Consider the following 57,671-nt stretch of genomic DNA (forward strand, 5'->3'; position numbering starts at 1 on the left):
CCCTGGCCGAGGAAGACGTGGTGCCGGTGGTGACGCGGGCCGAGGCGGAGGTGGCACGGCTGGAGGCCGAGATCGAGGCGGAAAAGATTCGCTTCGAGAGCGATCGACAGGCGCTGGCTCGGGAACAGTCGCTGCTCGACAACGCCCGCAGTCAGCTCGAGCGTATGCGCTCGCTGGTGCGGCGTAATCTGGCCTCCCGGGCCGAGCTTGACGCCGACGAGAACGAAATCGCCCGAGCCCAGGTGACGCTGGTCAGTCGCCAGGGCGAACTCGACGGGCACCCCGCCAGGCTGACCAGTCTCGAGGCCCAGCGGCGCCAGGCCGAGGCGTCGCTGGCCGAAGCCCGTCGCGATGCGCGAAGGGCCCGGGCCGAAGCGCCTTTTGCCGGTATCGTCACCGCGGTGGAAGTCGCGCCGGGCGACCGGGTGCGCGAGGGTGACGCCCTGCTCGATCTGATCCCGCTCGATGGTCTCGAGGTACGTGCCCGGGTGCCCAGGGGCGTGCAGTCCGAACTGGTGTCGAGCCTGGCCGATGGCGCTCGCCCTGAGGCCGTCGACGACGAGGGCGGGCGCTATCGGCTGAGGGCACTGTCGGGCCAGGGGGACCCCGCCGGCACCGAGGCCATCCTCGAGGTGGTGTCCTCACCGGCCCGTCTGCGGCCTGGTTCGCTGGTATCGCTGTCGCTGGCCCGTCCCGAGGTGGCCGACAGTGCGGCGATACCCTTCAGCGCCCTGTACGGTGCCGATCGGATCTACGTCATCGAGCAGGGGCGCCTGCGGCCGATTGAGGTCAGGCGTCACGGCGAGACCAGCGGGCCTGACGGGGGCTCCTGGGTGATCGTCAGCGGTGAGGGTCTGGCCGACGGCCAGCGCCTGGCCACCACCCATCTGCCCAACGCCATCGAAGGATTGAGAGTGGTGGACCTGGCTGGCCAGAGGTCTGGTGAGTCTGTGAGCTCACCGTCCGCGGGCGACGATGTTCGGGCGGAGACCGGCCCGTGAGCGAAGATACCCAACCGAATGCCCCCAGAGGCCCGATCGGCTTCTTTGTCCGCCACCGGGTCGCGGCCAACCTGGTAATGCTGGTGATGCTGATCGGCGGCGCCCTGGGCCTGTCGCGGATGAACATTCAGTTCTTCCCCGATTTTGCGCTGGACATCGTCTCGGTGCAGACCGTCTACAGCGGCGCCTCGGCGGAAGACGTGGAGCAGGGCATCACCATCCCGCTGGAGCAGCGCCTGCGCAATCTCGATGGCCTGAAGCGGATGACCTCGACTTCGGCCCAGGGGGTGTCGAGCATTACCCTGGAGTTCTACGAGGGTACCGACCCGGTGCTGGCGCTGGATGATGTGCGCGAGCAGGTCGATGGCTTCACCAATCTGCCCGGGGACGCCGAGGAGCCGCGCGTTTCGCGGGCCCAGAACTTCGAGCCGGTGGCCCGCCTGATACTGTCCGGTGACGTCGATCGCGAGGCGCTGCGTCGGCTGGCCCGTCGCTTCGAGGACGAGCTGTTGTCGGCCGGGATCGATCGGGTCGAGCTGGTCGGGCTGCCGGAGCAGCAGATCAGCGTGGAGGTGCCGGTGGAGCGGCTTGGCGAGCTGGACCTGAGCCTGCCGGAGATCGCCGAGCGCATCGAGGGACTGTCGCTGGACCTGCCCGCGGGGCTGCTTGGCAGTCAGGATGGCGAGCGCGAGCTGCGCGCGGTGGAACAGCGCCGCAGCGCCGAGGAGTTCGCCGATATAGCGGTGCGCGGGGGCCAGCGGGTGCGTCTGGCGCTCGGTGACATCGCGGTGATCCGCCAGGAGAACCGTCCGCGACAGGTGGAGGTGCTCCACCATGGACAGCCGGCGGTGGAGCTGATGCTGCAGCGCTCGGAGAGCGGCAACTCACTGGCCGCCGCCGAGGTGCTCAATGGCTGGCTGGAGCAAACCCGCGCGGAGCTGCCGGAGAGCATCACGCTGGAGGTCCACGACGAGACCTGGCAGCTGATCGCCGATCGCATCGGTCTGCTGATCAACAATGGCCTGGGCGGCCTGGTGCTGGTACTGGCGCTGTTGTATCTGTTTCTTCCGGCGCGGGTGGCGCTGTGGGTGGCCATCGGTATTCCCACCGCCTTTCTCGGTGCCCTGGCGGTGTTCTGGGGCATCGGCGGCTCGGTCAACATGATCTCGCTGTTTGCCCTGATCATGGCGTTAGGGGTGATCGTCGATGACGCCATCGTCGTCGGCGAGGACGCCGATGCTCACTTTCGAGCAGGCGAGGCGGCACGCCTGGCCTCGGCGGGTGCGGCCCGCAGGATGCTGTGGCCGGTGGTGGCGTCGTCGCTGACCACCGTGGCGGCCTTCATGCCGCTGTTGATGGTGGGGGGAATCATCGGCAACATCCTGCGCGACATTCCGGTGGTGATGATCTGCGTGCTGGTAGCCTCCTTGCTGGAGTGCTTCGTGGTGCTGCCGGCCCACCTGCGCAACGCCTTCTCACCTCGCGCCGGCGGCGAGCGCCGCCCGGGGCCGCTGGGGCGTCTGCGAGGTGCCTTCGACAGCGGCTTCGATCGTTTTCGCCAGGGGCCCTTCCGACGCTTCTCCGCCAGCACCCTGCGCCATCGGGCGCTGACCTTGAGCGCGGCGCTGGCGCTGGTGCTGGTGACGGTGGGACTCCTGGCGGGCGGGCGTCTGGCGTTCAATTTCTTCCCCACGCCGGAGCCGAACATCCTCTACGCCAACCTGAGCTTCGTCACCGGCACCTCTCGAGATAGGGTCGAGGACTATCTGGCCACCATGCAAAAGGCCCTCGACGACACCGAACAGGCCCTCGGCGGGGATCTGGTGCGCAGCGCCGTGGTGCGCGTGGGTGGCACCCTGTCCGCCGACGCCAGCGGACGGACCGGTGACAATGTCGGCTCGATCATGGTCGAGCTGGTGCCGTCCGACCGGCGCTCGGTGCGCAATCTGCCGTTTATCCGTGCCTGGCGAGAGCGTCTGTCCGAGGTCCCGGGACTCGACACCCTGTCCATCGTCGAGCGCAGCGGCGGGCCACCGGGGCGTGACGTCAACGTGCGCCTGGTCGGCGAGTCCGCCGAGTCGCTGAAGCGGGCGGCGGAATCACTGACCCGCAGCCTCGGACAGTTGCCCGGGGTGCTGGAGCCCGAGGACGACATGCCCTGGGGGCGCGAACAACTGATCTACTCGGTCAACGCCTATGGTCAGGCGCTGGGCCTGACCACCCGGGAACTCGGGCGCCAGTTGCGGGCAGCCTTCGATGGCGTGCTGGTGCAGACCTATCAGGACGGTGCCGACGAGATCGAGGTGCGGGTGCTGCTGCCGCAGGACCAGCGTGAGCACCTGGCGACCCTGCCGCGGCTGATGGTGCGAGTGGACGATGGCCGCCTGGTGCCATTGGACCAGGTGATGGCGCTGGATCACCGCCAGGGCTTCGAGGCGCTGCGTCACGCCGATGGCCGTCTGGCCGTGGAGGTGAGTGCCGATCTCGACACCGAGGTGACCAACACCGCCACGGTGGTCGAGGCGCTGCAAGCCGAGGTGCTGCCGGCGCTGACCGAGCGCTACCACCTGAGCTACACCTTCGAGGGCCAGGCGGCGGACCAGCGCGATACCTTCGCCGACATGCGTACCGGCCTGATCATCGGGCTGGGCCTGATGTATGTGGTGCTGGCCTGGGTATTTGCCTCCTGGAGCCTGCCGCTGATCGTGATGGCGACCATTCCGCTGGCGCTGGTGGGGGCTTTGCTGGGCCATTGGGTGATGGGGCTGGATCTCACCATCCTGTCGATGTTCGGGCTGTTCGGGCTGTCCGGGATCGTGGTCAACAATGCGATCATCCTGGTGACCTTCTATCGTCACGAGCGTGACGCCGGGCGGGATATCGACGCGGCTCTCAACGAGGCGGTGGTGCAGCGGGTCAGGGCCATGTTCCTGACATCCCTGACGACCATCGGTGGACTGACGCCACTGCTGTTCGAGACCTCGCTGCAGGCCCAGTTCCTGATCCCCATGGCGGTGACCATCGCCTTCGGCCTCGGTGTCTCGACCCTGCTGGTGCTGGCGGTGATCCCGGTACTGCTGAGCTACCTGGAACACCTCAAGGCCGCGTTGGCCTCACGGACATCACGTCACACCACGTCTGAGGGCTAGGCCGCTATAGGGGGGGGCGCGGTCGGACCTGCGCATGGTGGGCCTGTCGTGCGCTCCATTGGGCCCGTGGCCTCAGGGGCAAAGGACAAGCGCCGCTTTGACGGCGGCGCTGTCGGGTCTTGGCAGCGACAGGCGGCATCGCCTGACTAGCTGGCCTGCTGGGGCGTCAATACCTGCTGGTGCAGGCTGTTGCCCTCGGTGTCCTTGAGGGTGACGGTGAGCGCCAGGCTGTCGCCATCCAGGTCCACCTGGCCGAAGAACTGAAAGCCTTCGCTGGGCGGCAGGTTGGCTCGACCATCGGCGGGGGCCTTCTGGAACACCACTTCCGGGCCAAAGGTGGCGTCCAGGGTATTGGGGCCGAAGGTGCCGGCGTGCAGCGGGCCGCTGACGAATTCCCAGAAGGGCGTGAACTGCTGGAAACTGGCACGTTCCGGCGCATAGTGATGGGCGGCCGTGTAGTGGACATCGGCGGTCAGCCACACCACGTTGGCGATGGCGTTGTCGTGGATCGCCTTGAGCAGTCTGGCGATCTCGTGCTCGCGCCCGGAAGGGGCGCCACCCTCGCCATTGGCCACCGCTTCGAAGTGCTCGCCGTCGGCGACTACCAGGCCCACCGGCATGTCGGAGGCGATGATCTTCCAGGTGGCCGTCGAGGCCTTCAGCGCCGCGATCAAGTCGTCCACCTGGCGAGCCCCCATCAGGCTTGAGGCCGGGTCGTCTGCGCCCTGGGTATTGGTGCTGTTGGCCGCGCGATAGGTACGCATGTCGAGCATGAACACCTCGAGTTCGGGGCCGTAGGTGAAACGACGGCGAATCATCTCCGGGGCCTCGGGGCGCTGACGGATCGGCATCGACTCGAGGAAGGCGCGGCGGGCACGCGCCGCCAGCAGCGAGACGTTCTTCTCGGTGTAGCGCGGATCATCGAGGATCTCGCCGGGGTACCAGTTGTTGACGGTCTCGTGGTCGTCCCACTGGGCGTACATCGGCACCTCGGCGTTGAAACGCTTGAGGTTGTCGTCCAGAAGGTTGTAGAGGTACTGGCCGCGATACTCGTTCAGGGTCTCGGCCACCTTGCTCTTTGCTTCGGTCATGCGGTTGCGCCAGACGCTGCCGTCCTCCAGGTTCACGCTTTCTTCGAGCGGGCCATCGGCGTAGATGGTGTCGCCGGAGTGCAGGAAGAAGTCCGGCGACTGCTTGAGCATGGTGTCGTAGATGCGCATGCCGCCGCGGGATTCGTCGATGCCCCAGCCCTGGCCGACGGTATCGCCCGACCACACGAAACGTATCGAACGGCGTGAACCTCCCGGCATGACCAGCCGGCCGATGACCGGCTCGCTGACGGCGCGGTCGTCGCCGAGGGCGGCGAAGCGCACGCGGTAGAACGCCTCCGGCAGGTCGGCAAGGCCAGTGACGTCGAGCTTGGCGGTCAGCCCGCTGGCCGGCAGGGCGGTGGGTCCCTGCAGGGTACGGGCGTTGTTGAAGGCAGCGTTGTCGGCGATGTCCAGCAGCATCCGCGAGGGGCGGTCGGCACGCGACCAGATGATGGCGCGGTCGGTGCCGACGTCGCCGCTCATTACCCCGGAGGTGATCACGGGCCGACGGGATTCGGCCAGCACGATGCCGGGGGCGGCGGTGATCAGGCCGAGGCCGGCACCGGCCTTGAGGCCGAGTCCGAGAAACTGGCGTCGGGTGGGTTGCATGGGGCTCTCCTTGTCGTTGCGTCCGGTGGTCTTGGCGGGGTGGCACGTCGCCCTTCACGGGGGGGCGGTCGCGGCCAGTCACCTAGCATTGCGGCCGTCGATGACAGCTTGATCGCGGATCTATTGCATTAATGCGAAGCGCAATCAACCGCAGAGCCGCAACGAAACGCGAGGGGGCTCGATAGAGAGGATGATGGTGCCAGTATAGTCAGATGCAGCCAGGGCCCCTGTCGCGGTATCATGGCGCCCTTGCGCATGGGGGCCTTGTCCCCGTGCCCCACTTTTTTACGAGCAAGCAGGCAACCGTCTCCATGTCCAACCCCAAGCAGGCCCAGGAAACCGGGCTTCGGCGCACCTTTGCCATCATCAGCCACCCGGACGCGGGCAAGACCACCATCACCGAAAAGATGCTGTTGTTCGGAAACGCCATCCAGCTGGCCGGTTCGGTAAAGAGCAAGCGTGACGATCGCCACGCCACCTCGGACTGGATGAAGATGGAGCAGGAGCGCGGTATCTCCGTGACCACCTCGGTGATGCAGTTCCCCTACGGCGGTCGCATGGTCAACCTGCTCGATACGCCGGGCCACGAGGACTTCTCCGAGGATACCTACCGCACCCTGACCGCGGTGGACTCAGCGCTGATGGTGATCGACGGCGCCAAGGGCGTCGAGGACCGCACCATCAAGCTGATGGAGGTCTGCCGCCTGCGCACCACGCCGATCCTCACCTTCGTCAACAAGATGGACCGCGACATCCGCGACCCCATCGAGGTGATGGATGAGGTCGAGACGGTGCTCAATATCAAGTGTGCGCCGATGACCTGGCCGATCGGCATGGGGCGTCAGTTCAAGGGCGTCTACCACCTCTACAATGACGTCATCCACCTGTACACCCAGGGGCAGGGCAACCGGATTCCGGAAGACAAGCGCATCGAAGGCCTCGATAGCCCCGAGGTGGACGAGGTGCTCGGCGAGGATCTGGCCGAGGAGCTGCGCATGGAGGTCGAGCTGGTGCGCGGTGCCTCCCACAGCTTCGACCTCGAGGCCTATCGCCGTGGCGAGCTGACGCCGGTGTACTTCGGTACCGCCATGGGCAACTTCGGCGTGCGCGAGATGCTCGATGGCTTCGTCGAGTATGCGCCGCCGCCCCAGGCGCGGGAAACCGACGTGCGCGAGGTGCCGGCCGAGGACGAGCGCTTCACCGGCTTCGTATTCAAGATCCAGGCCAACATGGATCCCAATCACCGTGACCGCATCGCCTTCCTGCGGGTGTGCTCGGGCAAGTACCAGAAGAACATGAAGATGCGCCATGTGCGCATCAACAAGGACGTCAAGATCGCCGACGCCCTGACCTTCATGGCCTCCGATCGTGCCCACGTGGAAGAAGCCTGGCCCGGTGACATCATCGGCCTGCACAACCATGGCACCATCCAGATCGGTGACACCTTCACCCAGGGCGAGGACATGCGATTCACCGGCATTCCCCACTTCGCCCCGGAGCTGTTCAAGCGGGTCAGGCTCAAGGACCCGCTGAAGATGAAGGCCTTGCAGAAGGGCCTGCAGCAGCTGTCGGAGGAGGGCGCCACCCAGGTATTCATGCCGTTGGACAACAACGACCTGATCCTTGGCGCCGTCGGTACCCTGCAGTTCGATGTGGTCGCCCATCGCCTCAAGGAAGAGTACAAGGTCGACTGCATGTATGAAGGGGTGAACGTCAATACCGCCCGCTGGATCTACTGCGACGATCCGAAGATGCTCGAGGAGTTCAAGCGCAAGGCCAGCACCAACCTGGCCATCGACGGCGGTGGCTACCTGACCTATATCGCCCCGACCCGGGTCAATCTGCAGATGACCCAGGAGCGCTGGCCGGATATACGGTTCAGGGAGACCCGCGAGCACTGAGGAGACACCGGAAAAACTGCTGCGCTCGAATCGCACGCGACGTTTTTACGGCGCCTCCGTGGAAAGAGGAGCTCTGATGCTGATCGACGCCCACTGCCACCTCGACTTTGCCGACTTCGACGCCGATCGCGACGCGGTCCTGTCCAGGGCCAGGCGGGCGGGCGTCGAACAGCTGGTGGTCGCGGGTACCCACCGTGACGCCTGGCAGGGCACCCTGGAGCTGGCCGAGCAGACGGGGTTGCACGCCTGTCTCGGTCTGCATCCGGTGTTTCTGGAGCATCATCGGCTGGATGGCGAGGATGACGACGTCAGCGCGCTGGGCCAGGCGCTCGAGGCCCACCCTCGCTGCGTCGCCCTGGGGGAGTGCGGGATCGATGCGCGTTTTGGCGACACCCTCGATCGCCAATGGCACTTGTTCGATGCCCAGCTCAGGCTGGCGCGGGATCTGCGCCTGCCGGTGGTCATTCACTGTGTGCGTGCCAACGACGACGTCGCCAAGCGTCTGGCCCAGTTCGGGCTTCCCGCAGGGGGCCTCATCCATGCCTTCGCCGGCTCTCCGGAGCAGGCGAGGCGCTTTGTCGATCTGGGGTTTACGCTGGGGCTCGGTGGGGCGGTGACCTATCCCCGGGCCAGGAGGGTGCGCCGGGCGGTGGCGTCGCTGCCCGATGACGCCTACGTGCTGGAGACGGATAGCCCTGACATGCCGTTGTCCGGCCACCAGGGCGAGCGCAATGAACCTGCCCTGGTGGCCGAGGTGTGTCGCCACGTGGCCGAGATCAGAGGTCAGGCACCGCAAACCGTGGCGCTGCACTCCAGTGACAACGCCCGCCGGCTGTTCGGCCTGCCGCCGTCCTGACAAGGGCGCCGGCAGGAATATCGCCCGGATCGAATTACCCAGGCGTCATCGGTGTCAGACCAGACTCTCTGGGTCGAGGCGATCGATGGCGTAGGGCAGGTGCAGCAGCTTCAGACGTTGATCCTCGCAGCTGAGGGCGGCCTCATCGGCGCGGGTATTCAGCACCGCCAGTACCTCGGCCTGCCCATAGGCATCGAGGGCGCTTGCCACCACCTCGCCCTGGCGCTTGCCGCTTTCGTCATTCACCTCGCTGCCCAGCGGTGGCAGTCGAGTCCCCTCTAGCTGGGCGCGATACAGGCGCTTCTTGACCTGGCCGCGGAAGTGGGCGCGGGCCACCACTTCCTGCCCGGTGTAGCAGCCTTTCTTGAAACTGATGCCTGCCAGCGCCTCCCAGTTGAGCATCTGGGGCAGGTAGGCATCCTGCTGATCGGCATCGATGAAACACAGCCCCGCCTGGATATCCGCCAACCGCCATACCTGGTTGCCCACCGGCTGACACTGCTCGATCAGGCGCGAGAACAAGGCCTCTGCCTGGTCTTCTGGCAGCATGATCAGGTAGCGGGGGCGAGGGCCAGGCTGGCCGAGCACCAGGGTGTCGCCGTGGCTCGCCTGGCGCCAGGGATCGGGCGGTGTCAGGTCGCAGTCGACCTCGGTCAGGGCGGGTGCTTCCTGGCCGATCAGGCCGATCAGCGCCAGGTCATCCCGAGCCGTCAGCTCGGCCTTGTAGAAGGCGGCGAACTTGCCCAGGTGCTGGGCCAGCGGAGCCACCAGACTGCGATGCAGCACGATCCTGAAGCGTTCGTCGTCGACCTTCATCAGCTGGCCGTTGGCCAGCATGCGGCCCTTGGGGGTGCAGAAGCAGGTCAGCGGGGCGAAGTGGCCATTGGCGTGGGCGAGCTGGGCACTGGTCTGGCCCTGCAGAAAGCGCTCAGCGTCGGGGCCGACCACGTCCAGCGCGCCGAGATGGACCAGCGGGGTGGCCACGGTGCTGTCCAGGGCGAGGCGGGCCGCGTCGGGGGTGTCGAAGTCGACCTGGTCCGAGCCGGTCAAGCGGCCGCCGTGGGCGGTGATCCAATCCGTCATGAGCAATCCTGTCGCGCGTATCGAAAAAGGTGAAGTTTGCGCCTGTCAGCAATGTGAGGGTGAGACGCCCCTTTTGCAAGGTACGGGCAGAAGAACCCGCACGGGGTGTCGTGCTAAGCTTTTCCACCAGTTTCAAGCTTGCGTTACGATCTTCGGTCCTTCCGCTTTACCCGCCAAGGAGGCGCGCCTCATGTCCCAGCAATCCCTGACCTTCCAGGGCGTCGACAACGCCGACCAGGTCAATCAGATCACCACCGCCTTGATGATGCTTGACGGCGTCGACAGCGTGGAGGTCGGCCGCCATGGCGCCGAGGTGGAAGGGCGCGCGCGTCGCGAGGCCCTGATCGAGGCGATCAAGCGACTCAAGCTCGGCATCGAGGTGAAATGATGAGTATCGAGATTACTACCGAGAAGGATGGCAAGCTGCGCCAGCGGGTCAGCATCGAAAGCTTCGACGACCTGCTGGTCGATGTGCCCACCGCCTTCGGTGGCGATGGCCTGGCGCCGGACCCCCACGACTACTTCGATCTGTCGCTGGGGGCGTGCAAGGCGATCACCTCGCGCATGTACGCGCAGCGCAAGGAGTGGCCGCTGGAAGGCGTCAGCGTCACGGTCACCAGAGACGAGCGCGACGAGCGCAAGGGCGTCTATCGGCTCGATGTGGCGATGACCTTCCACGGCATCGAGGATCCCGAGCGGCTGGCACGGCTGGAGGAGATCAGCCACAAGTGCCCGATCCACCGCTTGATGACCACTTCCACGGTGGAAATCACCACGCGAACGCTGGCGCCAACGGCCCAAACCTGACGTCGGCGAGCGTGCGCGAGACTTGAAGTCGGCGTCAGCCGCCCCGATCTGGGTGGTGTCCCCCAGCAGGAGTCATGATGAGCAAGTCCTTTCGTCTGTCGTCGAAGTTCCAGCCTGCCGGTGACCAGCCGAGCGCTATCGAAAGCCTGGTCGGGGGGCTCGATTCGGGTCTGGCCCACCAGACCCTGCTCGGGGTGACCGGTTCGGGCAAGACCTTCACCATGGCCAACATCGTCGAGCGGCTGCAGCGGCCGACCATCGTCATGGCGCCGAACAAGACCCTGGCGGCCCAGTTGTACGGGGAGTTCAAGGCGTTCTTCCCGGACAACGCCGTGGAGTACTTCGTATCCTACTACGACTACTACCAGCCCGAGGCCTATGTGCCCTCGTCGGACACCTTCATCGAGAAGGACGCCTCGATCAATGACCATATCGAGCAGATGCGACTGTCGGCGACCAAGGCCCTGCTGGAGCGTCGCGATGCGCTGATCGTGGTGTCGGTGTCGGCGATCTACGGTCTGGGTGATCCGGACCAGTATCTGAAGATGCGCCTGCACTTCACCCGCGGCGAGCTGATCGATCAGCGCGGCTTTCTGCGTCGTCTGGCGGAACTGCAGTACACCCGCAACGACATGGACTTCAAGCGCGGTACCTATCGGGTACGTGGCGACGTCATCGATATCTTTCCGGCCGACGCCGAGGACGAGGCGGTCAGGGTGGAGCTGTTCGACGACGAGATCGACACCATCAGCCTGTTCGATCCGCTGACCGGCGAGGTACGTGGCAAGGTGCCCCGCATGACCATCTACCCCAAGAGCCACTACGTGACCCCGCGGGAGACCATTCTGGCGGCGGTGGATCGGATCAAGGAGGAGCTGGCCGAACGACTGACCTTCCTGCGCAAGGAAGATCGCCTGGTCGAGGCCCAGCGCCTGGAGCAGCGTACCCTCTACGACATCGAAATGATGATGGAGCTGGGCTACTGCAACGGCATCGAGAACTACTCGCGCTACCTGTCCGGACGCAACCCCGGCGAGCCGCCCCCCACCTTCTTCGACTACCTGCCCGCCGATGCGCTGCTGTTCATCGACGAGTCCCACGTCAGTGTGCCCCAGGTGGGCGGCATGTACCGCGGCGACCGCTCGCGCAAGGAGACCCTGGTCGAGTACGGTTTCCGCCTGCCGTCGGCCCTGGACAACCGTCCGATGAAGTTCGAGGAGTGGGAGCGGATTTCACCCCAGACCATCTTCGTCTCGGCCACGCCGGGTCCCTACGAGGCCGAGCACGCCGGCCAGGTGGTGGAGCAAGTGGTACGTCCCACCGGCCTGCTGGATCCCGAGATCGAGGTGCGTCCGGCCTCGACCCAGGTGGACGACCTGCTGTCGGAGATCCGTTTGCGCACCGCCGTGGGCGAGCGGGTGCTGGTCACCACCCTGACCAAGCGGATGGCGGAAGACTTGACCGAGTATCTCGACGAACACGACGTCAAGGTGCGCTACCTGCACTCGGATATCGACACGGTGGAGCGGGTCGAGATCATCCGCGACCTGCGCCTGGGCAAGTTCGACGTGCTGGTCGGTATCAACCTGCTGCGCGAGGGCCTGGATATCCCCGAGGTGTCGCTGGTGGCGATCCTCGACGCCGACAAGGAAGGCTTCCTGCGCGCCGAACGTTCGCTGATTCAGACGGTGGGGCGGGCCGCGCGTAACGCCAACGGCAAGGCGATCCTCTACGGCGACCGCATCACCGACTCGATGCGCAAGACCATCGACGAGACCGAGCGGCGCCGCGCCAAGCAGACGGCACACAACGAGGAACACGGCATCACGCCGCAGACGGTGACCCGCTCGGTGGCGGATATCCTCGAAGCTGCCCAGGCACCGGGAAGCCGCAAGACTCGTGGACGCAAGGGCGAGCGCAAGGTGGCCGAACCGGAAGCGGTCTACGATCCCGCCAGCCTGTCGCCGGAAGAGCTGCGCAAGGAGATGACACGGCTCGAGGACGCCATGAGCGAGGCTGCCGCCAATCTGGAGTTCGAAGAAGCGGCGCGCCTGCGCGATCGCCTGCATGGGCTCAGAGAGCGTCAGCTGGCGCTCGGGGCGGTATAAAGGAGGCAGCGAAAGCGGGGCGGGCGAACCTGGCAGTCCGTCCTGCCGTGACCACGCTCCTGGTGCCTTTATTAGAATTTTATACCGTTATCTTGCCCGATTGACCTGATGTTCCGCCTGGCTGCCCTGGCTGGCGCATCTTGTTCAATGGGCGCAGCGCAGGCTCGTTCTCCAGAGTGAGGTGGGATCTCCGCCAGCCGGCAAGCAAACGCCGGGTCAGTAGCGCGTTAAACGAACCGGCACAGACGGCTGCCGAGCCGTGGCGTAATGCGCTACACTACGGGCCCTCGCAAGCCCGCCATGTCGCCTACGGGACGCCAAGAGAGCGGGCGTATCGACCCAGCCAAGGAGTCTGCCATGACCGTGATCCGCCAGGACGACCTCATCACGAGTGTCGCCGATGCCCTGCAGTACATCTCCTACTACCACCCCAAGGACTTTATCGACGCCATGGCGGCCGCCTACGAGCGGGAGGAGAATCCGGCGGCGAAGGATGCCATCGCCCAGATCCTGATCAATTCGCGGATGTGTGCCACCGGCCATCGTCCCATCTGCCAGGATACCGGCATCGTCACGGTCTTCGTCCATGTGGGCATGAACGTGCGCTTCGAGGCCGACATGAGCCTCGATGACATGATCAACGAAGGGGTGCGCCGGGCCTACAACTTCCCGGACAATGTGCTGCGCGCCTCGGTGCTGGCCGACCCCGACGGCAAGCGTCAGAACACAAAGGACAACACTCCGGCGGTGATCCACCACAAGCTGGTGCCTGGCGACACCGTCGAGGTTCACGTGGCGGCCAAGGGCGGCGGCAGCGAGGCCAAGTCCAAGTTCGCCATGCTCAATCCCTCCGACTCGGTGGTCGACTGGGTCATGGAACAGCTGCCGAAGATGGGCGCTGGCTGGTGTCCGCCCGGCATGCTCGGCATCGGCATCGGCGGAACCGCCGAGAAGGCCATGGAACTGGCCAAGGAAGCCCTGCTCGATCCGATCGACATCCAGGACCTCCAGGCCAGGGGCGCTGCCAACCGCGCCGAGGAGCTGCGCCTGGAGCTGTTCGACAAGGTCAACCGCAGCGGCATCGGTGCCCAGGGGCTGGGTGGCCTGACCACGGTGCTCGACATCAAGGTCAAGGATTACCCGACCCACGCCGCCAACAAGCCGGTGGCGATCATCCCCAACTGCGCGGCGACCCGGCATGCCCACTTTACCCTGGACGGCAGTGGCCCGGCGGCGCTCAAGGCGCCCAAGCTCGAGGATTGGCCGGAGATCACCCGTGAAGCCGGTGGCAACGTCAAGCGCGTCAATCTCGATGAGGTCACCCCGGAAGAGGTGAAGACCTGGCAGCCGGGCGATACCCTGTTGCTCAACGGCAAGCTGTTGACCGGGCGCGACGCGGCGCACAAGCGCATGGTCGACATGCTGGCCAAGGGCGAGTCGCTGCCGGTGGATCTGAAAGGGCGCTTCATCTACTACGTGGGGCCGGTCGATCCGGTCGGTGACGAAGTAGTGGGGCCGGCTGGACCGACCACCGCCACGCGCATGGACAAGTTCACCCGCACCATGCTCGAGCAGACCGGACTGTTGGGCATGGTCGGCAAGGCCGAGCGTGGTCAGATCGCGATCGAGGCCATCCGTGACAACCAGGCGGTGTACCTGATGGCGGTGGGTGGTGCGGCCTACCTTGTGTCCCAGGCGATCAAGGCCTCCAGGGTTGTCGGTTTCGAGGACCTGGGCATGGAAGCCATCTACGAGTTCGAGGTGGAGGACATGCCGGTGACCGTGGCGGTGGACAGCCAGGGTTCATCGGTGCACCAGACCGGTCCGGCCAAGTGGAAGGAAATCATCGCCGAGAGCGTCTGATCTCCCCATGCCATGTCTCGCCCCGGTGCACGGCGAGACACGATAGGCGGCCCCGTCATCTGGCGGGGCCGCCTGCGTTACGGGTATGCTGAAGTCCGCAATAACGCTAGGCGCTGTCCGAAAAGTCGACGAGCGAAGGTTAGACAAGGCAAAAATCGGTGAGAAAGCGCAGTTTACGGGGTGTAAATGAGCATTTTGATCCGATTTTTAACGCCGTATTACCGAGCGCAGGCACTTTTCAGACAAGCCCTAGCAAGTGCGCCCCGACGCTCAGCGCTCGATGTGGTGCGGTATCACACGGATGGAGACCTTCGATGACCTCATGGCTGCTTGGCCTGGCCATCTTTCTGATTCACCTGGGCGGGGCCATCTCCGCCGTGCTCGCGCTGATGTCGAGTCGAACCTCTCAGGGGGCGATCGCCTGGATCATTTCGCTGGTCGCCATGCCGTATCTGGCGTTGCCGGCCTACTGGGTCTTCGGCCGACCACGCTTCTACGGCTATGTGTCGGCGCGCGGCCAGCGCGATACGCTGCTGCGGCGCGTGTTGTTGCGCTATCGAGATCGCTTCGATTCCTATCTGGTGGGGGCCACCGACGCTGACGTCAAGGCGGTCGAAAAGCTTGCCATGATGCCGCTGACCCGCGCCAACTCGACGGAGCTGCTGGTCGATGGCGATCAGACCTTCGACAGCCTGTTTGCCGGTATCGATGCGGCTCGCTCTTATATCCTCATTCAGTTCTTCATCGTGCGTAATGATGAACTTGGTCGTCGGCTGCAGGAACATCTGGTGCGGGCGGCACGGCGTCAGGTGCGGGTCTACTTCCTGTACGACGAGATCGGTAGCCGGCAGCTTGGCGACGGCTATCTGGGCGAGCTGCGCGAGGCGGGCATCCACGTCAGCGCCTTTCACTCCTCGCGCGGATGGCGTCACCGTTTTCAGCTCAATTTCCGCAATCATCGCAAGATCCTGGTAGTGGACGGTCGCGAAGGCTGGCTCGGTGGTTTCAACGTGGGGGTGGAGTATCTGGGACAGGATCCTCGCCACGGACCCTGGCGCGATACCCATCTGAAGCTGGTCGGGCCCAGTGTGCTGGGGCTGCAGGAGGCCTTCTGGGAGGACTGGCACTGGGCCACCGGCACTATGCTGAGTCTTTCCTGGGCGCCCCAGGTGGATCAGCCCACGGTCGATGAAGGCAACGGGCGCCATGTGGTGATCGTCCCCTCGGGCCCGGCGGATCCCCAGGAGACCGCGAGCCTGCTGGTCCAGCACCTGATCCACAGCGCCCATCAGCGTCTGTGGGTGACCAGTCCCTACTTCGTTCCCGATGAAGGCGTCCAGGATGCACTGCGCCTGGCCGCCATGCGCGGGGTGGATGTGCGCATCATGATGCCGGAACGTCCCGACCATCTGCTGGTGTTCCTGTCGGCCTTCGCCTTCCTGCCGGACATGATCCGCGCCGGGGTCAAGGTCTATCGCTATCAGCCGGGGTTTCTCCATCAGAAGGTCATGCTGATCGATGACAGCGCCGCCAGTGTCGGTACCGTCAATCTGGACAACCGCTCCTTCCGATTGAACTTCGAGATCACCGCTCTGGTGCCACATCAGGCGTTCGCCCTGGAGGTGGAGGCCATGCTGGAACAGGACTTCGCCAACTGCCGCGAGGTCAGCCTCGACGAGCTGCGCTCGCGTCCGCTGTGGCGCAAGCTGGTGTCCCGGGCCGCCTACCTGCTGGCGCCTGTGCAGTAGTCTGTGCAGTCGCCTATGCAGGCGCCGCCGCTGCCTTGCCATCCCCCGAGGCAAAAAGAACAAGGCTCTGCTGGAGGCTGGTCAATGTCCGGCACAGTGGCACGCAGCGTGGCGGAGCAATAAAGCGTCAGTATTCCCTTGGGAAGGTGGGCGCTTTCCGGTACATTTAGCCGTTTTATCGGGCGGTCGCATGTGGCCCCTTCGGTCGCGTTCCCGGCGATGGCGTCCCGTGTGGTTGGTGTCTTGACAAGGAGTGCTGGTGAATCTAGAAACGAAATGGCTCGAGGACTTCGTTGCGCTGTCCAACACCCGCAGCTTCTCGGCCTCCGCACGCCAGCGCCACGTCACCCAGCCGGCCTTCAGTCGTCGTATACGCTCCCTCGAACAGGCGGTGGGCGTCACCCTGGTGGATCGCTCGACCACGCCCATCGACCTGACCCCTCAGGGGCAGCTGTTTCTGGTGACCGCCCGCAATATCGTCGAGCAGCTCAACGAGTCCCTCGGCCATCTGCGCGGCCTGGCCATGGCCAACGAGGCGCTGGACGTGGTGGCGGCCCATTCGCTGGCGCTAAGCTTCTTCCCTCAATGGATCTCGCGGCTGCAGAAGGGGCTCGGGGAGTTGCCGACGCGGCTGGTGGCGATGAACGTGGGGGAGGCCATCCATGTGCTGCGCGAAGGCAACTGCGACCTGATGCTGGCCTACTACGACCCCTACGCCAGCATGCAGCTTGACGGGGAAGTCTTTCCCTCCTTTTCCATCGGGCGGGTCAAGATGATACCGGTGAGCCTGCCGGATGAGCAGGGGGCGCCGCGCTTCCCTCTGGACGGTGACGACTCCCTGCCGTACCTGGCCTACACCCAGGGTGCCTTTCTCGGGCGTAGCGTGCGCATGCTGTTGAAGAATGACCCGTTGCGCATGCGCTTGCGTACCGTCTACGAGACCGCCATGGCCGAGGGGCTCAAGGCCATGGTCATGCAGGGCGTGGGCATGGCCTGGATACCCGATTTCTGCCTCAGACAGGAGCTGAAGAGCGGGGCGGTGGTGCGTGCCGGTGGCGAGCAATGGGACGTCCCCCTGGAGATCCGCCTGTATCGCTGTTCACTGGTGCACAAGCCCGGCGTCGAAAAACTGTGGCGCCAGATGATGAAGCTGCCGCGAGACTTCCTCGAGGCCTGATCGCCTTTACCTCTGACAAGTGCCTGCGGACCTGTGCCCGTCAGGCGCTATCCCCTCCTTGTACGACGACAGACACCACACCCAGCTACTGGACCCGGCATGGAGGTCCCATGTCGCTCAGTGGTTGCGAAGACCCCCGTGTCTATTCCCATTTCCTGTCTTTGATCCCGCTTTGTATTCCTGGTTGATCCCAACATTCGTGTCCTGACGTTTTCACCATGCATTCCTGACTGATCCTGGCTGTCGCGTACCGACGATTTCGCTCTAGATGGCTTGGAAATTCACGATGCTGGCTGGTGGCGCTTGTCCCGTTAAGCGAGGGTTTCGCATCCGATGGCATGCAGCTCGGTCATGTCCTTCTCGCGCTACCTGCTGCGTGTATATCCGTACCACGCCAATGAAAAGAAGCATGAAAGGTGTAACAAAGGAGAGCCTTTCTCGCTCGAGGTGACACTCTGTGCATTATCGAAAGTTGTCGGTCGTGACTGTGATCAAGGTCAAGAAACTGGGCCAACCTTTGCGCTCTTCGAGTTTTCATATTGACCCATTGTCCAGCTCTCTGGATAGTTGATTACACGAAGTAACATAAGTTATACGCTCGCTTTCTCGACGTTTGTGCGCTGTTGCAATGTTGGGCGCCTGTCGGTGGCGGCCGGTAGGCAGGTGCGCAACCAGCAGGCAAGACGCGTCACTCTTGAAGGCTGAGGTAATTTCGGCAGGGGGCACAGGGATGGTCGATAAAAAGTGTGGAGTGGCAGGCCAGAGGGCCTCGTGCTTCGGAAAGCAATATGGAAAGACCTGGGTCGGCGTCGCAACGGCGCTGGTGCTGTCCGGCTGCGCTGTCACCCCTCAACCGATGTCGCAACAGGCCAATGAACAACGCGCCGACGACCTGTTGGCGAGGGTAACGGCCAGTCAGGAACCCGTTATTGCCCCAATCGATCTCTATTCGGCAATGGCCCGCGCCATCAAGTACAACCTGGACTATCGGGTGGAAGTGATGGAGCAGGCCTTGCGCACCAAGGAGCTCGATCTGGCGCACTACGATTTGCTGCCCAAGGTGGTCGGTAACCTCAACTATACGGGACGCGACAATGAACCGGGCAGCTCCAGTATTTCTCTGTTGAGTGGTCAGGAGTCGCTGGAACCTTCGTCCTCCAGCGAACGCAACCAGTTGGCGACCGATCTTACCATGAGCTGGGACGTGCTCGATTTTGGCCTGTCCTATGTGCGGGCTCAGCAGAGGGCCGACAGCGTCATGCTGGCCGAGGAAAGCAAGCGAAAGGTCATCCAGCGCATCATCGAGGATGTACGCGCCGCCTACTGGCGAGCAGTCAGCGCAGAACGTCTGTTGGCCAAGACTCGAGAGCTCGAAGAGAGCACACGAAGGGCGCTGGATCAGGCCCACCGGCAGCAGCGCAGTGCTTTGACGGCGCCGCTTCCTGCGCTTAGCTATGAACGTGAACTGCTGACCATACGCCGCGACCTCGAGTCACTGACGCGGGAACTGCGGGTGTCCAAGCAGCAGTTGGCAGCGCTGATGAACCTTCCGCCCGAGCAACCCTACCAACTGGTGTTGCCGCCGCGTGACCTGGCCTGGAAAGGGATCGACCTTTCCTACGACACCATGTTGAAGCTGGCGGTGATGAATCGCCCGGAGCTGCGTGAAGTCGCCTACCAATTGCGCAACAACGAGCGCGAGGGCACCACAGCGATTCTGGAAACCTTGCCGAGTCTCAAGCTCTTTGTCGGAGCCAACTATAGCGACGACGACTTTCTCTACAACAGTGACTGGGTCAGCTATGGCGCTCGCGCCAGCTGGAACCTGCTGAAGGTGTTCAGTCTGCCGGCCCGTCAGGATCGTATCGACGCCCAGAGCGATCTGCTCGATGCACGGAGCCTGGCATTGACCATGGCGGTGGCGACTCAGGTATCGGTGACCCGAGCACGCTATGAACTGCGGCGTGGAGAACTCGGCACGGCCAAGCGATTCCTTGAGGTGCAGCGAGCGATCGAGCATCAGGTGGAAGCTGGCTATCGTGCCAGGCACGTCAGCGAGCAGACCCTGATTCGCGAACAGATGAATACCCTGCTGGCCGAGGTGCGGATGGATCAGGCGCTGTCGGACCTCCAGGGGGCTTACGCCAATGTCTATACGGCCACCGGCATCGACGCCGTGGATGCCGGCATGAGCAGCAACGAAAGCGTCCTGGAGCTTGCCGATGATCTGCGTGCTCTGTGGGCGCAGCGTGGCGATGCCTTGGCCATTGACGTGGTGGCATCGCCATGAGGGCGCACGGGATGAACAGCAGAAGCCTGGGGGCGGGGCAGTGTGGCCAGCGGACTCGCACGCTCTGGCCGGGACTCGTGCTGGCAGTGCTGCTGTCGGGGGCTGCCCAGGCCAGCGACATGGGCGAGGCCAGAGGCATCCTGAGGGCCGAGCACGAGGCGATACTGTCGAGTCGTCTATCGGCCAGAGTGCTTGAGGTGCCGTTCAAGGAAGGCGACCACTTCGATGTCGATGAGGTACTGGTCGGCTTCGACTGCGCCGGACTCGACGCCGAGTTGCGTGCGACGGAGGCTAAGGCCGCAGCGGAATCCCGCAACGCCGCCATGCAGAACGAACTGTTGCAGATGGGCGCCACCGGACAGGCGGATGCCGACATTGCACGTTTCAAGCTGCGTGAGCAGCGGGCCCGGGTGGCCGCCATCCAGGAGCAACGCAAGGATTGTCAGATCAAGGCGCCTTTTGCCGGGCGAGTGGTTGAGCCCATGGTACGCCCCAACGAGACGCCGGAAGCCAACGCTCCCCTGATCCAGGTGGTGAGTGACGGCGCACTGGAATTGCATATGGTGGTGCCTTCCTGCTGGTTGAGTTGGATGACCCGGGGTAGCGCCTTCGGCTTCGAGGTGGACGAGACCGGCGACAGGCTTGACGCAGAAGTGTCGCGCATCTCGGCTGCCGTCGATCCCGTCAGCCAGACCGTCAAGGTGATCAGCCGAGTGGACAATGCACCGGCACGGGTTCTTCCCGGGATGAGCGGCACCGCGACCTGGCTCTCCAGCGGGGACGGTGAGGGCAGGCGCTGTGGAGTGACCTCCTCATGACGAGTGTGGCGATTGAGCGCCAGTCTACTACCGAGGCGCAACACCCGGTGGCGGAGGAACAGGCCAGAGCGAGTGGCTCGGAGGTGGGGCCAGGTGGCGAGCGGCTGATTCGTATCGAAGGCGCCTTGCGCCACTGTGACAGCCTCGACCAGCTGTGGTGCCACCTGGCCAATGAGGGGCAGAGCCTGCTCCAGGCTCGCCAGTCACTGGTGTTTTGCCTGTCGGGCAGAAATCGCTGGCGAGTCAAGGCGGTGGGAGGACTCGCGCGGGTGCCTCATGACAGTGCTCAGGTGCTTGCCTACCAGCATCTGGTGGGCAGTGACTGGCGTGAACACCGGGACGAGACGCAACCGCGCTTGCTGGATCTTGCCAACGTCCTGGAGGACGAAGGCATACCCGCCATGCGCCATGGGCTGTGGATACCGCTAAGCCATGGCGACCGGCCCATCGGCGCCGGTTGGTTACTGACTCGCGAGCGTGCCTGGGAAACACCGCACCTGGCCCTGGCCAGTCGTCTTGCCCAGGCCTACGGTCACGGCGCCAGCGCGATCCGAGGTCGACGCCGTGTGTCTCTTGGGCGAGCACGGGGGGCGCGCGGACTGGCGCTGGCTACGGTGCTGGGCCTGGGGGCAGCCTTGGCGCTGGTGCAGGTACCGCTGACGTCGAGGGCGCCCGCTGAGGTGGTCGCCAGTGAGCCGTTTGTCGTGGCGGCACCGATGGCGGGCGTCGTCGACCGCATCCTGGTCGCTCCCGGCGCCCGGGTGGCGCTGGGTGATCCGCTGGTCCAGCTGGTGGACGTGGAACTACGCAATGACTTCGAAGTTGCCCAGCGCAAGGTTCAGGTGGCCCAGTCCAAGGCGTTGAGGCTACAGCAGGCTGCCATCGCAAGCAGTGAGGCCAAGCGCGAGCTCGCCATCGCTCGCAGCGAGCTGAGAGTTGCCGAAGCCGAGCGAGATTATGCCCATGACCTGCTCGACAAGGCGGTAGTTCGCGCCGAGCGCAGCGGGGTCGCCCTCTATGGCGACCCGCAGGATTGGGTAGGGCGTCCCGTGCGGGTGGGTGAAGCCGTGATGCAGGTAGCGGACCCGGCGGATATTGCTTTCCGGCTAGAAGTGGCGGCCGCCGACGCCGTCACCCTCGAACGTGGAGCCTCGGTGGATGTGTTTCTTGATGCAGCACCCCTCGAACCGGTGTCGGCGGTCGTGGCACGGGCCGCCTACAAGGCCGAAAAGAACGCCAGCGGTATCGCCAATTTCAAGGTGATGGCGATACCGGAAACGCCGAGAGAAGACATGCCGCGGCTGGGTCTCAGAGGCACGGCGCGAATCCATGGTGAGCCGGTATCACTGTTCTACTATCTATTCCGGCGCCCGATCGTCACCTTCAGACAGTTGACAGGCGTCTAGGCCGTGGCCAGGGCAATGCAGGACACGTCCGATTCAGCAGAGCAGGAGCTGCTTGGGTCGCTTCGTCAGGAGCTCGAGCTGATCGAAGGTGGGGCAGAACCAGGCAAGGCCGCTCGCTGGAAGATTCATGACCCACTGGCCGGACGGTTTTTCGAGATTGATGCCAGGGTCGTCGATATCCTCGCCTGCTGGTCGGCGGGGACGGTGGAGGCTTTGAGACGACGTCTTGATGCTCGCGGACACGTCGACATCAGCGAAGAGGATATTCGCCAGATCCAGCAATTTCTGGATCACAACGACCTGCTCGAGGCCAGCGAAGGCCGCAGCTTCGACAAGGCTCGGCGATATCGTGAGGCCAGCCGGCCATCCTGGTGGAAGTGGCTGCTTCATCACTACCTGTTCGTGCGTATCCCCCTGGTGTATCCAGGGCGTGGATTGAAGCGCTGCCTACCGCTAGTCGCCATCTTCTTTCATCGGGGCTTTTGGCTCTTTACGGCGATCCTGGGTGTCATTGGCCTCTACCTTGTTTCTCGCCAGTGGGAGAGCTTCTTCACCACCTTGCCGGCGATGTTCAGCGTTTCCGGCGTGGTCGCGTTTTCCCTGAGTCTGGTGCTGGTGAAGACGCTGCATGAGCTTGGCCACGGCTTCTGTGCGACCCGCTTTGGGGTTCGTGTGTCGAGCATGGGGGTGGCGCTGATCGTGATGATGCCGGTGCTGTTTACCGACACCACCGATGCCTGGCGGCTGCCCCGGCGGCGCAAACGTGTGCTGATCGATCTGGCCGGGGTGGCGGTGGAACTGGTCATCGCTGTCTATGCCACTCTGGCCTGGGTTTTTCTACCGGATGGCGCTCTGCGTTTCGTGGCCTTTGCGCTTGCCACCACCGGTTGGGTGCTGAGCCTGGCGGTGAACCTCAATCCCCTGATGCGCTTCGACGGCTACTACCTGTTCAGTGACCTGCTCGGCATTGTCAACCTGCAGGAGCGGGGCTTTGCCATGGGGCGCTGGTGGTTGAGGGAAGGGCTTTTCGGTTTTGGCGATACGCCGCCGGAAGCGCTGAGTCGTGCCAAGCGCCGGGTATTGATCGGCTATGCCCTGGCGGTATGGGTGTATCGCTTCTTTCTGTTTCTCGGGATTGCCCTGGTGGTCTACCACCTCTTTTTCAAGGTGCTGGGCGTCTTTCTCTTCAGCGTGGAAATTCTATGGTTCATTGTCATGCCGATACTGCGTGAGCTGATGGTCTGGTGGAAAAGACGCAGGGAGGCTGGCCGGCGGGTGCTGATGACCCTGGCGGTGGCCGCCGGCATCGCTGCCTTCGTTGCCTTGCCTCTGCCTCATCGAATCACGGTGCCGGTGGTGTTCGGCGCCAGTCAACAGGTTCCGGTGTTTGCCCATCGCGCCGCCAGGGTCGAGCAGGTGCTGGTCCGCGTCGGCGATGTCGTCGAGCGGGGGCAGGTACTGGTCAGGCTCGAAGTGCCAGCGTTGCAACAGCGGGAAAGAACGGTGCAGGAACATCTGAATCTGGTGGATAGGCGCCTGGACCGACGAAGTGCCGACAACACGGACCTGTCCCAGAGTCTGGTACTGGAGAGCGAACGGGACATGCAACGCCAGCAGCTTGCTGGACTCACCGATCAACGTCGTCGGCTCGACGTCATCGCCCCCATGGACGGCACGGTGGTTGAGCTTGCCGACTACCTGCATTCGGGCCGCTGGGTCGGCACAGACCTTCGTCTGGCGTTGGTAGCCAGTACGGATCGGCTATCCGCCCGTGGCTACGTCAGCAGCGATGATCTGGGATTGCTGGCGCTCGGTCAGCCTTGTTTTTTTGTCGATGACGAGCGTCTCTGGCCGCAGACCCCCATGCACGTCGAGCGAATCGCCGCCGCCGCTTCCCGCTACGTCGATCAGTGGATGTTGGCGTCAGACCACGGCGGGCCTATCGCGGCACGGCCCGATGACCAACGCTCCGTGCCGGAACGTGCGCTATTCGAACTGTTGGCAGTCTCTGACCAGGACCAATCGTCGCCGCTCACCGAGCTTCGCGGGGAGCTTCACCTGGAGGGGCAACCGTCTAGCCTGGCAGCCAGCATGGCACGTCGTGTGGCCCAGGTGCTGGTGCGTGAGTGGGGGTCATAGGCGTCGCAGTCATTGAAACCTGACACGTCCAGGTGACGGTCAGCCCGAATTCAAAGAGGGAGATCCGACATGATCAAGGACGACTTACTGATTCGCGAACTCGAAGCCCGGGTGTTGCTGGATGCTGCCAGTACCGCCACCGTCGACAACGTCAAGCAAGCGGCTGACGCCGCGGTTGCAACGACAGATGCGGGCTCCGCGGATCATGATGCAGGCCATGATGTATTGATGAGCGCCCTGCAGCACGTGGAAGCCCAGAAGGGCGGGCGGGAGCGTGCTGCCGGGGGCTCCGACATCGATGGAGATGGCGTCCTGGATGTCGACGACATCGATGATGACGGGGACGGTATTCTCGATTCAGTGGAAGGTGGATCACAGCAAATAACCTGCAATAGCGTGACGAGCGGCGGGGCTTCTTCGGCTGGACTGGATCGTCTGGCCGACGGTAACACAAAAACTTACTTTATCTCGTCCACTGTAGAGCAAATCAGCGATTTTACGTTCAACTTTGACACACCCATCGATCGTATTTATGGGATCGACCTGTGGAACAACGCGGGAAGTGTTTTGAATGATGCCCAGTCCATTGGGTCGATAGGTGAGATCAGGTTTTATAATTCTTCCGGTGACTTGATCTATTCAACCACTCGATATGCTGCTATTAACTCTGTCCCCGAAGGGGCGGCAGGTTGGCCACTTCATATGGATATACCAAAAGATATCCACGGCGTGGCTAGTATTCAGTTTTTCAATATTAAAGGTAGGGCGGGAGGCGGTTCAGGGATTGCGGTGACAGAAGTCGCATTCTTCGGCAGGATCGACAGTGACGGAGACGGCGTCGCTGATTCTGCTGACCTGGATAGCGACAACGATGGTATCACCGACAACATCGAGGCCCAGTCCTCCAAGGGGTATGTGGCGCCCAGCGGCATCGACAAGGACAAGGATGGCCTTGATGACGCCTACGATGCTGCCACCGCCAATGCCTCCGCTACGGCCAGCAAGGGCCTGGCGCCGGTCGATACCGATGGCGACAGCACGACAGACTATCTCGACAGCGATTCCGACGACGACGGCAAGCAGGATATCGCCGAGCGCGACGCCGGGGCCTGGTCCATCACAAGTGAAACCGATACCGATGGCGACGGTCTGCTCGACATCTTCGAGGGAGCGGATGCCAATGATGGCTATGACGCCAACGACGAGCTGATCAAGGACGGGAACTTTACCCTTCTCGATAGTGACAACGACGTCAGCGCGGATGGATCGGACGCTGTGCCGAGCGTAGCTGACTTTGACTATCGTGATAGCGCTCGTCTCGACCCGGATGGTGATGGCATCGATAACAGCGTCGATATCGATGATGATAATGATGGTATTATCGACGAAAATGAGTATGACTACAGTCGACCAAATATGGTGGGAAATGGCGGGTTTGCCGGTGGAGATACTTCCGGTTGGTATTACAGCACGCCACCCTATACTACTGACAATGGCAGCAAACCTAGCTGGTCTCATAGTTCTAAAAATTCTTCTCTGACGGGAGGGCTTTTTGATGAGATTAGTCCTGGTGAAAACGGTGGGAATCATAGCCTGGTAAATGCAGCGAATTATGAAGAGGTCTTTGTCTACAAATTTGGCAATGAGTTGTCTGAAGGTGATTATCGATATAGCTTCGATCTATCAAAAACGTTTTCAAGTGGTTCGGATCGCTATAATGTATTTATCTGGGATTTTGATGCGGGAAAGGTCTTCAAGACGCTGGCGTACGGTCTTATCGGCGATCTTCCAGGAAGTGGTATTTTCAAGACGTTTAGCGGTGTGTTTGATCTGAGCAAGGCCGGCAACTATGGCATCGTGATGAAGGTCGATCAGGACGGGGGCGCAGGAAACGGCGACTACGCCATGGATCGTGTGGCGTTTCAATATATTTCAAGGGATACCGATGGTGATGGTATCTGCGATGACAAGGATATCGACAGCGACAACGATGGCATCACCGATAACGTCGAGGCGCAGACGACCCAGGATTACATAGAACCTTCTGGCACCGATGTCGACAAGGACGGACTCGATGACGCCTACGACAAGGACACCAGCAATACCTCCGCTACGGCCAGCAAGGGGCTGACGCCGGTCGATACCGATAGGGACAGCACGGCCGACTATATCGATCGTGACTCCGACAACGACGGCAAGTTGGATATTGCCGAGCGCGATGATGGGGCCTCTTCCATTACGGATGCTACCGACACCGATCATGATGGCCTGCTGGATATCTTCGAGGGAACGAATGCCAACGATGGCTACGATGCAAACGATGAAAATGTCACGGAGAACGGTTTTACGTTGGCTGATTCCGACGACGATCTGCCGGCGGATGGCGACGGAGCAAAGCCACTTGTTGTCGATTTTGACTATCGCGAAAATGCTGTCTTGGATCGTGACGGCGATGGTATCATCGATACGGTTGATATCGATCAGGATAACGACGGAGTTATTGACGTTACCGAAGGAAAAGATACCTCTGTAGAAGAGAAATTCGACACGACCGATATCGCCAACGACAAGATACCGGATCTTGACTTTAACGGAACAAAGGTTGAGGTGACCTCAAATACCACCGAGGGTAGCCTCACCTATGGTCAAGAATCCGGAGCGGTGAACTTTGAATATTCTGAGAATAATGTGGCAACGGTCAGTCTGGCGACAGATGCCTTTGTGGACTTCGTTATCGACAGCAAGAACGTGCCCAATAGCAGGCAATTTGATAGGTATGATCAGCTTACCGTATCGAGCCCCGGTGCCTATATCGTGGTCTACGATCCCGACAATGTCTTGAATGTCGCCCAGGGAATTTATCTTAACTCGCTCACATTCAGCGTGAAAGGGCTGGGGAATCTGTACGGAGAGTCGTGGTCGGTAAGGGTCGTCGATGTAAAAACGGTGACCCTGAGCATGGGGTGGCATCCTGACTACAATGTGGTTGCCAATGTAGGGTCATGTGTCAGGATTGGTATCGGCGGATTGGCGAAGGACACTGACCGTGACAATATCGCCGATCACCTGGATATCGACAGTGACAATGATGGCATCACCGACAATGTCGAGGCGCAGACGACCCAGGATTATATAAAGCCCACTGGCACCGATGTCGACAAGGACGGACTCGATGACGCCTACGACAAGGACACCAGCAATATCACCGCTACGGCCAGCAAGGGGCTGACGCCGGTCGATACCGATGGCGACAACACCGTAGACTATCTCGACAGTGACTCCGACGACGACGGCAAGCTGGATATCGCCGAGCGCGACGATGGCGCAACGTCGGTCAGTGACAGCACCGATACCGACGGCGACGGGCTCCTCGACATCTTCGAGGGATCGGACGCCAACGATGGCTTTGATGCCAATGATGAGAACCTTGTTGACGGCAACTTTGCGCTCTCTGACAGCGACAACGATATCGCAGCAGATGGTAGCGACGCCTCACCCCCCGGCTTCGACCTGGACTATCGCGACAGCATCGGTCCGCCGACGGCGGTGGAAGACGCCGGGAAGACCAATGAGGACGTGGCGCTGGTGGTCACCAAGGATAAGGGCTTGTTGTCCAACGATACCCTGGCGGGGGCCACCGAAATCGCCTCGGCGGCCATCGACACCGACGGTGACGGCGTGGCCGATACCGCCCTGGTACTGGGGCAGGCCAATACCGTCAAGGACAGTGACGGCAATGTCACCGGCAAGCTGACGCTGGCCAAGGATGGCTCCTACCGGTTCGATCCTGTGGCGAACTTTTTCGGTGCACTGCCGATCATCAGCTACAGCCTGAAGGGACCCGGAGGCTACGCCAGTTCGACGCTTACGATTACGGTGACCGCCGTCAATGATGCCCCTGTGGTCACCAACGACAAGGGCGATGCCAAGGAAGACGAGACGCTGAGTGTCGACAAGAGCGAAGGACTTCTGGCCAATGACAGCGATGTCGAAGGGGATAGTCTGGTCATCTCCGGTTTCAGCGTGGCCGGCGTCACCGGCAGCTTCACCGCGGGTGAGGCAGCCAGCATCCCCGGCAAGGGGACGCTAACGCTCAACGCAGATGGCTCCTACAGCTTTACCCCGGCGCCCAACTACCACGGCAGTGTCCCGGAGATCACCTACACCGTCAGCGACGGCAAGGGCGGGACCTCCAGCGGGTCCCTGACCATTACGGTTGCCTCGGTGGAAGACAGCGTGTCACTTGGCGGCCTCGGGGATGGCAGCGACGGCAGCGATGGCAGCGTCAACGAATCGGCCTTGACCGGGGGCTCTGCCGCCGGCGGCAGTGGTAGTGTGCACACGGGCTCCTTTACCCTGGGGCCCGCCTCGAGCCTCGACAGCCTGACCATCGGTGTCACGATGATAACCCGGGCACAGCTGGAGGCCAGTGGCACCACCGCGATCACTATCACGGGTAGCTACGGTGAGCTGTCGATTAACGGCTATGACAGCGATACCGGGGTCGTGTCCTACCGCTACGTCCTGTCGTCGGTCGCCGATCATGGGTCGGATCCGGTCCTGGACAGCTTTACCATCGGCACCACCGACAGCGATGGCGACGAGACCTACAACGCAGGCACGCTGGCCATCCTGGTGGTCGATGACGTATCGACCGCCAAGGCAGACCAGGGCAGCGTCGACGAGGACGCCAGCGGCGGCAGTTCGCTGACGGGCAATGTCGTTTCCAATGACACCCTGGGGGCCGATGGGGCCGCCGACAGCGGTGCACTCAGCGCGGTCGGCAAGGGCGAGGCTGCGCCTTCGGGGCGTGTGGGCAGCAGCATTGCCGGTGACTACGGTAGCCTGGTGATGGACGCCAGTGGCAAGTACCTCTACACCCTGGACAACGCCAACGCTACGGTCAACGGCCTGCAGAAGGGGCAAACCCTCACCGAGACCTTTACCTATCAGATCACCGACGCTGACGGTGATACCAGCACGGCGACCCTGACCATCACCATCAAGGGCGCCAACGACGCCCCGACAGCGGAGGATATCACCGCCAAGTGTGCAGAGGACGGCGAGACCACGGGCACCATCGTCGGCGAGGACCCTGATGGTGACTCCTTGAGCTTTACCCTTGATGCTCAGCCCGAGGGGGGAACCGTCACCCTCGACGAGGACACCGGCGCCTTCACCTTCGTGCCGGACGCCAACGTCAACGGCGACATCACCTTCAGCGTCACGGTGGATGACGGCCACGGCGGCAAGACCCAGGTGGAGGTGACGGTCAAGATCAGTGCGGTCAATGATGTGCCGGTCGCGTCAGACGACAGCGCCAGCACAGCGGAGGACACACCCTTGATCGTTGGCAAGGACGAGGGCGTGCTGAGCAATGACAGCGATATCGATGGCGATGCCTTGTCGGTGGCAAGCTTCAGCGTCGAGGGGCTGACGGGCACTTTCACGGCGGGGGAAACCGCCACCATTGCCGGGGTGGGGACCCTGACCTTGAACGCCGATGGTTCCTACCGCTTCGATCCCGCGCTCAACTACCATGGCAGCGTACCCAAGGTGACCTATGTGCTCAGCGACGGGCACGTCAGCGACACCGCCACCCTCAGCATCACGGTCGATTCGGTCGACGATAGCGTGTCGGTGGGCGGGCTCGGTGATGGCGGGGACGGCGTCGACGGAGAGGTCAAGGAGTCAGGGTTGGTCGATGCCGACGGCACAGGACTGACCCACGACGGCACCTTTACGCTGGGTCCGGCGGACAGCCTGGCGAGCTTTACCCTGGGTGGTTCAACCATAACGCTGGCCCAGCTCGAGGCCAGTGCCACGACGCCGATCAAGGTGACCGGCAGCCACGGGACCCTGACGATCAAGGGCTATGATCGCCAGACCGGGACGCTGAGCTATCGCTACACCCTGACCTCCGCCGCCGACCACTCAAGTGGAGCGGTGAAGGACAGCTTTGCCATCGATGTGACCGATGTCGAGGGAGATATCACCAAGGGTATCGGTACCCTGTCGATCCGCATCACCGATGATGCGCCGTCGGCCACCGCCGATACCGGTTCGGTGACCGAGGACGGCGCCGCCTCCACAGGCAACGTTCTAAGCAACGACCGGCAGGGCGCCGATGGCAGCAAGGTGTCAAAGGTGGGTGTTGCCGAATCCACCGATGGGGGAAGCGTCGGCAGCGCCCTTGTGGGCAGCTTCGGCACCCTGACGCTCAACGCCGATGGCAGCTATGTCTATGCGCTGGACAACACCAACGCCATGGTCAATGCACTGCAGCAGGGCGAGACCCTGACCGAAACCTACAGCTACCAGATCATCGACGCCGACGGCGATACCAGCACCGCCACCCTGACCATCACCATCAAGGGGGCCAACGATGCACCGACCGCCTCGGTCGACGCGTTGACCACATCGGAAGATACGCCGGTGGACGGCAGCATCGTGGCCGAGGACGTGGATGGCGATAACCTGTCCTTTGATCTGGTCGCCCAGCCGGAAGGCGGTACCGTCAGCCTGAGTGAGGATGGCAGTTTCACCTTCACCCCCGACGCCAACGTCAATGGTGACATTACCTTCAGCGTAACCGTCTCCGACGGCAACGGAGGCACCGTCACCGTCGAGGTCAGCGTCACGGTGACGCCGGTCAATGACGCCCCGACGGTGGTGGATGACAAGGCCGAGACCAACGAAGACACGACACTCGAGGTCGCCAAGGACAAGGGCGTACTGGCCAACGATACTGATGTGGAAGGCGATAGCCTGAGCGTCAGCGGCTTCAGTGTCGAGGGCGTGACGGGCAGCTTCAAGGCGGGCGAAACCGCCACCATTGCCGGGGTGGGGACCCTGACCCTGAACGCCGACGGTTCCTATACCTTCGTGCCGGCGACCAACTACAACGGCAGCGTGCCGAAGGTCACCTACAGCGTCAGTGATGGCAACGGCGGGACCTCCAGTGGCGTACTGGTCATCAAGGTAAAGCCGGTGGATGATGAGGTCAGCCTGGGCGGGCTTGGCGATGGCAACGATGGCAGTGACGGCAACGCCATGACCGACGGCTCTGTCAAGGAGTCGGGCCTGACCGGTGGCTCGGATGTGGCGGGCGGCGGGATATCCCACAGCGGCAGCTTCACGCTGGGGCCCGCCGATAGTCTGGCAAGCCTGTCCATTGGCACTACATCGATTACTCGGGCGCAGCTGGAGGCCAGCGCCACCACCCCGATCAAGATCAACGGCACCCATGGTCTGCTGACCATTACCGGCTACGACCAGAAGACCGGTATCGTCAGCTACACCTTCACACTGACCACCAATGCCAGCCATGGCGATGGTGAGGTCCACGAAAGCTTCGTCATTGGGGTGACCGACGTCGAGGGAGATGTCACCGCCAGTGCGGGCACTCTGACCATCGCCGTCATCGATGATGCACCGGTGGCCAAGGCCGATACCGGCCAGGCCGTGGAGGACGGTGGCAACATCAGCGGCTCGGTCATCGGCAACGACCTGGCAGGAGCCGATGGCGCCCCCAGCAAGGGGCTGGTCAACGCGGTGGGCAGAGGCAAGGAATCGCCGAGCGGCGGTGTCGGCAGCAGCGTCGCCGGCAGTTACGGTAGCCTGATCCTGGATGCCAACGGCAACTACCTCTACAAACTCGATAGCACGAACACTGAGGTAAACGCGCTGGCGGTGGGGGCGAGCCTGACCGAGGTCTTTACCTATCAGATCATCGATGCCGATGGTGATACCAGTACAGCGACCCTGACCATCACCATCATGGGCGCGAACGATGCCCCTGTGGCCAGCGTGGATGCGATATCCACGCCTGAAGACACGCCGGTCTCCGGCAAGATTACCGCCAGCGACGTGGATGGGGATTCGCTGTCCTTCGATCTGGTGGCCCAGCCCGACGGGGGAACGGTCACGCTCAATGAAAACGGAACCTTCACCTTTACTCCCGACGCCAACGTCAACGGTGATGTCAGCTTCAGCGTTACGGTAGACGACGGTCACGGCGGTACCACCACGGTGGAAGTTACGGTGACGGTGACGCCGGTCAACGATATCCCTGTGGCCACCCCGGACACCAACAGCACGAGTGAAGACACCCCCCTTGTGGTGAACAAGGACAGTGGGGTACTGGCCAACGACAGCGATGTGGATGGTGACAGTCTCAGCGTCAGCGGCTTTACCATCGAGGGCGTAACGGGAACCTTCGAGCCGGGCGAGACGGTCGCCATCGAGGGCGTCGGCAAATTCACCTTGAACGCCGATGGGTCCTACCGCTTCGAGCCAGCACTGAACTACCACGGTGACGTGCCCAAGATCAGCTACAGCGTCAGCGATGGTGCCGGCGGAACTACCACCGGAACGCTCCAGCTCAGCGTCGAGGCGGTCGACGACAAGGTCACCGTCGGGGGCCTGGGCGATGGTAGTGGTGACGGTGATGGTGCCAACGATGGACAGGTCAGCGAGTCCGGCCTGGCGGGGGGGACCGGTACCCTGGGTAGTGGCGTCTCCCATACCGGCAGCTTCACCCTGGGACCGGCGGACAGCCTCGCCAGTATCAGCCTTGGCGGAACCACCTTGACGCTTGACCAGCTGGTCAACAGTGCCGGTACGCCGATCAGGATCCAGGGTGGCCACGGCGAGCTGGTGATCAATGGCTACGACAAGGCCAGTGGCACGGTCAGCTATATCTATACCCTCACGGCACACGCCGACCATAGCCAGGGGCCTGTCAGTGACGATTTTGCGATCGCCGTCACCGACGTCGACGGTGACGTCACTGCGGATGCCGGTACCCTGTCGATCGCCATACTCGATGATGCACCGAAGGCCGTGAACGACGTCGACGACACGATCAACAAGCCGAATCAACCCAGCAGCATCGCCGATGGAAACGTCTTGACCGGCGACGGAGGCGACGATCCCGATGCCATGGACGGTGACGCCGATCTCCTGGGCGGTGACGGTGGCACGGTCAGTGCAGTGGGTGCAGGATCAGATGGGCCGTCGGCGTCCCATATCGGACAGGGGCTTAAGGGTGAATACGGCACCCTTGTCTTGAACGCCGACGGCAGCTACCGCTATGTACCCGATTTCGACTCGGACACGGTCAAGTGGCTGGCTGCCGGGCGACACGTTTCAGACACCTTTACCTACCAGATCACCGATCCTGACGGAGATACGGCCACCGCCACCCTGACCATCCGCATCTACGGCACGACGGCGGTGGTTGGCACGGAAGGGGGCGAGGTAGATGAAGCTCAACTCAACACGGATGGCGCCACCGGCACAGACCCTGGAGACGCGGGTGAGGTGATCTACGAAGGATCATTCTCGGTGGTGGACCGGGTGACGCAGCAGCTCAAAACCCTGACCATCGGCGACACGAGTTTCACCCCGAGCGAGTTGGCGGCGTTGTCCGCCGACAATCCGTCGGTACGCATCGAGACCGATCACGGCTATTTCGAGATTATCGGCTACCAGCAAGGCGACGGCACCGACGTGCGGGAAAACACTGTGCTCTATCGGTTCGTGCTGACAGAAGCGGCTGAGCATGGTGGAGAGCGAGTGTTCGATAGCGTCGACGTGGTCATGACAGACCAACTTGAAAATTCGACCCGGGATTGCCCCAAGGCCTTGATGATCGAGATTCTCGATGACGCGCCGATCGCCGCCAAGGATACCGCCAGCGTCGCCGAGGACGGCGATGCCGGCACCGGTAGTGTATTGACCAATGACCGCCAGGGCGCCGATGGAGACGTCACGGTGACGGCGTCGGGCCCGGGCGCCAGCGTCAGCTCAGACGGTGTCGGTAGCGAGGTTGTCGGCAAATACGGCAGCCTGACCCTGGCCGCCGACGGCAGCTATACCTACACCCTGGACAACACCAATACGGAGGTCGATAGCCTCAAATCGGGTGGTTCGCTGACCGAGACATTCAGCTATCAGATCACCGACGCCGACGGCAGTACTTCCATCGCGACTCTGACCATCACCATCGAGGGGGCCAACGACGCGCCGACGGCCAGCGTCGATGCATTGACGACCCAGGAGGATACCCCGGTCAGCGGTACCATCGAGGCCAGTGACGTTGAAGGAGATGACCTCAGCTTCGATCTGGTCGCGCAGCCCGACGGGGGCAAGGTCACGCTCAACGACGATGGCACTTTCACCTTCACCCCCGATGACAACGTCAATGGCGATATCACCTTCAAGGTCACGGTTTCCGATGGCAATGGCGGTACCACCACTGTCGAGGTCACGGTCAAGGTGGAAGCGGTCAATGATTTACCGAAGGTGACCGGCGAGACCGCCAGTACCCCCGAGGACACGCCGCTTGACTCGTCGAGCGACGACAGTCTGCCTGGTCTGCTCGACAACGACAGTGACATCGAGACCGATCACGACAGCCTGGTGGTCGTGGACGTTCGCGTCGACGGCATGAGCGAGAGCATCGATGTCGGTGAGACCGTCACCATCGATGGTGTCGGCAAGCTGACGGTGGAGGCCGATGGTGCCTGGCGATTCGAACCGGCACTCAACTACCACGGCAAGGTACCAACGATCACCTACACCGTCAGCGATGGCGAGGGTGGGACCAGCACCGCCACCCTGGACATCACGGTCACGCCGGTGGACGACCAGGTCAACCTGGGCGGCCTGGGCGACGGGAACGATGGCGGCGAGGGAGGTAACATCAGTGATGGCTCCGTCAGCGAGGCCGGCCTGCCCGGGGGCAGCGATGAAGGTAGCGGGCTGAGCCATAGCGGCAGCTTTACCCTGGGGCCGGCGGACAGCCTGGCGAGCTTTACCCTGGGCAGTCGCAGCATCAGCCTTGCCGAGCTCGAGGCCAGCGCGTCGTCACCCATCGCGATCGAGGGCCGCTACGGCACCTTGACCATCGAAGGTTACGATCGCGCCACCGGTACGGTCAGCTACCGCTATCTGCTGACCTCAAACGCAGATCACGCCAACGAGCCGGTGAGCGACGACTTCATGATCAGCGTGACCGACGTGGAGGGTGAGGTCACCGCCAACGCCGGGACGCTGGTGATCGACATCGACGATGATAGTCCGAGTGCGACCGATGACAGCGGTACCGTCGACGAGGACGGTGCTGCCGGCGCCGGCAGCGTCTGGGCCAATGATCGTCCGGGTGCCGATGGTGCGGATGCCAATGGGGCGGTGGTTGGGGTTGGTGTTGAAGCCGGAAGTCTCGATGGGGCCACCGGCGTCCCGCTGGAAGGGAGCTACGGCAGCCTGATCCTCAACGCCGATGGCAGCTATAGCTATACGTTGGACAACACCAATGGCGAGGTGGACGAGCTCCAGGTCGGTGGGATATTAACCGAGAAGTTCCGCTATCAGATCCGCGACGCCGACGGCGATCTCGCCACCGCCACCTTGACGATCACCATTCGTGGCGCCAACGACGCGCCGGAGGCTTCTGCGGAAAAGGTGACCGCCAGCGAGGATACTCCGGTGGATGGCAAGATCATCGCCACCGACGTCGATGACGATGAGCTCACCTTCAGTCTGGATGCGCAGCCAGAGGGTGGCACCGTTACCCTCGATGAGGAAGGTAACTTCACCTTTACCCCGGATGCCAACTTCAACGGCGACACCAGCTTCACTGTCACCGCGACCGACCCTTCCGGTGCCACGGTCACGGTGGAGGTCGATGTCTCGGTGACCCCGGTCAATGACGCGCCGTCCGCCAAGAACGACCAGGCCACGATCGCCGAGGACACGCCTCTGACGGTCGCCGCCGAAGACGGCCTGCTGGCCAACGATAGCGATATCGAGGGCGATAGCCTCAGTGTTACGGGCTTCAGTGTCGATGGTATCGAGGGAACCTTCCTGGCAGGGCAGACCGCCGTCATCGAAGGCGTCGGCGAGCTGACCATCAGCGCCAATGGCAGCTACCGTTTCGTGCCGGCGCTGAACTACAACGGCGAGGTGCCACTGGTCACCTATACCGTCAGTGACGATGGGGGCGCGACCTCCGATGCGAGCCTGAGCATTTCGGTCACGGCGGTGGACGACAAGGTGACTGTCGGTGGGCTGGGGGATGGAGGCGGTGAGCCAGGAGGGGGCGATTCAGCAGGCGACGCCACCACCGATGGGTCGGTTGACGAGGCCGGTCTGACAGGAGGCAGCCACGAGGGCTTGGGCCTGAGCCACAGTGGCACCTTTACCCTCGGACCAGCCGACAGTCTGTCCAGCCTGACCCTGGGGGGAAGCACCATCAGCCTGGATCAGCTCAAGGACTGTGGTAGCCATCCCATCGAGGTGACCGGCGATCACGGCACCCTGGTGCTGCGCTACTACGACCCCGCCACCGGAGAGGTGAGCTATACCTACCATCTGGCCTCGAGGGCTGATCACTCCGGCGGCGCGGTCAACGACAGCTTCGCCATCGGCGTCACCGACGTGGAGGGAGAGACCACCGACAACATTGGCACCCTGGCCATCGCCATCATCGACGATGGTCCTGGCACCGGCAATGACCGCGGTGAGGTGAGCGAGGAAGGCTCAGAGCCGGGAAGCGACTGCAGCGGTAATGTCCTCCTCAATGACCACTATGGTGTCGATGGCGTTGCGGTGGATGGCGGGGTCACGGCGGTCGGGTCAGGTCAGTCATCGCCCGAGGGCGGCGTTGGCGAGCCGGTGGAGGGCCGTTACGGTAGCCTGGTGCTGAACGCGGACGGCAGCTATTCCTATACGCTGGACAACAGCAACCCGGTGGTGGACGCGCTCAAACCGGGGCAGACGCTCACCGAGACCTTCAGCTACACCATCACCGACAGCGATGGCAGTGTTTCCACCGCGACGCTGACGATCAGCGTTCTCGGCGCCAATGACGCCCCTGTCGCCAGCGTAGATCCCATCGTCACCACCGAGGATACCCCGGTCGAGGGGCGCGTCGTCGCCACCGACGTGGATAATGACGACCTGACCTTCCGTCTCGACCATCAACCGGACGGCGGCACCGTCACGCTCAATGAGGATGGCACCTTCACCTTTGTGCCCGACCCCGACGTCAGTGGCGATATCAGCTTCAGCGTGACCGTGACCGACGCCAGCGGTGCCACCACTACCGTGGTAGTCACCGTCTCGGTTGAGCCGGTCAATGACGTCCCTGTGGCCAGTGCCGATCCTATCGTCACCGGCAGCGGTGAAGCCGCCGCTGGTCAGGTGGTGGCATCGGACGTTGAAGGGGATGATCTCACCTTCGCGCTGGATGACGGTCCTCGACACGGTCAGCTTACCCTGAACCCGGATGGATCCTTCATCTATGTGCCGGAAGCAGGCTTCTTCGGCAGCGACAGCTTTGTCGTCGCGGTGTCGGACGGGCAGGGCGGTGTAACCTACGTGACCGTCTCGGTGACGGTGGAGCCCCTCGATAGCTTGTATATCGGTGACCGTGCGCCCGAAGTCCCGGCGCAGGATGTCGAGTCGGATGCTGAAGGGCCCTTGATGCATGCCGATGGCATGGTCGATGAGGTGGTCAATCAGTACGGAGGCCTTGGTGGCCTTGCCGATCTGTCTACCGATGGGGCAGTAAGAGCGGCGGTACACGGCATCTCGGCGCTGACCGACGCTGAAATGGAGGTGGTAAACAAGGATCAGCCGAGAGAATCCAGCGCCTGGAACTCCTCGATGCTGCAGGAAGCCAGATCGCTGGCTCATCCCGGTGAGGTGCGAGCGACGTCGTGGGCAAGCAGCGATGGCCGAGCGACGCTGGAGGCTCTGGTCGAGAACGAGCGGGCGTGGCTCACGCTGCCGGAAGGGCAACGCGACATCAAGGTGTCATTACCCGGGGGACGAGCCTTGCCGGACTGGATCCAGCGTCCCTCGATCGGTCAGCTGCTGATCGAACGGCCGGCGGCGCTGGAAAAGGTGACGCTGGATATCGATAGCCGAGGCGGTGAAGGGGAAGCACATCACTATCGCCTGGTGCTGGACCTGGACAAGGTTCGGCTGGAGGTGAGTGAAAGTGAGCCGTCGTCCCCTGTGGCCGCGCCAGGCTTCAGCGAGCAGCTCAGTAGGACCCATCACCGGTCGAATGACCTGGACCCGAATCTGCTTGAGGCGCTGGCGCTGCTGACCGAGCACGATTGACGGTTAGCCGGGTCGGCACCGGCAGGAAACTTGGCGGACAGGGGGCTTCCCTTGTCCGCCATGTTGTTACCGCCGTTGGATCTTGCCGCGTGCCTCAGGAGCGTCGATCGGCAGGCAGCCCGAGAAAGTTCTGGATGATGAAGAAGTGATCCTCGAACAGGCTTTCCGGCTCGAGTTCCGCCAGGGGTACCCAGCGCGCATGGTCGCCACCCTTGACGGGTTTCAGCCTCGGCAGGTTCTGATCCGGTCGCAGGGCAAAGTAGAAGGCTTCGGCCAGGGTTCGCCCACGCCAGCTTCGGTGCGGCTCGTCGAATAGCCGTTGACCGCGTAGTGATCCCTTGAGCACCGGCTCCGGCACCTTCAGCCGAATGCGCTCGCGCAGCTCGCGCAGACAGGCGTCCATCAGTCGTTCCTGGGCGCTGATAAAGCCCCCGGGCAGGGCATAGAGTCCCTTGCCGGGCGCCGAGGTGCGCCGCACCAGCAGCACATGGCCCGACTGCACCACAACCGCACAGACGGTGACGAAGATCGGCGGGTAGGGCGCCTGGGCCCAGGCCGAGCGGTACTGATCGAGCAGTTGCTGTTCTTCCCCGAGCTGGCGGTAGGGCTTGCCGCTCATGAAGCGGCGGATATGTTCCACCACGCCCGGTGGAAGATCGTGGCTTGCGTTGGTGGAGAGATACTCTACCGCCGAGCCCTCGGAGCGAAATAGCCGTTCTCGAATCTGGCTGGCGGAGATCGCTTCGACCAGCGGTACGCTCACCGACTCCCACTGGGGGAAGAGTGACAGGTAGTAGCTCGACTGACCGCGGCTGGCGCCGATCAGCCCGATACGTGGTAACCGTGCGCTCTCGGGGTGGGCCAGATCGCGCACCTTGCGCTGGACGTCGTGCACCCAGACATCATCGTTGTAGAGCGCATCCAGCAGCGGCACGATTTCGAGGCGAGCGTTGTCGTCTTCGTCGAAGGCGCTGCGCAGCATCTGGCGGCGTTCGTCGAAACGCCAGGGGTTGCGCAGTGAGCGCGCCTGCCACGCGGAGCCTACCAGCACGATGACCTGTCTGGCCTGCTTGAGGGCCGCCCGAATCACCGCCAGATGGCCGAGGTGCGGGGGCTGAAAGCGTCCGATGAACACCAGGCAGTCGAACTCGGTCTGCGGCGGAGAGGTGGCCAGATCGGTGGGCATGGAGGGCTCCTGGAAAACGTCGCCGCCATTATGGTGGCGACGACTGGAAGGCGCAAACAGACCGGTGCAAACAGACAGGCTCCCGAGCTGGATAAATGAGGCTAGATGAAGGAGGCTCGATCACCCCGTCACGACGATCCGGTCGTGATGAACTGGCAGCATCAGGGCGTCGCGTTGGCGCATGTTCCTGCGTATACCGTCGGTGTTAGGTATGCTGAGGGCAACGATAATGACGAGGGAACGCCATGATCATTCAGTTTTTCGCCTTCTGGTGGGGAGTGCTGCGTCGCTCGGTGGCGTTGTGGCTGGAGCGCAACGCCTTCAGCTACGCCGGCTCGCTGGCGTTCTATACCCTGTTTTCGCTGGCGCCGACGGTAATCATCGCGGTGACGGTGATCGGTGTGGTGCTGGGCGAGGAGGCGGCACAGGGGCAAATCTTCGCCCAGTTGCAGGGCACCATGGGCCCCGAAGCGGCCACCGCCATCGAGCATGCCGTCGCCCAGTCGCGGATCCAGGAGTCCGGGCTGTTGCCGACGCTGCTGGGTTTTGCCGCCCTGGCGGTTGGTGCCACTACGGTGTTCGGCCAGATGCAGTTTTCGCTGAACACCATCTGGGGCGTCGCGGCACGCCCCAGCAGCAACAGCCTGTGGATCTTCGTCAAGAATCGCATGCTGTCACTGACGATCGTGCTGGCGATCGGCTTTATCCTGCTGGTGTCAGTGGGGCTCGGGGTGTTCGTCAGGGCGGCGCTGAAAGCCGCCGATGATGTGCTGCCCTACGTCAGCCTGCTGACACGAGGGGTGGAGCTGCTGGTGTCGATCGGCGTGATCGCCGCGCTCTTTGCCACCATCTTCAAGGTGTTGCCCGACGTGGTGCTGCGCTGGCGCGACGTCATCGTCGGTGCGGTTGTCACGGCCTTGCTGTTCTCGATAGGGCGTACCGGTATCGCGCTCTATCTGGCCTACAACGCGACTGCCTCGACCTACGGTGCGGCGGGGTCGGTGGTGGTGGTGTTGCTGTGGGTCTACTACTCCTCGCTGATCCTGCTGTTTGGTGCTGCCTTTACCAAGGTCCATCTACTCGCCCGGCACAAGCCCATCATCCCGCGCAACAGCGCCGTGCTGGTCAAGCAGGAACTGCTCGATCAGCAGAGCGTGCGTGCCCAGTTGAGCGCCGAAGAAGAACGGGAATTCGAGCAGGAGGCTCGCGAGCGTCAGCATGAGGCGGAGCTGGAGGCAGGGGGAGCGGAGACTGCTGGCACGGTGGAGAGCCGTCAGGCCAACGAAGATGACGAGGTCAGCGTCGATGATACGGTTCAAGGGGCCGATGTCGCCAGAGAGGAACCAATGGACGAGCAGCAGGAGGCAGCCACGATGTCCGATGACACCCTATGCCTGGAGGCCCTGGTGGAAGGGCGAGTACAGGGCGTGAGCTATCGCTTTGCCACCAGGCAGCAAGCCGAGGCAGAGGGGCTTGCGGGGTATGCGCGCAACCTGCCGGACGGCAGTGTCGAGGTGTTGCTGTGTGGACCTCGTGACGCGGTGGAACGGGTCGCCGACTGGCTTGAATATGGGCCCGAGCAGGCCGAAGTGACCCAGGTCACCACCCGTGAGGTAACGCTGGATAAGCCGCCGAGGGATTTCACGACGGGCTAGAGCCCGGTGTAGAGCGCCCGTGGTCGTCGCCGCTGGCGCCATGACCTCAAGGATCCAGCGATAGAAGAGCCCCGGGCGGGCACGACACTGTCCCTCGACATTATCCGTCGTGCCCGCCCGGGGCTTTTTGCTGGCTTGAGTCGTTCAGGCCAGGGTGTCCGCGATCCAGTCGCTGACGGCCTTGCCGTCTACCCCCATGCAGACGTTGACCACGGGTGTCTGTGACCAGCGGTCGGCGATAAAGCCTCTGCCTTCGGGCGCGAGGATGGTCTGCCCCTCGGCCGGCCCTTCGGTAACCACACCCAGGTGGCCGCGGGTGGTCTCGAACAGGTCCGGGCGCAGTAGCCAGGCCAGGGCCACACTGTCATGGGGGCAGCAGCCGTCGATGCCGAGGGCTTCACGATAGAAGGCGCGATAGAAGTCGTAGCTGCCGGCCAGAATCTTGCCGAGCTCGCCCTGGCCTGCCTCGATGCGGGCCATGTGTTCCGGCGTCAGGATGCAGCGATGGGTCACGTCGAGCCCCACCAGGGTCAGCGGCCAGTCGGCGGTCAGTACGCGCTGCGCGGCGTGGGCATCGTTGAAGATGTTGGCTTCTGCCACCGGGGTGACGTTGCCGCCTTCGCGAATGGAGCCGCCCATGATGACCACCTGCTTGACCAGGCGGGTGATCTCGGGGTCCAGCTGCAGCGCTGCGGCAAGGTTGCCCAGCGGGCCGACCGCCACCAGGCTGACCTCGCCCGGACGCTGGCGCACGGTGTCGACGATAAACTGGGCGGCGCTGCGAGCATCGGCCTGTCCCTTGACCTCGGGCAGGGTGATATTGCCCAGGCCGTTGTCGCCATGGATATGCTTGGGTGCCGGATGACGAGGTTTGACCATGGGGCAGGCCGAGCCCTGGGCCACTGGCACTGGCTGGCCCGCGATCTCGCCGAGCAGCAGGGCATTGTGGGTCGCCGTCTCGATGTCGACGTTGCCGAAGGTGGTGGTCATGCCGAGCAGCTCAATGTCGGGATGGCGCAGGGCGATGGCGATGGCCTGGGCGTCGTCGACGCCCGGGTCGGTATCGAAGATGATCGGGGTGCTCACGGAAGCTCCTGTGATTGGCCTGAAGGTCTCAACGGATGGCGTGCTGGCCGCTCGCCAGCGCTGTGTCGACCTCGTCGCGGGTCGGAATGCTGGCAGCCGCGCCCTGGCGCTGAACGCCGAGGGCGGCGGCGGTGGAGGCCAGCGCCAGGCAATCCGCCACGGTCTTTTGTTCCTGCATCGCGGCCAGGTAGTAGCCGATGAAGGTGTCCCCGGCGGCGGTGGTGTCAACCGCCTCGACCCGACTCGCCGCCTGGAACTGGCGTTGTCCGCCGTGCTGATGCCAGGCGCCTTCGCCTCCGAGCGTCAGCACCAGTCGGGTGCTGGGCAGGCGCTCGGAAAGGGCGGTGAGCAAGGCGTCGGCATCGGTATCCTCTGCAACACCGGCCAGCCAGGTGGCCTCGCCCCGATTGACGAAAAGGAGATCGCACCGGTCGAGTGGCAGGTCTAGCACGGCGTCGCTCATCGGCGCCGGGTTGAAGGCGATGTTCAGTCCCTTTTCATGTCCGAGCCGGATGGCGTCGGCCAGGGCGCTGCATTCATTCTGCAGCAGCAGCCAGTCGCCGGCCTGAGTGCCCTCCATCAGCCTGGAAAGGTCGTCGGCCGCGTGGTGGTGGTTGGCTCCGGGGAACAGCAGGATGGCGTTCTCTGCGCCGTCGTCGACCTGGATGATGGCGTGGCCGGAGGGGGCGGCCACCTCGGCAATACCATTGACGTCGACCCCGGCATCGGCAAGCTGCTGGCGGGCCCAGCCATCCTGGGCATTCAGGCTTCCCCAGTGAGCCACCTGACCACCGGCCTTGGCCAGCGCGAGCGACTGGTTGGCTCCCTTGCCTCCAAGGCCGACTCGGTGCTCATGACTCGCCAGGGTTTCCCCCGGGCGAACGAGATGGGGAACGCGATAGACATGGTCGAGATTGATCGACCCGTAGTTGTACAGCATGGGGTGTCCGATGAGGGGGTGGGCTCAGCGCGAAGTATCGGAGTGATGCCGGGCCGACGCAAGGGTGGAACCGCCATCGAAAACACGGCTGTTACCTTGTTTCCAACAATTATACCGTTATTTTGGTTTAGCAAGACCCGAACGTGCCAGTTACATCGATATGTTAGTCATGGGCGATGAGGACAGGCCGTTGGGAAGCGTCGCGTTCGCTAAACTCGCCCGAACATGCCGATCAGGGGCGCAATAACGTTGCATCAGCGTGGCGATAACGTTGCATAAGCGCGGCATCAGCGGGGCGAAAGCCTGGAGAGAGCTCACCAAGGGGCAGGCAAGGGGCAGGTTGGCAAGAATGGCCTGGTGTCAGGCGGGCACGGTCTGCTGTGCCCGCCATGGACGGCGTCAGTTCTCTTGCGCAGCGTTCCGCAGGTTATCGACGGTCAGCTTGACGATGTTCTGTCGCGCTTCAGGGGTGATCCAGGCGCTGTGCGGGGTGACCAGCAGGTTCAGGCGCGGCGACTCGTTGACTGCGTCGATCAGGGCGTGGCCATCACGAGGCGGCTCCGCGGGAAGGACATCGACGGCAAGGCCTCCCAATTGCCCTTCGCGCAGGGCGGCCAGAGCGGCTTCTTCATCGATCACACCACCCCTGGCGCAATTCACCAGCAGGGCGCCTTTCTTGATGGTCTTGAGGTTGTCGGCGTTGAGCAGATGACGACTGTGTTCGGTCAATGGGCAATGCAGGCTGACCACGTCGGCCTCGGGCAGCAGCTCGGCCAGTGCCGGGCGCCGGTCATTGGCCTCGTTGCCTGGACGCGCGCTGAAGCTCACCCGCATGCCGAATGCCTCGGCCAGGGCGGCCACCTTGGAGCCCAGTTCACCCTGTCCCACCAGCACCAGATGCTTGCCTTCGAGTTGCAGGGTCGGGTGGTCCATCAGACAGAAGAACGGGCTCTTTCCCCAACGGCCTTCGGCCACGTCGCGCTGGTACTGGGGCAGGCGAGTGGCCAGAGCGAGGATCAGCATCAGGGTATGCTGGGCGACACTGGCGGTTCCGTAGGCGTTGACGTTGTCGACGCGGATGCCACGCTCTTTCGCCACCTCCATGTCGATATTGTTGGTGCCGGTGGCCAGTACGCAGATATGCCGCAAGGAGGGCAGGGCGTTCAGGGTATCGGCATCCAGCACCACCTTGTTGACGATGGCGACGTCAGCGCCGGCCAGCCGTTCACGCGCCTCGGCGGGGGTGCTGGTGGGGTGAACCTCGAGGCTCTCGAGCTGCTCGCGCAGCGGTGCAAGGTCGATGTCGGAACCCAGGCTGTCGGCGTCCAGTAATACAGCTTTCATCGCTTCTCCTGTTGTGTTTGGTGGTTGTGGTGAGTCTGGTGGCGAAGATCGGTGCACAGGGCTGGGCCTTGAGGCGCTCAGCACGCTATAATGCGCCCCTTTGATTTGGGCTTGGAATTGCTGTTGGCCGGCCCTATATCGCATGTCGGGATCGGAAGCGGCGTGATCGAGGGTGTGTCAGGCAGATCAGACGCCGGCTTCCCGCCCCGCAGGAACAATGCGAACGGAGACCTAGAACCATGCCCATCTACGAATATCAGTGCAAGGCCTGTGGCCATCGGCTGGAGAAGCTACAGCGCATGAGCGCCGCTCCCTTGACCGACTGCCCGGCCTGCGAAGCTCCCGAACTGAACCGCCTGGTCTCGGCGGCTGGCTTCCGTCTTGCGGGTGGCGGCTGGTACGAGACCGACTTCAAGACCGGTGGCACCAAGAAGAATCTGGCGGGTGACAGTGGCGGAGGCGGTGCCTCCTCCGGTGGTGGCTCCGCTTCCGGTGACGGCGCCGCTGCCTGATCCAACGAATTGCCTTTACCTTCACGCAACATGACAGGAACCAACATGCGCAGCCATTATTGCGGCCAGCTCAACGAAACCCTGGTGGACCAGACGGTCAGCCTGTGCGGCTGGGTACACCGCCGCCGTGACCACGGTGGGGTGATCTTCCTCGACCTTCGCGATCGTGACGGTATCGCCCAGGTCGTGGTCGACCCCGATACCGCCGAGGCCTTCGCCAATGCCGACCGCGCCCGCAGCGAGTACGTGCTGCGCATCCAGGGCCGAGTGCGCATGCGTCCCGAGGGAACCCAGAACCCGAACATGCCGACCGGCCTGATCGAGGTGCTGGCCAAGGAAGTGGAGGTGCTCAACACCGCCGCCACGCCGCCGTTCCAGCTCGACGAGCACGGCAAGGTGGGTGAGGAAATTCGCCTCAAGCACCGCTACATCGACCTTCGTCGCCCGGAGATGATCGAGAAGCTGCGTCTGCGCTCTCGTATCTCCCATAGCGTGCGGGCCTTCCTCGAAGGCGAGGGCTTCCTCGATATCGAGACGCCGGTGCTGACCCGGGCGACCCCGGAAGGTGCACGTGACTATCTGGTGCCGAGCCGGACCCACGCCGGCAGCTTCTTTGCGCTGCCGCAGTCGCCTCAGCTGTTCAAGCAGCTGCTGATGGTGGCGGGCTTCGATCGCTACTACCAGATCGCCAAGTGCTTCCGTGACGAGGACCTGCGTGCCGATCGTCAGCCGGAATTTACCCAGATCGACCTCGAGGCCTCCTTCGTCGAAGAGGCCGACATCATGCGCATCACCGAGTCCATGGTGCAGGGCCTGTTCAAGGACGTGCTCGACGTGGATCTGGGCGAGTTCCCGCGCATGACCTGGCATGAGGCGATGCACCGTTTCGGCTCCGACAAGCCGGACCTGCGCATCCCGCTGGAGCTGACCGACGTCGATGACCTGATGAAGGAGGTGGACTTCAAGGTCTTCTCCGGTCCGGCCAACGCTGATGACGGCCGTGTCGCCGCGCTCAAGGTGAGCGGTGGCGCCAAGCTGTCGCGCAAGGAAATCGACGAGTACACCAAGTTCGTCGGTATCTACGGCGCGCGGGGCCTTGCCTGGATCAAGGTCAACGAGCGTGCCAAGGGCATCGAGGGCCTGCAGTCGCCGATCGTCAAGTTCATGGAAGGCGTGATCGAGACCCTGCTGGATCGTGTGGGTGCCGAAGACGGTGACATCATCTTCTTTGGTGCCGACAAGGCGCGCATCGTCAACGAGGCGCTGGGGGCTCTGCGGGTCAAGCTGGGTGAGGATCTCGATCTCTACACCCAGCCCTGGGCGCCGCTGTGGGTCGTCGACTTCCCGATGTTCGAGGCCGACGACAACGGTCGTCTGAGCCCGCTGCATCACCCCTTCACCTCGCCGGCGTGCAGCCCCGAGGAGCTCAAGGCCAACCCGGCCGAGGCCCTGTCGCGTGCCTATGACATGGTGCTCAACGGGACGGAGCTGGGTGGCGGCTCGATCCGTATCCACGATCAGGCCATGCAGAGCGTGGTATTCGAGATCCTGGGTATCGGTGAAGAAGAAGCCCGCGAGAAGTTCGGCTTCCTGCTGGACGCGCTGCACTACGGTGCGCCGCCCCACGGTGGTCTGGCCTTCGGTCTCGATCGCCTGGTCATGCTGATGACCGGCGCTCGTACCATCCGTGAGGTCATCGCCTTCCCCAAGACCCAGAGTGCAGCCTGTCTGATGACCGACGCCCCTGGCGAGGTCAGCAACGACCAGCTCAAGGATCTGAGTATCCGCCTGCGTCAGAAGGCCAAGCCCGAAGCCAGCGAATAACGCTAGGCGCTGTCCGAAAAGTCGACGAGCGAAGGTTAGACAAGGCAAAAATCGGTGAGAAAGCGCAGTTTACGGGGTGTAAATGAGCATTTTGATCCGATTTTTAACGCCGTATTACCGAGCGCAGGCACTTTTCAGACAAGCCCTAGGCTATCGTGCTGTACCGAAAAACCCCCGCCCATCGGCGGGGGTTTATCGTTGATGGGAGATCAGCCCAGCAGGCTGGACAGTGGTGACGGCAAGGAAGACGCCGCGCGACGGGCCAGCGACGGAAGGGTGGTGAGAGGCGATAGAGGCGTGAGCGGTGAGCCACCATGAGGCTCGGTCAGGTGCTGTCCGATCATTCTACGCGCCGGTGCCAGTCGGTCACCCAGGCGCAGCCCCAGGTGACGGACCATTCGTGCCGGCACTCCGTCATCGGTATAGAGGCCGACGATGGCCTGGGTGGCTTGATACAGCGGCCAGGTGGCCAGCCGATGCTCGCGCTCGTAGCGCTTCAGCAGTTGCGGGTCGGCGATGTCCTGTCCGAGTTGGTGGGCGCGGATCAGCCGGCGGGCCAGGCGGTGCTGACTCTGGGCGCCAAAGTTGAAGCCGTGTGCCGTCACCGGATGCATGCCCACCGCGGCGTCACCGACCAGGGCAAAGCGTTCGGCCACGAAGCGCTCTGCGTAGGCGCTTACCAGGGGATAGACGTGGGTCTCTCCCTCCAGGGTCATGGCGCCGAGCCTGCGTCCGTAGCGATGGGTCAACGCCTGCGACAGTGCCTCGGGCGGCAGCGCGGTAAGCTCCGACATCTGCTGGCTGGGCAGGGTCACCACCGCCGACGACAGGTGTTCGTGCAATGGCAACAACGCCAGGGTCTGGCCGTGGTCGAACCACTCCCAGGCAGACTGGTCATGGGCGCGTTGGTGGCGAACCCGACACACCAGCATGCTGCGGCCGTTATCGCGCATGCGCGCAGCGATGCCCATCTGACGGCGGGATTCGGAGAAGCGACTGTCCGCGGCCACCGCCAGACGTGCCGACAGTCGAGTACCGTCTTCCAGTGCCAGACGCGCCGCACCGGGGTCGCTGGTGATGCTTTCCAGCGCCGAGAAGTGCCAGTCGATGCCGTCCATACGTTCGGCTTCCTCGAAGGCGGCGCGGCGTATCAGATGGTTCGGCACCATGAAGCCCAGTGGTCGATCGTTGCCGGAGTCGAAGTCCATGGCAAAGGACGACTGTCCGTTGAACACCTTGGCATGCGTCAGCGGTGCCACCTCGTGCTGGGGGATCCGCTGCCACACACCAATGTCGGCAAGCAGGTCGCAGGATGCCTGGGTCATGGCGATCTCGCGCCCATCGGGCCTGGGTTCGGCCAGTCGAGGGCGATCGATTCGATCGATCAGTGCCACACTCAAGCCGGCACCGGCCAGTGCTCGCGCCAGGCATAGGCCCACTGGCCCTGCACCAATGATGGCCACATCCTTCATTCGTCACTCCTGAGCTGGATTCGCTGGTGAGCTGCACGCGCGGTAGAATGCGCGATAAATCAAGCGCCCGACGCTAGCACAACGGGTGATCAGGTGGCGGGCTATGTGGCGCGCCTTTGATCCAGCGCCGGGTTCAGGTGCTTTTGGCAGGCTCCTTCAGGGCCTTGTCTTCCAATATCGCCCGGCGACGTGCGAAGCGTCGGCTTCCAGCAACCAACGGGATGCACCATGGCAGGACATAGCAAGTGGTCGAACATCAAGCATCGCAAGGCCGCCCAGGATGCCAAGCGCGGCAAGATATTCTCCAAGCTGATCCGCGAGCTGGGCGTGGCCGCTCGTCAGGGCGGGCCCGAACCCGCTGACAATCCGCGTCTGCGGGCCGCCATCGACAAGGCCCTGTCCAACAATATGACCAAGGACACGATCCAGCGGGCGGTGGATCGCGGGGCAGGGCAGAATGATGGCGATGACATGGAGGAGATCACCTACGAGGGCTATGGTCCGGAAGGCGTCGCCATCCTGGTGCAGTGCATGAGCGACAACCGCAATCGAACTGTCTCAGATGTGCGACACGCGTTTTCCAAGCATGGCGGCAACCTGGGCACCAGCGGATCGGTCGCCTTCATGTTCCATCACCAGGGGCGACTGACCCTGGCACCGGGGACCTCCGAGGAGGCAGCCATGGCGGCCACCCTGGACGCGGAGCCCGAGGATATCCTGACCGACGAAGACGGCAGCCTGGAGGTGGTGACATCACCGGAGCGCTTTGGTGCCGTCAAGGATGCCCTGCTGGCCGCGGAGCTTGAGCCCGTCTACAGCGACGTCGGACTCTTCGCCGATACCACCACGCCCATCGAGGATGCCGATCTCGCGCGCCGTGTGCTCGCCCTGATCGATCACCTCGAAGACCTCGATGACGTGCAAAATGTTTTCACCAATGCGGACTTCAATGATGCCATTCTTGCCGAACTGGAGCGCTGACCTGCCGGGGAACCCGGCATGATCGTGCTGGGGATCGATCCTGGCTCGCGTATCACCGGCTACGGGGTACTCGACGCCAGCGAGCGGCAGCCGCGCTACATCGCCAGTGGCTGCATTCGGCTCAAGGATGAGTCCCTGGCCCAGCGCCTGGCGCAGGTCTATGCCGGGATCAGCGAGTTGATCGGGATCCACCGTCCCGCGGCCTTCGCCATCGAGCAGGTGTTCATGTCGAAAAATGCCGACTCTGCGCTGAAACTGGGCCAGGCGCGGGGCGCCGCCATCGTCTGCGCCGCCAATCACGGCCTTGACGTGCACGAGTATGGGCCGCGCCAGATCAAGCAGGCGGTCACCGGCAGCGGTGGTGCCGACAAGACCCAGGTGCAGCACATGATCACGGCGACGCTGGGTCTGTCCGGTACGCCCCAGGCGGACGCCGCCGATGCTCTGGGAATCGCCCTGACGCACTGCTACGCGTCACGTGGCTTGATCACCCAGGGCTCCTTCGGTGGGCGGCCCAGCGGCTCCAGAGGTGGCGGCAAGGGGACGTCCTGGCGCCAGTATCGTCCCTAGGCGCTGTCCGAAAAGTCGACGAGCGAAGGTTAGACAAGGCAAAAATCGGTGAGAAAGCGCAGTTTACGGGGTGTAAATGAGCATTTTGACCGGGCTGGCGCACCAGCCGATTTTTAACGCCGTATTACCGAGCGCAGGCACTTTTCAGACAAGCCCTAGGTTTTTTTACGCCGATGCGCCGGGTTGTTGTTGCTGCATCGGCTGACGTTCAGGCTGTCGCAAAGTGGCGACGGAAGCATTATCGAACAGCGTTTGTTTGTGCTGGCGGGGCCCAGGCTGCCACCGTATAGTGGGATGCAAGGTACGCTTGCAGGGTAGCCGCTCCCGCGATTCGTGACCGCCGTCTCAGGTACACTGGCGATCACTTTTACCGCCGAGATCAAGGAAGTATTCGCGCCATGATTGGACGCATCACGGGCACACTGCTCGAAACCCAACCACCCTGGCTGGTGGTCGACGTCAATGGCGTCGGCTACGAGATGGAAGCCTCCATGACCACCCTGGTCGCCCTGCCGGGCGCCGGGGAGCGAGTGTCGCTGTACACCCATCTGACCGTGCGCGACGATGCCCATCTGCTGTATGCCTTTGCCCGAGAGCAGGAGCGCGCGCTATTTCGCGCACTGATCAAGGTCAACGGTATCGGCCCCAAGCTGGCCCTGGCGATTCTCTCCGGCATGGACGAGGACGCCTTCATCCGCTGCGTGATGGAAGACGACGTCAAGGCGCTGACACGTCTGCCTGGCGTCGGCAAGAAGACAGCCGAACGTCTGGTGATCGAGATGCGCGATCGCTTTCCCCACTGGCAGCATCCCGACAGCCTACCGCTCGAAGGGAACGCTCAGCCGTCCACACCGGTATCCGGCAAGACGGCATTGGCTGACGCCGAGGCGGCGCTGGTCAGTCTGGGCTACAAGCCCACCGAGGCAAGCCGCATGTTGTCCGGTCTCGAGGATGAGGGCAGCACCGAAGCCATGATCAAGGCGGCGTTGGCGCGCCGCATGGCGGGTTGACCATGATCGATACCGACCGACTGATCGCTGCCGATCCGCAGGAAGGAGAAGGGCGGGTGGACCACGCCATCCGCCCCAGGCGCCTGGCCGACTATATCGGCCAGCCCCGGGTCAGGGAACAGCTCGAGATCTTCATCCATGCCGCCCGGGCCCGGGACGAGAGTCTCGACCACACCCTGGTATTCGGCCCGCCTGGACTCGGCAAGACCACCCTGGCCAATATCATCGCCACCGAGATGGGCGTGGGCCTGACCTCGACCTCCGGGCCGGTGCTCGAGCGTGCCGGCGACCTGGCCGCCATGCTGACCAATCTCAAGGCCGGTGACGTCCTGTTCATCGACGAGATCCATCGACTCTCGCCGGTGGTGGAAGAGATCCTCTATCCCGCCATGGAAGACTTCCAACTGGATATCGTCATCGGTGAGGGCCCTGCGGCCCGCTCGATCAAGCTCGATCTGCCCCCCTTCACCCTGGTCGGGGCGACCACCCGAGCCGGCCGTCTGACGTCACCGCTGCGCGACCGTTTCGGTATCGTGCAGCGCCTCGAGTTCTATGCCATCGACGAGCTGACCGAGATCGTGGCACGCTCGGCGCGCCTGCTCGAGGTACACACCGACACGGATGGCGCCCGTGAGGTGGCCAGGCGCTCCCGTGGCACGCCACGTATCGCCAACCGGCTGCTGCGGCGGGTTCGCGACTTCGCCGAGGTCAAGGCGGCAGGGCGCATCACCGCCGAGGTGGCCGACCAGGCGCTCAACATGCTCCACGTTGACCACCATGGCCTCGACCATATGGACCGTCGCCTGCTGCTGGCGATGCTCGAGAAGTTCGACGGTGGCCCGGTGGGGGTGGATTCGCTGTCGGCGGCCATCGGCGAGGAGCGCGACACCATCGAGGACGTGATCGAACCCTACCTGATTCAGCAAGGTCTGATGATGCGCACCGCACGAGGCCGGGTGGTGACGCGCCAGGCCTGGACCCATTTCGGCATGGCCCCTGACGACCAGGCCTTCGACGCTTCCAACGACTGACCCGAGACGAGGATTTCCGTGAACGACTCCATGTCCATTCCCCATCTGATCATGAACGCCAGCGGCGTGGTGCAATTTGTCATGCTGCTGCTGATGATCGGTTCCGTGCTTTCCTGGATCGTGGTGTTCCAGCGCAGCTTTGTGATGCGCCGTGCACGCAAGGCGCATCGCGCCTTCGAGGACCGCTTCTGGTCCGGCGTCGACCTCAACGAGCTGTATCGAGACGCCCCGGCCGAGGGCGAGACCCAGGGCGCCGAGCACATCTTTCGCGCCGGCTTTCGCGAGTTCAATCGACTGATGCCGAAGACCCGCAGCCCCCAGGCGATCCTCGACGGCGTCCAACGCAGCATGCGGGTGGCCTGGTCACGTGAAGAAGAGCGCCTGAACCTGCACCTGGTGTTCCTCGCCACGGTGGCCTCGGCCAGCCCCTATATCGGCCTGTTCGGCACCGTCTGGGGCATCATGGGCTCCTTCCAGTCGCTGTCGATGGCCCAGCAGGCGACCCTGGCCACGGTGGCACCATGGATCGCGGAGGCGCTTGTCGCGACCGCCATGGGCCTGTTTGCAGCGATCCCCGCGGTCATCTTCTATAACCGCCTGTCGGCGGAATCGTCGCGCCTGCTGGGCAAGTACGAAGACTTTGCCGAGGAGTTCCACTCCATCCTGCACCGCAACCTGCAGGGCCGGCCCGACGCCGGCGCCGCCTGATCAAGGAGACGCCGCATGCTTGGACCCTTCAATCGCCGTGGGCGCAGCAAGCCCATGGGGGAAATCAATGTGGTCCCCTTTATCGACGTCATGCTGGTGCTGCTGGTGATCTTCATGATCACCGCGCCGATGCTGACCCAGGGGGTCAAGGTCGACCTGCCTCAGGCGACCTCGGAGCCGATCGAGGACACCGAAGACACCGACCCGATCATCGTCTCGGTGGACAAGGATGGGCAGTACTTCATCAGCCTCGGTGGCGACGAGACCCAGGTCAGCCTGGACGAGTTGAGTGACCGGGTGGTCATTCTGCTCGAGCGCAATCCCGGCACGCCGGTCATGGTGCGGGGTGATCGCAACGTCTCCTACGGCCAGGTGGTGACCTTGATGAGCACGCTGCAGGTCGCCGGCGTCGCCAACGTCGGGTTGATCTCCGAACCCCCGCCCCAGGACGGTTAGGAGCGCTCATGGCGAAACCACAGCGGCGAAAGACACTTAAGCGTTCCGCCGGGCGAGTTGGCTATGGTCTGCCGACGGTGCTGGCCGTTGCCCTGCACCTGGGTATCCTGGTCATCAGTGTGATCAAGTGGCCGAGCAGTGAACCCGAGGCGCCCAACAACGCCATCGTGCAGGCTACCCTGATCAGCACCGAGACACGTACCGATCAGGCCCAGCAGGCGGCCGAGGCACGCACCCGCGCGGCCGAACGTCAGGCTCAGGAAGAAGCCGAGCGCCAGGCCCAGGAGGAGGCCGAACGTCAGGCCCACGAGGCCGCAGAGCAGCAGGCCGCCGAAGAGGCCGAGCGTCAGGCGGCAGAACAACAGGCTCAGCAGGAAGCCGAGCAGCAGGCAAGGGAAGAAGCTGCCGAGCAGGCCCAGGCGGAAGCCGAAAGGCGGGCCGCCGAGGCCGAAGCCGCCGCCCAGCGCAAGGCCGAAGAGGAAGCTGAGCGTGAAGCCGCTCGCCAGCAGGCCGAGCAGGAGCGCCAGGCCGAAGCCGAGCGACGTCGTCAGGAAGAGGCGGCGCGACAGCAGGAGGCCGAACGCCAGGCCCGCGAGGCAGCCGAGCAGAAAGCAAGAGAGGAAGCCGAGCAGCAGGCAAGAGAGGAGGCTGAGCGCAAGGCACAGGAAGAAGCCGAACGTCAGGCCCGCGAGGCAGCCGAGCAGCAGGCAAGAGAGGAAGCCGAGCGCAAGGCACAGGAAGAGGCCGAACGTCAGGCCCGCGAGGCAGCCGAGCAGAAGGCAAGAGAGGAAGCCGAGCGTCAGGCCCGCGAGGAAGCCGAGCGCAAGGCACAGGAAGAAGCCGAACGCCAGGCCCGCGAGGCCGCCGAACAGAAGGCCAGAGAAGAGGCCGAGCGGCAGCTTCAGCGGATCATCGAGGGCGATTCCAGTGCCGTCTCCAACGCCGAACAGGGGAACGAGGCCGCCAATGGCTTTATCCAGCTGGTGCGGCGTGCGGTGGAGCAGGCCTGGGTCATCCCGCCCAATGTGGGCGACGGCACCACCGCCGAGGTACAGGTCAGGTTGGGGCCCTCGGGTGAAGTATTTGCTGCAACGGTCACACGTTCGAGCGGAAACGCCGCCTTCGACAACTCCGCCATCCAGGCGGTGGAGTCTGCTGCTCCGTTCACCGAACTGCGAGACCTTCCCAGCGGCGTGCAACGCGACTATCGTCAATTCAATCTGCGATTCAGACCGGGAGACATTCGCTGATGAGAGCCTTGAATGCGAGTTGGTGGACCAGGAGGGTCAGCATGACCGTCGCTCACACAAGCCTTGCCAAGCGTCTGCTTGCTGTTGTGGCAGGCATGCTGGTATGGCTGGCCGGGCCAGCGGCCCAGGCCGATCTGACCATCGATATCACCCGCGGCAACGAAAGGGCCACACCGATCGCGGTGGTGCCCTTTGCCGACCAGGCGGGTGGGCTACCGGAGGATATCGCCCAGGTCGTCTCCGATGACCTGGAGCGCAGCGGCTACTTCGAACCGTTGCCGCGCTCAGAGATGTTCAACCAGCCCTCGACCAGCGAGGAGGTCACCTACGGTGACTGGCGCAGTCTCGACTCGCGCTACCTGGTGGTCGGCAGCACCAGTCAGGAGGGTGGCCAGGTCAAGGTGCGCTTCGAGCTTCTCGACGTCAGTGGCGAGAGCCGGTTGCTGGGCGAGACAGTCACGGCATCGAGTTCCGATCTGCGCGGCGCGGCGCACTATATCAGTGACCAGATCTTCGAGGAGATCACCGGGATTCGTGGCGCATTCTCGACCCGCATCGCCTATGTCACCTCGCAGGGGGTGGGCGACAACACCCAGTACGGGCTCTATGTGGCCGACGCCGATGGGCGCAACAGCCAGCAGGTCCTGACGTCCGATGAACCGATCATGTCACCGGCCTGGTCGCCGGATGGCGGCAAGCTGGCCTATGTGTCCTTCGAGACCGAACGGCCGGCCATCTACGTGCAGAATCTTGCCACCGGTCAGCGCGTCAAGCTGACCGACTTCGAGGGGCTCAACAGCGCACCGAGCTGGTCGCCGGATGGCCGTCGCCTGGCGATGGCGCTGTCCCGGGATGGCCAGCCCGAGATCTACGTGATGGATATCGGCTCGCGCAACGTTCAGCGTGTCACCAACTCCTCGAGCATCGAGACCGAGCCGGCCTGGGCGCCGGACGGCCGCTCCCTGATCTTCACCTCGGACCGCTCGGGCGGCCCCCAGATCTATCGCCAGAGCGTGTCTGGTGGTGAGGCCGAGCGTCTGACCTACACCGGCAACTACAATGCTCGTGGTCGCCTGTCGCCGGATGGCGAAACATTGTTCTTGATCCACCGCGGCAACAATGGCTATCAGGTGGCCAAGCAGGACCTCGAGAGCGGGCGTCTGGTGGAAATCAGTGATGCCCAGCAGGCCGAATCTCCCAGTATCGCGCCCAATGGCACCATGGTAATCTTCGCCACCCAGCAGGGTAGCACCGGGGTGCTGGGAGCGGTCACCGCCGATGGACGTGCGCAGTTCCGTCTGCCCGCCGCCCAGGGCGATGTCCGTGAGCCGGCCTGGTCCCCGTTTCTGAACTGATTCGACGGCCATATGCCGATGAATCGACTTTGATGCATCACGCAAGGAGAGTGACATGATGTTTCTCAAGCCCTACGCCCGTTCGCTGGCCATCGCCGCTTCCCTGGCCGTTCTGGCTGGCTGCTCCAGCACCGGCGGCACCCAGGACGGCAGCGCCGCAGGCACCGGTACCGGCGGTACCATGGGTGGCACCGGCGTCGGTACCGGCACCGCCGGCAGCGGCCAGGTCAGCGGCTCCGGCTATGGCACCGACGGTGCCGGCCAGATGGCCGACGGCCGCATCCCGGAAGTGCGCACCATCTACTTCAACTACGACAGCGACGCTATCCGTCCCGAGTTTGAATCGGTGGTCAACGCCCACGCCCAGTACCTGAGCAGCAACCCCAACGCCTCCGTCGTGCTGCAGGGCCACACCGACGAGCGCGGTACCCGCGAGTACAACCTCGCGCTTGGCGAGCGCCGTGCCGGGTCCGTCGAGCGCTACCTGCGCCTGCAGGGCGTCAATCCCTCGCAGATGGAAGTGGTGAGCTACGGCGAAGAGCGCCCCGCAGCTCGCGGCAGCAACGAGGATGCCTTTGCACAGAACCGCCGTGTGGTCTTTGCTTACTGAAAGCCACTGACGTCGGACGTGGGAGAAGTCAATGAGACACAGTCTTAAGGGACTGTGCGGCGCGGGAGCCCTGGTGCTCCCGTTGTCCGTCATGGTACCCGCCATCCTGTCACCTGCACTGGCTCAGCAGCCGGTCGTCAGAGACCTCAGCGGTGGCAACAGCTTTTACGATCAGACGGCCACCCAGGCCCAGGCCAGCGGCAATCTCGCACTGTTCAACCAGGTCGAGCAGCACCAGCGCGAGCTGCGAGAATTGCGCGGGCAGATCGAAGAACTGCGCTACCAGCTGGATCAGCTCAAGCAACAGAGTCGCCAGCAGTACATGGACCTCGATCAGCGCATGTCCGAGTTGCCGCGCCAGGCAGCGCCGCCAAGCGCCCCGAGTGAGCCCACGGAGCCGCCGAGCGAATCCGCAGACAGCAGCGGCAGCGGCAGCGGCAGCGGAGCATCCTCATCGTCCTCTGGCCAGGCCAGCGATGATGCCAGGGAGGCCTATCAGTCGGCGTTCTCCAAGGTTCAGTCGCGAGACTTCGATCAGGCGATCAGCGACTTCGATACCTTCGTCGATCGTTATCCCGACTCCAGCCTGACCGCCAACGCCTACTACTGGCTCGGTGAATTGCATTCGGCGCAGTCGTCCTTTGGCGATGCCGCCGTTGCCTTCGAGACCGTACTGGACCGTTTTCCCGACAGCAGCAAGGTTCCCGACGCCATGTACAAGCTGGGACTGCTGAAAGCGCGGCAGGGAGATACCGAAGGCGGCCACGCACTTCTGGAATCCGTCCAGCAGGACTATCCTGACAGCAATGCGGCGTCTCTTGCCGATGACTATTTGCGTCAGGCCGGGGCCTGATCAAGGAAGCGCCATGACCGAGTGCAAGATTGATTACCAGGCACCTCAAGACCTGCTAAAGGATCGCATTCTGCTGGTGACCGGTGCCGGAGACGGCATCGGGCGCACCGCGGCGATCGAATACGCACGTCGCGGGGCCACCGTGATTCTGCTGGGCCGCACCACCGCCAAGCTCGAGAAGGTGTACGACGAGATCGAGGCCGCCGGAGGCCCGCAACCGGCGATCTTCCCGTTGAACTTCGAAGGGGCGACGCTCAAGGATTACCACGATATGGCCGAGGCGCTGGACAAGGAGTTCGGCCGGCTCGACGGTATCCTGCACAACGCCGGGCAGCTAGGCCGGATCACTCCGTTCGAGCAGTACAATCCGGAACTGTGGGATCAGGTCATGCAGGTCAACATCAACGGGCCCATCTGGATGACCCAGGCGCTGTTGCCACTGCTGACCAAGTCTGCCGACGCCTCGGTGATCTTTACCTCGTCGAGCGTTGGCCGCAAGGGGCGGGCCTACTGGGGCGCCTATTCGGTCTCCAAGTTCGCCACCGAAGGCTTTGCCCAGGTACTGGCCGAGGAGATCGATCATCTGGGGACCCTGAGGATCAACACCCTCAACCCCGGGGCGACCCGCACCGCCATGCGCAAGAGC

The 57,671-nt window shown here is 63.4% G+C and carries 37 protein-coding genes and 1 pseudogene (2 of these 38 cut by a window edge); 30 read left to right on the forward strand and 8 right to left on the reverse strand.

Annotated features, from left to right (window positions below; all coding sequences use genetic code 11):
• Nucleotides 1-1,001, forward strand: partial view of an efflux RND transporter periplasmic adaptor subunit gene (locus tag EBB56_RS15000; RefSeq protein ID WP_045991462.1) — the 3' portion only. 283 nt of this gene lie to the left of the window's left edge; the window shows 1,001 of its 1,284 coding nt (coding positions 284-1,284); its start codon lies off the left edge, out of view; the stop codon is at nt 999-1,001.
• The gene (locus tag EBB56_RS15005; protein ID WP_260425376.1) at nt 998-4,150 is read left to right on the forward strand and encodes an efflux RND transporter permease subunit; all 3,153 of its coding nucleotides are present in this window, start codon (nt 998-1,000) and stop codon (nt 4,148-4,150) included. Before EBB56_RS15000 ends, EBB56_RS15005 begins: the two co-directional genes overlap by 4 nt.
• Nucleotides 4,151-4,296: 146 nt before the next feature.
• On the opposite strand, the gene EBB56_RS15010 is transcribed toward EBB56_RS15005, so the two are convergent.
• On the reverse strand, nt 4,297-5,850 hold the full coding sequence (locus EBB56_RS15010; RefSeq protein ID WP_124804724.1) for an alkaline phosphatase: 1,554 nt from the start codon (nt 5,848-5,850) through the stop codon (nt 4,297-4,299).
• A 311-nt stretch (nt 5,851-6,161) separates the two neighbouring features.
• Between EBB56_RS15010 and EBB56_RS15015 the strand changes: the two genes are divergently transcribed.
• Together EBB56_RS15015 and EBB56_RS15020 are read left to right on the forward strand one after the other, a co-directional pair.
• Nucleotides 6,162-7,751, forward strand: coding sequence for a peptide chain release factor 3 (locus EBB56_RS15015; protein WP_045991460.1), 1,590 nt, complete (start codon nt 6,162-6,164; stop codon nt 7,749-7,751).
• 76 nt (nt 7,752-7,827) lie between these two features.
• Nucleotides 7,828-8,607, forward strand: coding sequence for a TatD family hydrolase (locus tag EBB56_RS15020; protein ID WP_124804725.1), 780 nt, complete (start codon nt 7,828-7,830; stop codon nt 8,605-8,607).
• Nucleotides 8,608-8,661: 54 nt separating this feature from the next.
• On the opposite strand, the gene EBB56_RS15025 is transcribed toward EBB56_RS15020, so the two are convergent.
• The gene (locus tag EBB56_RS15025) at nt 8,662-9,690 is read right to left on the reverse strand and encodes a folate-binding protein YgfZ (RefSeq protein WP_083970211.1); all 1,029 of its coding nucleotides are present in this window, start codon (nt 9,688-9,690) and stop codon (nt 8,662-8,664) included.
• Nucleotides 9,691-9,880: 190 nt separating this feature from the next.
• On the opposite strand from EBB56_RS15025, the gene EBB56_RS15030 reads away from it, so the two are divergent.
• The 10 genes from EBB56_RS15030 (at nt 9,881) to EBB56_RS15075 (ending at nt 24,046) form a co-directional block, all read left to right on the forward strand.
• A complete protein-coding gene (locus tag EBB56_RS15030) occupies nt 9,881-10,078 on the forward strand; it encodes a hypothetical protein (RefSeq protein ID WP_045991458.1) in 198 nt (65 codons plus the stop codon).
• On the forward strand, nt 10,078-10,497 hold the full coding sequence (locus EBB56_RS15035; protein WP_045991618.1) for an OsmC family protein: 420 nt from the start codon (nt 10,078-10,080) through the stop codon (nt 10,495-10,497). Before EBB56_RS15030 ends, EBB56_RS15035 begins: the two co-directional genes overlap by 1 nt.
• A gap of 77 nt (nt 10,498-10,574) precedes the next feature.
• Complete coding sequence (uvrB, locus tag EBB56_RS15040; protein WP_045991457.1) at nt 10,575-12,605, forward strand: excinuclease ABC subunit UvrB; 2,031 nt, start codon at nt 10,575-10,577, stop codon at nt 12,603-12,605.
• Between the two features lie 357 nt (nt 12,606-12,962).
• On the forward strand, nt 12,963-14,468 hold the full coding sequence (locus EBB56_RS15045; RefSeq protein ID WP_045991456.1) for a fumarate hydratase: 1,506 nt from the start codon (nt 12,963-12,965) through the stop codon (nt 14,466-14,468).
• Nucleotides 14,469-14,782: 314 nt separating this feature from the next.
• Nucleotides 14,783-16,216, forward strand: a complete 1,434-nt coding sequence (gene cls, locus EBB56_RS15050; RefSeq protein ID WP_045992513.1) for a cardiolipin synthase — start codon at nt 14,783-14,785, stop codon at nt 16,214-16,216.
• 259 nt (nt 16,217-16,475) lie between these two features.
• Nucleotides 16,476-17,393 (forward strand): LysR substrate-binding domain-containing protein, encoded by a 918-nt coding sequence (locus EBB56_RS15055; protein ID WP_108133590.1) that lies wholly within the window; start codon nt 16,476-16,478, stop codon nt 17,391-17,393.
• Nucleotides 17,394-18,348: 955 nt separating this feature from the next.
• Nucleotides 18,349-19,683, forward strand: a complete 1,335-nt coding sequence (locus EBB56_RS15060; RefSeq protein ID WP_221621200.1) for a TolC family protein — start codon at nt 18,349-18,351, stop codon at nt 19,681-19,683.
• 11 nt (nt 19,684-19,694) lie between these two features.
• Nucleotides 19,695-20,501, forward strand: a complete 807-nt coding sequence (locus EBB56_RS15065) for an efflux RND transporter periplasmic adaptor subunit (protein ID WP_045995191.1) — start codon at nt 19,695-19,697, stop codon at nt 20,499-20,501.
• Nucleotides 20,498-21,907 (forward strand): efflux RND transporter periplasmic adaptor subunit, encoded by a 1,410-nt coding sequence (locus EBB56_RS15070; protein WP_052704566.1) that lies wholly within the window; start codon nt 20,498-20,500, stop codon nt 21,905-21,907. Before EBB56_RS15065 ends, EBB56_RS15070 begins: the two co-directional genes overlap by 4 nt.
• 15 nt (nt 21,908-21,922) lie before the next feature.
• A complete protein-coding gene (locus EBB56_RS15075; protein ID WP_124804726.1) occupies nt 21,923-24,046 on the forward strand; it encodes a site-2 protease family protein in 2,124 nt (707 codons plus the stop codon).
• 777 nt (nt 24,047-24,823) lie between these two features.
• On the opposite strand, the gene EBB56_RS21910 is transcribed toward EBB56_RS15075, so the two are convergent.
• Nucleotides 24,824-25,636: a hypothetical protein gene (locus tag EBB56_RS21910; protein ID WP_185696455.1), complete on the reverse strand. Its 813-nt coding sequence runs from the start codon at nt 25,634-25,636 to the stop codon at nt 24,824-24,826.
• A 231-nt stretch (nt 25,637-25,867) separates the two neighbouring features.
• On the opposite strand from EBB56_RS21910, the gene EBB56_RS15080 reads away from it, so the two are divergent.
• On the forward strand, nt 25,868-38,182 hold the full coding sequence (locus EBB56_RS15080) for an Ig-like domain-containing protein (RefSeq protein WP_185696456.1): 12,315 nt from the start codon (nt 25,868-25,870) through the stop codon (nt 38,180-38,182).
• A 94-nt stretch (nt 38,183-38,276) separates the two neighbouring features.
• Here the strand turns inward: EBB56_RS15080 and EBB56_RS15085 are convergent, their stop codons facing one another.
• Nucleotides 38,277-39,368, reverse strand: coding sequence for a bifunctional nicotinamide-nucleotide adenylyltransferase/Nudix hydroxylase (locus tag EBB56_RS15085; protein WP_045994963.1), 1,092 nt, complete (start codon nt 39,366-39,368; stop codon nt 38,277-38,279).
• 245 nt (nt 39,369-39,613) lie between these two features.
• Between EBB56_RS15085 and EBB56_RS22070 the strand changes: the two are divergent.
• Nucleotides 39,614-40,510: pseudogene (locus tag EBB56_RS22070) on the forward strand (YihY/virulence factor BrkB family protein); the annotation flags it as partial.
• 231 nt (nt 40,511-40,741) lie between these two features.
• On the forward strand, nt 40,742-41,023 hold the full coding sequence (gene yccX, locus EBB56_RS22075) for an acylphosphatase (RefSeq protein ID WP_197037157.1): 282 nt from the start codon (nt 40,742-40,744) through the stop codon (nt 41,021-41,023).
• Nucleotides 41,024-41,167: 144 nt separating this feature from the next.
• Here the strand turns inward: yccX and EBB56_RS15095 are convergent, their stop codons facing one another.
• The 3 genes from EBB56_RS15095 to EBB56_RS15105 all read right to left on the reverse strand — a co-directional run bounded on the left by EBB56_RS15095 (nt 41,168) and on the right by EBB56_RS15105 (nt 44,393).
• Complete coding sequence (locus tag EBB56_RS15095; protein ID WP_045994964.1) at nt 41,168-42,109, reverse strand: nucleoside hydrolase; 942 nt, start codon at nt 42,107-42,109, stop codon at nt 41,168-41,170.
• A gap of 28 nt (nt 42,110-42,137) precedes the next feature.
• Nucleotides 42,138-43,049: a ribokinase gene (locus EBB56_RS15100; RefSeq protein WP_045994965.1), complete on the reverse strand. Its 912-nt coding sequence runs from the start codon at nt 43,047-43,049 to the stop codon at nt 42,138-42,140.
• 399 nt (nt 43,050-43,448) lie between these two features.
• Nucleotides 43,449-44,393 (reverse strand): D-2-hydroxyacid dehydrogenase, encoded by a 945-nt coding sequence (locus EBB56_RS15105; protein ID WP_045994966.1) that lies wholly within the window; start codon nt 44,391-44,393, stop codon nt 43,449-43,451.
• Between the two features lie 239 nt (nt 44,394-44,632).
• On the opposite strand from EBB56_RS15105, the gene EBB56_RS15110 reads away from it, so the two are divergent.
• Together EBB56_RS15110 and aspS are read left to right on the forward strand one after the other, a co-directional pair.
• A complete protein-coding gene (locus EBB56_RS15110; protein WP_045994967.1) occupies nt 44,633-44,905 on the forward strand; it encodes an FmdB family zinc ribbon protein in 273 nt (90 codons plus the stop codon).
• Between the two features lie 45 nt (nt 44,906-44,950).
• Nucleotides 44,951-46,729, forward strand: coding sequence for an aspartate--tRNA ligase (aspS, locus tag EBB56_RS15115; RefSeq protein ID WP_108133598.1), 1,779 nt, complete (start codon nt 44,951-44,953; stop codon nt 46,727-46,729).
• A 209-nt stretch (nt 46,730-46,938) separates the two neighbouring features.
• On the opposite strand, the gene ubiM is transcribed toward aspS, so the two are convergent.
• On the reverse strand, nt 46,939-48,201 hold the full coding sequence (gene ubiM, locus EBB56_RS15125; protein ID WP_124804729.1) for a 5-demethoxyubiquinol-8 5-hydroxylase UbiM: 1,263 nt from the start codon (nt 48,199-48,201) through the stop codon (nt 46,939-46,941).
• 228 nt (nt 48,202-48,429) lie between these two features.
• Here ubiM and EBB56_RS15130 point away from each other — a divergent pair, with 228 nt between their 5' ends.
• The 11 genes from EBB56_RS15130 to EBB56_RS15180 form a co-directional block, all read left to right on the forward strand.
• Nucleotides 48,430-49,182, forward strand: a complete 753-nt coding sequence (locus EBB56_RS15130; protein ID WP_045994969.1) for a YebC/PmpR family DNA-binding transcriptional regulator — start codon at nt 48,430-48,432, stop codon at nt 49,180-49,182.
• Nucleotides 49,183-49,200: 18 nt separating this feature from the next.
• Entirely contained in the window at nt 49,201-49,752 is a 552-nt protein-coding gene (ruvC, locus tag EBB56_RS15135; protein WP_108133601.1) for a crossover junction endodeoxyribonuclease RuvC, read from the forward strand.
• 398 nt (nt 49,753-50,150) lie between these two features.
• Nucleotides 50,151-50,762: a Holliday junction branch migration protein RuvA gene (gene ruvA / locus EBB56_RS15140; protein WP_045992044.1), complete on the forward strand. Its 612-nt coding sequence runs from the start codon at nt 50,151-50,153 to the stop codon at nt 50,760-50,762.
• A 2-nt stretch (nt 50,763-50,764) separates the two neighbouring features.
• Nucleotides 50,765-51,793, forward strand: coding sequence for a Holliday junction branch migration DNA helicase RuvB (gene ruvB / locus EBB56_RS15145; RefSeq protein WP_045992045.1), 1,029 nt, complete (start codon nt 50,765-50,767; stop codon nt 51,791-51,793).
• Nucleotides 51,794-51,823: 30 nt separating this feature from the next.
• Nucleotides 51,824-52,501, forward strand: coding sequence for a protein TolQ (tolQ, locus tag EBB56_RS15150; RefSeq protein ID WP_181248684.1), 678 nt, complete (start codon nt 51,824-51,826; stop codon nt 52,499-52,501).
• A 15-nt stretch (nt 52,502-52,516) separates the two neighbouring features.
• A complete protein-coding gene (gene tolR, locus EBB56_RS15155) occupies nt 52,517-52,957 on the forward strand; it encodes a protein TolR (RefSeq protein ID WP_045992047.1) in 441 nt (146 codons plus the stop codon).
• A gap of 8 nt (nt 52,958-52,965) precedes the next feature.
• Complete coding sequence (gene tolA, locus EBB56_RS15160; RefSeq protein WP_045992048.1) at nt 52,966-54,207, forward strand: cell envelope integrity protein TolA; 1,242 nt, start codon at nt 52,966-52,968, stop codon at nt 54,205-54,207.
• 95 nt (nt 54,208-54,302) lie between these two features.
• Nucleotides 54,303-55,562, forward strand: a complete 1,260-nt coding sequence (gene tolB / locus EBB56_RS15165; RefSeq protein WP_045992085.1) for a Tol-Pal system beta propeller repeat protein TolB — start codon at nt 54,303-54,305, stop codon at nt 55,560-55,562.
• 58 nt (nt 55,563-55,620) lie between these two features.
• Nucleotides 55,621-56,172, forward strand: coding sequence for a peptidoglycan-associated lipoprotein Pal (pal, locus tag EBB56_RS15170; protein ID WP_045992086.1), 552 nt, complete (start codon nt 55,621-55,623; stop codon nt 56,170-56,172).
• A gap of 31 nt (nt 56,173-56,203) precedes the next feature.
• Nucleotides 56,204-57,025 carry a tol-pal system protein YbgF gene (gene ybgF, locus EBB56_RS15175; RefSeq protein WP_045992049.1) on the forward strand — a complete coding sequence of 274 codons (822 nt, stop codon included), beginning with the start codon at nt 56,204-56,206 and terminating at the stop codon, nt 57,023-57,025.
• A 13-nt stretch (nt 57,026-57,038) separates the two neighbouring features.
• Nucleotides 57,039-57,671, forward strand: the 5' portion of a protein-coding gene (locus EBB56_RS15180; RefSeq protein ID WP_045992050.1) for a YciK family oxidoreductase. It continues 132 nt past the right edge of the window; the window shows 633 of its 765 coding nt (coding positions 1-633); it begins with the start codon at nt 57,039-57,041; its stop codon lies off the right edge, out of view.

The organism is Halomonas sp. YLB-10 (genome assembly GCF_003856855.1).
Taxonomy (GTDB): Bacteria; Pseudomonadota; Gammaproteobacteria; order Pseudomonadales; family Halomonadaceae; genus Halomonas; species Halomonas litopenaei.

Coding starts and splice junctions, on each gene's coding strand:
- EBB56_RS15065 (WP_045995191.1), top strand. CDS start 19,695: ATGAACAGCAGAAGCCTGGGGGCGGGGCAGTGTGGCCAGCGGACTCGC.
- EBB56_RS15085 (WP_045994963.1), bottom strand. CDS start 39,368: ATGCCCACCGATCTGGCCACCTCTCCGCCGCAGACCGAGTTCGACTGC.
- EBB56_RS15035 (WP_045991618.1), top strand. CDS start 10,078: ATGAGTATCGAGATTACTACCGAGAAGGATGGCAAGCTGCGCCAGCGG.
- EBB56_RS15130 (WP_045994969.1), top strand. CDS start 48,430: ATGGCAGGACATAGCAAGTGGTCGAACATCAAGCATCGCAAGGCCGCC.
- cls (WP_045992513.1), top strand. CDS start 14,783: ATGACCTCATGGCTGCTTGGCCTGGCCATCTTTCTGATTCACCTGGGC.
- EBB56_RS15100 (WP_045994965.1), bottom strand. CDS start 43,049: ATGCTGTACAACTACGGGTCGATCAATCTCGACCATGTCTATCGCGTT.
- ubiM (WP_124804729.1), bottom strand. CDS start 48,201: ATGAAGGATGTGGCCATCATTGGTGCAGGGCCAGTGGGCCTATGCCTG.
- EBB56_RS15105 (WP_045994966.1), bottom strand. CDS start 44,393: ATGAAAGCTGTATTACTGGACGCCGACAGCCTGGGTTCCGACATCGAC.
- pal (WP_045992086.1), top strand. CDS start 55,621: ATGTTTCTCAAGCCCTACGCCCGTTCGCTGGCCATCGCCGCTTCCCTG.
- ruvB (WP_045992045.1), top strand. CDS start 50,765: ATGATCGATACCGACCGACTGATCGCTGCCGATCCGCAGGAAGGAGAA.
- EBB56_RS15110 (WP_045994967.1), top strand. CDS start 44,633: ATGCCCATCTACGAATATCAGTGCAAGGCCTGTGGCCATCGGCTGGAG.
- EBB56_RS21910 (WP_185696455.1), bottom strand. CDS start 25,636: ATGATTCCCACCGTTTTCACCAGGACTAATCTCATCAAAAAGCCCTCC.
- tolQ (WP_181248684.1), top strand. CDS start 51,824: ATGTCCATTCCCCATCTGATCATGAACGCCAGCGGCGTGGTGCAATTT.
- EBB56_RS15045 (WP_045991456.1), top strand. CDS start 12,963: ATGACCGTGATCCGCCAGGACGACCTCATCACGAGTGTCGCCGATGCC.
- EBB56_RS15060 (WP_221621200.1), top strand. CDS start 18,349: ATGGCCCGCGCCATCAAGTACAACCTGGACTATCGGGTGGAAGTGATG.
- EBB56_RS15015 (WP_045991460.1), top strand. CDS start 6,162: ATGTCCAACCCCAAGCAGGCCCAGGAAACCGGGCTTCGGCGCACCTTT.
- EBB56_RS15010 (WP_124804724.1), bottom strand. CDS start 5,850: ATGCAACCCACCCGACGCCAGTTTCTCGGACTCGGCCTCAAGGCCGGT.
- EBB56_RS15030 (WP_045991458.1), top strand. CDS start 9,881: ATGTCCCAGCAATCCCTGACCTTCCAGGGCGTCGACAACGCCGACCAG.
- tolA (WP_045992048.1), top strand. CDS start 52,966: ATGGCGAAACCACAGCGGCGAAAGACACTTAAGCGTTCCGCCGGGCGA.
- EBB56_RS15020 (WP_124804725.1), top strand. CDS start 7,828: ATGCTGATCGACGCCCACTGCCACCTCGACTTTGCCGACTTCGACGCC.
- aspS (WP_108133598.1), top strand. CDS start 44,951: ATGCGCAGCCATTATTGCGGCCAGCTCAACGAAACCCTGGTGGACCAG.
- tolR (WP_045992047.1), top strand. CDS start 52,517: ATGCTTGGACCCTTCAATCGCCGTGGGCGCAGCAAGCCCATGGGGGAA.
- EBB56_RS15070 (WP_052704566.1), top strand. CDS start 20,498: ATGACGAGTGTGGCGATTGAGCGCCAGTCTACTACCGAGGCGCAACAC.
- EBB56_RS15025 (WP_083970211.1), bottom strand. CDS start 9,690: ATGACGGATTGGATCACCGCCCACGGCGGCCGCTTGACCGGCTCGGAC.
- yccX (WP_197037157.1), top strand. CDS start 40,742: ATGTCCGATGACACCCTATGCCTGGAGGCCCTGGTGGAAGGGCGAGTA.
- ruvC (WP_108133601.1), top strand. CDS start 49,201: ATGATCGTGCTGGGGATCGATCCTGGCTCGCGTATCACCGGCTACGGG.
- ybgF (WP_045992049.1), top strand. CDS start 56,204: ATGAGACACAGTCTTAAGGGACTGTGCGGCGCGGGAGCCCTGGTGCTC.
- ruvA (WP_045992044.1), top strand. CDS start 50,151: ATGATTGGACGCATCACGGGCACACTGCTCGAAACCCAACCACCCTGG.
- EBB56_RS15075 (WP_124804726.1), top strand. CDS start 21,923: ATGCAGGACACGTCCGATTCAGCAGAGCAGGAGCTGCTTGGGTCGCTT.
- tolB (WP_045992085.1), top strand. CDS start 54,303: ATGCTGGTATGGCTGGCCGGGCCAGCGGCCCAGGCCGATCTGACCATC.
- uvrB (WP_045991457.1), top strand. CDS start 10,575: ATGAGCAAGTCCTTTCGTCTGTCGTCGAAGTTCCAGCCTGCCGGTGAC.